Here is a 55251-nt window from a genome sequence, read left to right as displayed (position 1 = left end):
TGGTCGAGAGGGCGACGAGATGCGACCCCGCTTCCGCCTCGCCGAGCCCCGCCCGCAGCCAGTCCCGCACCAGATGGGCGTTCGCCATGGTCTCGGCCGTGGTGAAGGTCTTGCTCGCCACCAGGACCAGGGTGCGCGCGGGGTCCAGCCCGTGGCGCATCGCCTCCCAGGCATGGCCGTCCACGTTGGAGAGGTAGTGGGCGCGCATCGGCATCCCCGCGCGCCAAAGGGCGCGCGCCGCCATCTGCGGGCCAAGGTCGGAGCCGCCGATGCCGATGTTCACCACATCGGTGAAGCGTATTTCCCCATTCGACTGGGCCCCGTGCACCCGGGCGCAGAAGGCGCGCATGGCGTCCAGCGTGTCATGCACCTCGGCCGAGGCGTCCTCGCTTCCCGCCTTGAAGGCCCCGCGCGGCCCGCGGAGCGCCATGTGCAGCACGGCGCGGCCTTCCGTCGTGTTGATCGCCTCGCCGCGCGCCATGGCGTCCCGCGACGCCAGCACGCCGCGCGCCCGGGCCAGGTCCAGCAGCGCGTCCAGAACCTCGGCGGAGAGGGAGGTCTTGGTCAGGTCCGCCCGCACGTCGCCGGCGCGGCGGATGAGGCGGTCGGCGCGGCCGGCATCACCCATCAGCGGCCGGATGGCGCCCGCCCCAGGAGTGCGCGCCAGTTCCGCAACCCGGTCCCAGGCCGCCTCGATCCCATCCGCCATGAAGGCCCCCTTCGAATCGGCGGGAGGTTAGGGAGGGCCGCCCCCGGGGGAAAGCCGGGGCGCCATCATCTCCGCGCGGGGCCTCCGCGAGCGGGCATGGGGGATGTGCCGGGATCGCGGGGCCGCCCCGGCACGATCCTCGCTAAACCCCGGCCCATGATCCCAGGCGCGGCCCTCATCCTCCTCTGCCAACTTCTGGGCGAGGCGCTGGTGCACGGCACCGGCTGGCCCCTGCCCGGCCCCGTGGTGGGCATGGTCCTCCTCCTGCTCCTCCTGCTCGGAAACGACCTGCTGGCGGACCCGGTCGACACCCGCTTCGTCACCGGCCCGGCGGACGGGCTGCTGATGAACCTCACCCTTCTCTTCGTCCCGGCCGGGGTGGGGGTCGTGAACCGGATGGACGTGCTGGCGGCGCACTGGTTCGCCCTCGCGGCGTCGCTGGTGGTTTCCACCCTGCTCGGCCTGGTGGTCACCGCCCTCGTCTTCGTGGCGGTGGCCCGCCTGACCAAACGCCACGCGGCGGGGGAGACCGAGGCATGAGCGATCCCGATTTCTCCCTCTGGGTCTATCTCTCCCGCACGCCGCTCCTCTGGCTCACGGTCACGCTGCTCTCCTACCTGGCGGCGGACCGGGTCTCGGCCCTGCTGCGGCGGCACCCCGTGGCGAATCCCATGCTGATCGCGGTGGTGATCACGGCGGCGGTCCTCTACGCGACCGGCACGCCCTACCGGACCTATTTCGAGGGCGCGCAGTTCGTCCATTTCCTCATCGGCCCGGCCACCGTCGCGCTCGCCGTGCCGCTCTACCGCAACCGGCACACGGTGCTCCGCTCCCTCCTGCCGATGCTGGCGGCGCTGCTGGCCGGCTCCTTCACGGCCATGCTCTCCGCCCTGCTGATCGCCCGCGCCCTCGGCGTCTCCGGCTCGGTCCTCGCCTCGCTCGCGCCGAAATCGGTGACCACGGGCATCGCCATGGGCATCGCGGAGGGGCTGGGCGGGGATGCGGCCCTGGCGGCCGTGCTCGTCCTCATCACCGGCGCCATCGGGGCAGTGCTCGTCACCCCCGTGATGAACGCCATGGGGATGAAGGACATGCGCGCCCGCGGCTTCGCGGCGGGGCTGGCGGCCCACGGTCTGGGCACGGCCCGCGCCTTCACGGTGAACCCGGTGGCCGGCACCTTTGCGGGGATCGCCATGGCGCTGAACGCGCTTGTCAGCGCCCTTCTGGCGCCCGTGCTGCTGCGGGCGCTGCTGTAAAGGCCCCTCACGGCGGGCGGCCTCACGCGTTCGGGCGGTGCCGCCCGGGCGGGATCTGCTCTAGCCTCCCCGCCAAACCAGGAGGACCCCGCCATGATCCACGCCTCGCGCCGCGCCCTGCTCCTGGGCGCCGCCACCCTGCCCTTCCTCCCCCGCCGCGCGGCGGCGGCGGAGGTGGTGGTGCTGACCTCCGGCGGCCTCACCGCCGCCTATCGTAGCCTGATCCCGGGCTTCGAGAGCAGCACCGGCCACAAGCTCACCACCCACCAGGGCGCCTCGATGGGTGCCGCGCCGGACGCCATCCCCCAGCGCCTGGCGCGCGGGGAGCCGGCGGACGTGGTGCTGCTGGCCGCGGACGGGCTGGAGGCGCTGATCGCCAAGGGCCAGGCCCAGCCCGGCAGCCGGGTGGACATCGCCCGCTCCCTCATCGGCATGGCCGTGCGGAAGGGCGCGCCGAAGCCCGACATCTCCAGCCTGGAAGCCTTCCGGCAGACCCTGCTGGCCGCGAAGTCCATCGCCTATTCCGCGAGCGCGAGCGGCGTCTATATCGAGACGGAGATGTACCGGAAGCTTGGCCTGCAGGACGAGCTGATGGCGAAGAGCCGCCGCATCTACAGCGAGCGCGTGGGCACGGTCGTGGCCCGCGGCGAGGCCGAGATCGGCTTCCAGCAGGTGAGCGAGCTGCTGCCGATCGAGGGCATCGACTATCTCGGCACCATCCCGGAGGCCGTGCAGCAGCCCACGATCTTCTGCGCGGGCATCGCGGCGAACGCGCGGGAGCCGGAGGCGGCGCGCGCCCTGATCCGCTATCTCGCCTCCGCCGAGGCGGCCCCGGCACTGACGAGGACGGGGCTGGAGCCGCTGACGCGGTAGGCCAGGCCCGCTGCCGGCAGGGACCATGGACCGCCGCTGCCGGCCATGCGCCTATGCCCGGCGCGCGAGCCATTGAGCCAGGACGAGGTGTTGCCGGTCGATGACCAACGATCCCCTGCAGATCTTCAACAGCATGGCCCAGGCCATCGTCAGTTCCGCCGCCGAGACGCAGCTCGGCAGCACCGTCCTGGTGACGACGGAGCCCAAGGACGTGCTGGACCTCGAGATCGACGACACCTCCAGCCCGCAAACCGTGCGCGGGCACTTCGCGGTGCTGGTGGATGGCGGGCCGGGCGCCCTGACCGCCACCCTCGCCCCCTCCGACGAGGCCGGCCATTACGACTTCCAGCTCGTGGTGCGGGCCGAGGGCGCGGAGGAGGAGACCGTCTTCACCGCCACCGTGGAGGACACGGTCGGGCTGGCCGAGACCTACCGCGCGCTTCTCGCCACCAAGGCCGACGAGCAGAACGACCTGGCCTGAAGACCGCCGCGGGCCCGGTCAGGCCCGGCTGGACTGTGTCGTACCTGCGGAAGCCGCATGACCGAGACGTTAATACCCGCCTCCAGCAGCGCCGCGCCGGCGATCTCGAAAGTCCGTCGGGGAATCCAAGGGCCTCAGGCCCTTGGCGGGGGTTCCAGGGGGCAGCGTCCCCTGGCTCCGGACCGATCAGAAGCAGGACATGCCGGAACTACGCCCTGATAGGCGGCACCTGGGCGAGGGCGCGGGCGGCGATGGCTCCGCCGATCCGCTCTCCCTCCTCACAAGCCGAGCGGAAATGGGCGCCTGCCCAGACGCGGCTGTCGGAGCATTCGCGGCGCAGCGCGGCGAGGCTGGAGAACTCGCGGGGCTGGCGGTCCGGTCGGTCGTAGGCCTGGTAGCGGAGCGGCGCGTCGCCGAGCAGCCCGGCGATGACGAGGGTGCCGGTGCTGACGTCCACGCTGTGGCCCGAAGGATAGTCGGGGTGGGCGGGCGTCTCGAGCAGCGGCTGCCATTGCGGGTCTGGGGCGATGCCAGGGCTGCCGAGATTGATCGCGGTGACCGGGCGCCAGAAGGAGAAATGGGATTTCTCGCCATAGGCGAAGACGTCGGCGTCCGAATTGGCCGTGGCGAGGATGGAGACCATCCGCGCGGTGTCCCACAGCCCGCCGCGCGGCGGCTGGGTCGCTAGGCGGAGGAGAAGCACGATCATCAGGTTGCGGTGCAGGAGCTGCGGCACCCAGAAGCTCGCGGTCTCGGTCTGCGCCGCGGTCCGCTCCGTGGAGTCCTTCCCGCCGAGGCGGCGCACTTCGTCCAGCACCTCCCGGTAGCGCGCGGAGAGGATGCGGGGCGGCGGCGGGCCGAACAGGGCGCTGCGGTCCGGGAAGAGGAAGGGAGGATCGAGGTAGAAGTAGGTATTGCTGAAACGGGCGGGCGTGGACCGCCACACGGCCTCCTGGTCGGAGACGGCGAAGCGCCGGCGCTCCGGCGGGACCGTGCCGACCCGTGCCATGGTGGCGGTGCCGACCGCGGTGCCGAGGGCGATCCCGGCCTCCCGGGCCGAACCGGAGGGTTCCCGGGCCACGCAGGCGGCGAGGAGCGCGTCCGCCTCCGCGCGGGGGCCCCGAGTGACAAGAAGGGTATGGGCCGCGGCGGAAACCGCGACGAGGGGCGAGGCGCCGGTGCCGGCCGGCTCGGAGGGGTCGCGGGGAATCCAGCGGGCGTAGCGCGGCTCGATGGCGTTCAGCGCGTCGTGCATGGCCCGCATGGTCAGGGCCACCGTGGCGGCGCGGGGCCACGCACCGTCCTGGGCACCGCCGATGCGGGAGGCGAGGTCGATCCACGTCGCGACGGGACTGTCGAAGAGGGCGGGCGCGCCCGGGCCGGCATCGTGCCCGGCGGGCCGCATCGTCGCCTCGCCCCCTTCGGGCGGCAGCCCCTGGGGCGGTACCTCCGGCGCGCAGGCGGACAGGGCGGCGAGGGCCGGCGCGCCTGCCAGAAGGGCGCGGCGGGGCAGCGCGGACCTGATCGTTGCCATGGGGCGCTCCTTCAGCGTGACTGTCCGGCCTGTCGATTGGGTCAGGTTAGACCCGATTCGGCGCTTGGCCCTCACGGATAGGTTACAATCGCCGGGCCTGCCGTCTTGCACGATTCCGTCGCCGGGCCGGCTGTCGGGCGTCAGCCCGGCCGGGAGAGGCGCGCGGCGAGGAAGCCCGCCAGGACCTCCACCTTCGCCGGCCGGTTCCGCGCCGTGGGGGTGATGAAGTAGAGGCCACCGGAGGCGAGCCGCCAGCCCGGCAGCACCGCCTCAAGCCGGCCATTGGCGAGGTAGTCCCGGGCGATGAAGTCCGGCAATTCGGCGATGCCGAGCCCGGCGAGCAGCGTGGGCAGCAGCGCTTCCACATTCGTCACCCGCAGCGGGCCGGTCGGGGTCACCGCCTCCTCCTCGCCGGTCGGCCCGGTGAAGCGCCAGGTGTCGCCCCGCGCGCGGTAGGCATAGCCGAGGCAGTGATGCGCCACGAGGTCGTGCGGGTGATGCGGCCGTCCGTTGCGGGCGAGGTAGGCGGGCGCGGCGACGACGAGCCGCGACACCGGGCAGAGCCGCCGCGCGATCAAGGACGAATCCTCCAGCACGGCGATGCGAAGGGCGGCGTCGAACCCCTCCCCGATCAGGTCCACGCTCGCATCGCTCAGGTGCAGGTCCACGGCGATGTCCGGGTATTGCCGGAAGAACTCCGGCAGCAGCGGCGCCACCCAGCGCAGGCCGAAGGACATGGGCACCGCCAGCCGGATCAGCCCGCGCGGCCGGCTCGCCAGCTCCCGTGCCGCGCTCTCCGCCTCCTCCGCCTCCCACAGCACCCGTCCGGCCCGCTCCGCCAGGCCACGGCCCAGGTCGGTCAGGGCCAGGCGACGGGAGGTGCGGTTGAAGATCCGCCCGCCCAGCCGCTCCTCCAACCGGGTGATCGAGCGGGAGACGGTGGCGACGGAGACGCCCAGCGCCCGGGCCGCGCCGGCATAGGAGCGCTCCTCCGCCACCTTGGCGACCATGGCCAGGGCCTCGAAATCCGGCAGCCGCGACATCGACAATCCTGCAAGGATGACTTTCGATCCTTTCTATTTTGAAAGGTCGTTCCTGGCGACATCTTCCGTGCATCGAACAACCACGGAGTATCTCCCATGGCTCGCAGACTTGAAGGCAAGGTCGCCGTCGTCACCGGTGGCACCAGCGGCATCGGCCTCGCGGTCGCCCGGCGCTTCGCCACTGAAGGGGCGCGCGTCTTCGTCACCGGCCGCCGGCAGGTGGAACTGGACGCGGCGGTCGCCGCGATCGGCCCCAACGCCACCGGCATCCAGGCGGACTCCGCGAGGTCCGCCGACCTCAACCGTCTCTATGAGCGGGTGAAGGCGGAGGCGGGGCGGATCGATGTCCTCTTCGCCGGGGCTGGCGGCGGCACGATGCTGCCCCTGGGCTCCATCACCGAGGAGCACTTCGACGACATCTTCGACCGCAACGTGAAGGGCGTGGTCTTCACCGTGCAGAAGGCGCTGCCGCTGCTGGTGGACGGCGCCTCCGTCATCCTCGTCGGCTCCACCGCCTCGGCGATGGGCACGCCGGCCTTCAGCATCTACAGCGCCTCCAAGGCCGCTGTGCGGAACCTCGCGCGGAGCTGGACGCTGGATCTGAAGCCGCGCGGCATCCGCGTGAACGTCCTCAGCCCCGGCCCGGTGAAGACCCCGGGGCTGGTGGAACTGGCCGGGCCGGAGGCCGCGCACCAGCAGGGCCTGCTGGACGCCCTGGCCGCCCAGGTGCCGCTGGGCCGCGTGGCCGATCCGGACGAGATCGCGAAGGCGGCGGTCTTCCTCGCCTCGGACGATGCCAGCTTCGTCGCCGGGGCCGAGTTCTTCGTCGATGGCGGCATGGCGCAGGTCTGAGAGGGAGCAGGACCATGGAACAGGACAGCGGGACCGCCGCGCTGATGCGGCGCAACCTGCACGGGGTCTTCGGCGAGCGCGACGCGGCCAGACGCCGCGCCGCCATCGCGGAACTCTACGCGGAGGACCTCGTCTTCGCCGATCCGCATGGCAGCGGCCGCGGCCAGGCGGCCCTGGACGAGTCGGTGCAGGCCCTACAGGCGAAGCTGCCGGACTTCGTCTTCACGGAGACCGGTCCTGTCCAGGCGGTGGAGGGGGCCGGGCGGCTGCACTGGGGCTTCGGCCCGCCGGGTGGGCCGCCGCGCGTCACGGGGCTGGACGTGGCGGTGGTGCGTGGGGGCCGGATCGCCGCCCTCTACACCTTCCTCGACCCGCCGGCGGGCTGAGAAGGGGTCTGCGGGCGGACGGAACCGGTTCAGGCCGGGGCCGGCGGCCCGCCTGGCCGGTTGCCCCTGCGCCAGCGCCCCAGATCCGCTTCCCGACGGAAGCACATCCCTAGCCAGACGGGTTGCACATCCCGCAGAGAGCAACGGACCGGGAGGGGGCGACCGCCCCGGCGGTGGCGGGATGCGGACGCCAGCCCAGGGCTCCATGGCCTTCGGAGGGGAAGGAGCGAGGCCGCGGGCGCCACAGACCCGACTATGGTGGCCGTAAGGCGCTCCGGGTTTTCAGGGCTGCCCGGGGGTCGTCGGGCAGCGGTAACGCAGGTGATTGCTACGCCCGGGATCATCAGCCCAGGGTCGGTTCCGGTTCGGAATGGAGGTCGGCATGACCGCCAACGACGATGATCCGAGGCTTACTCAGGTCCATCGCTACACGCGCGAATGGGACCAATGGGTCTTGGCTCAGCAGGGCCGCGTCGATCGCCTGGAAGGGCTGGGAACTTCCCTCACCCTCGATGCCGCGAGGGCCCTGCTTGGGAACATGAAGGTTTTCCAGGGAATGCTCCACGACAACCTGCGGCGGGAGTTGGCGATGCGGGAGTGGTGGCGCTCATCGGGTACAGATGATCCGGGCGCGGATCTCGGTGACTGACACAGGCGAAAGCGGCTGGTTCCCGGAACGTGCCAACGTCAGCGGATGAAGAAGCCTCGCCCGTTCCCGCCGAAGCTGCCCAGAAGCGGACAGATCCGCGAGGTGATCCAGCGCAAGCAAGAAGCTGTGGAGTGGTCGCGTCATCTCTTGGGCCTGCCGGTCTATCCTTGGCTGCCCAAGCCGAAGCCGATCCGGGATCGGGAGGAATAATCCGCCGGGCGGAGGGTTCCTCGCCGGCGCCGCGCGCTTCCAGCACGCGGTCCAGCATCTCCATAGATCCTGTCGAAGCGCCCGTTCGTCCGGGTCTCCGGCCCGGCCATGTCCCCGCGCCGCACGGTGATCCGCGCCCCCTTGCTGGACTGAATTGGTAGCGACCAGAGCGCTTGAGAGCAGGAGGACTTCGGGGAACGACACCGCCAACGGCGCCCTCGGGGCCAGAAAGGAAGCCCGGACAGCCAGGAGGTTTCAGCGATCCGAAGAAAAATATCTTTTTGCGGTCTCCATCTCTTTTATGATACGAAGCGTTGCTACCGCACGCTCCTGGTCTGGTGACGGGAGCGGGGGGCCTCTGCCCTCCGGTAAGGGCACCAGCACACAGCAAAAGGGCTGAAGACGACCCGGTCGCGCGATGCGCGCCGTGGCGGCGCCTTGGCACGACGGGCGCTGCCATTCCCCCAGGAGAATGATATGCGCCCCCTCACTGTCTATGCCCTCTCCTTCGCCGCCCTGGCGGCCGGCCTGGCCCTGGTCCTTCTCGTCGGTGGAGTAGGAAGGGCGGTCGGCGTGGTTCTCATTCTCGGTGGCGCCCTGGGGGCCGTGGTCACCCTGTCCCGCCCCGAGGCGGCGGAGCAGGGCCGCCGCTTCACGCCGGGCTGAACGGCGGGGCGGAGGCCAGGCAGCCCCGCCATGGCCGGAACGGCGGCCGATCCGGGACAGGTTGGCCCGGATCATCCGGCCCTTTCGTGCCGGAACCGCTGGGCCGGCACCGCGGCCCTACACCGCACTGAGAAGCGAGAAACTGGGAAGCGAGACGATGATGAGCGAGAAGCAACGGGCCATGCGGAACGCGATGCCGGCTATGCCGGCCGGCCGGCGCGGCGCCATGGCCCGCCGCCTCAATGGCGCCCGGCAGTTCCCCCTGCCCAGCCTGGCCGAGACGGCCGGCAGCGTGGAAACGCCCGCGCTGGAGGGACCCGAGGGCAAGAAGGCCACCCTGGTGGCCCGGATCGCGTCGCGCCTGATGGCGGGGCTGCTGGCCAACCCGGCCCCGACGACGACGCCGGAGGGAGCGGTCGGGAGCATGGTCCGGCTGGCCTCCCGCATCGAGGCGGAGGCGCGACGGGTCGTCGCCGACCCGCAGGCACCCCCGCCGCCGGCGCCGCTGCAGGCCCCCTCCGCCCAGGCGACGGCCTGGCGGTCCGGCTACCTCGATGGAGAGGCGGGCCGGCCCTATTCCTTCCGTGGCCCGCAGGAACTGGAGCCGGATTACTGGGACGGGATGCAGGCGGCTCAGCGGACAGTTCCGGGCGCCGCTGCCCGGAGCTGATGCTTTCCGGCCGGCGGCGCGGGAGGGCGACGAGTCGGAAGAGCCGCCCGGCCCGGCCTGCCGCCGCATGACCGGCGTGCAGCCCGCGGCGGGGCGCCCGGCCCGCCACGGGGGGCAGGCCAGCCGCCGGTGGCAGCGATTTCCGTGCGCCACGGATCGCGCCACGGATCATGCGGCGACAGCGCCGGCGCCGGTGCGATTTGTGACCGGCGCATTCTCCGACTAAACCGGCGCCCCATGTCCCGCCGCCCGGCTGTTGCCGACCCCGAGCCCGTCCTCATCACCACCACGGAGCAGCTCGTGCCGCTCTGCGAACGGCTCCGCCAGGAGCCCTTCGTGACGGTGGACACGGAGTTCATGCGGGAGCGCACCTACTGGCCGGAACTCTGCGTCGTGCAGCTCGGTGGCGAGCACGACACGGCGGTGGTGGATGCGCTGGCCCCCGGCCTCGACCTCTCCCCGCTCGGCGCCCTTCTGGCGGACGAGCACGTGGTGAAGGTGTTCCACGCCTGCCGGCAGGACGTGGAGATCTTCGTGCTGCGCTACGGCGCCACGCCCCAGCCGCTGTTCGACACCCAGATCGCCGCCATGGTGGCCGGCTTCGGCGACCAGGCGAGCTATGACAGCCTCGCCCGGGCCCTGGCCAACGCCTCCATCGACAAGGCCCACCGCTTCAGCGACTGGTCCGCGCGCCCCCTCTCCCCCGCCCAGATCGCCTATGCCGCCGCCGATGTGACGCATCTCCGCCGCATCTACGTGGCGCTGCGCGACCGGCTGGCGAAGGAGGGGCGGCTGGACTGGGTGGCGGAGGAGATGGCGGCCCTCATCGACCCCGCCACCTACGGCACCGACCCCGAGACGGCCTGGGAGAAGCTGCGCCCGCGCACCACCAACCGCCGCTTCCTCGGCGTGCTGCGCGCCATCACCGCCTGGCGGGAGCGGGAGGCGCAGCGCGTCAACATCCCCCGCCAGCGCCTGTTGCGCGACGAATCCCTGCTGGAGGTGGCGGCCACCGCGCCCACGGATGCCGGCGCCCTGGCCCGCGCCCGCGGCGTGACGGAGGGCTTCGCACGCGGCAAGTCCGGAGCCTCCCTGCTGGCCGCGATCGAGGCCGCGAAGGAACTGCCGGAGGCGGAGCTGCCCGAGGCCCCGCGCGAGAGGTCCGGCCCCGCCGCCTCCCCGGCGCTGGTGGCGCTGCTGAAGGTGCTGCTGGCCGCAAAGGCGGAGGAGCACCAGGTGGCCCCGCGCCTGCTGGCCAGCTCCGACGATCTGGAACGCCTGGCGTCCGACGCGCCGGAGGACCTGCCGGCCGTGCAGGGCTGGCGCCGCAAGGTCTTCGGCGCCGATGCCCTGGCACTGCGGAACGGCGACCTCTCCCTCGGCGTGGAAGGGCGGCGCGTGCGTCTGATCCGGCCGACCGGCCCGGGGCGCGGCGCGGCGGATTGATCCGCCCGCGCCGGCGAACGGGACCCGGCGCGCTCCACTCTCCCGACGGATTGAACCCCGCCGCCCTCACGGATGCTTGCGCCCCGGCGGTGGCTGGTTTAGCGCCCTCCTCCGGCCCGCCTCTCGGCCGGCCCCACACTCGGATCCAGAACGCAACATGGCGCCGCCCCTGCCCGACCTGACCGCTGACCCGTCCCGCGACCACAAGCGGGCGGTTCTGGACGCGGGGGCGGTGCGGGATGCCTATCGTCGCTGGGCGGGCGTTTACGACACGGTCTTCGGCGGCGTCTCCTCCTTCGGGCGCAAGCGGGCGGTGGCGGCGGTGAACCGCCTGCCCGGCACCCGCGTGCTGGAGGTGGGGGTGGGCACCGGCCTCGCCCTGCCCCGCTACCGACGGGAGAAGCGCGTCGTCGGCGTCGACCTCTCCCGCGAGATGCTGGAGAAGGCGCGAGAGCGCGTGGCGGCGGAGGGCCTCTCCCATGTCGAGGGGCTCATCGAGATGGACGCGGAGCGCATGGCCTTCGCGGATGACAGCTTCGACCTGGCCGTGGCGATGTTCACCGCCAGCGTGGTGCCGGATGCCAAGCGGTTGTTCGCGGAGATGTCGCGCGTGGTGCGGCCGGGCGGGCAGCTGCTGTTCGTGAACCACTTCGCCGCCCAGGATGGGCCGCGCTGGTGGGTGGAGCGGGCGATGGCCCCCCTTTCCCGCATCCTCGGCTGGCACCCGGACTTCGCGCTGACGGACCTGCTGGACGCCGAGGCGCAGGTGGAGGCGCTGGAGTCCTGCCCGCCGGGCGGCCTTTTCACCCTCGTTCAGGTGCGGAACACGCGCGCAGTCCAGGCCCTGGCGGCGTGAGCCGCGGGGACCGGCCGGGAAGGCCCGGCCGCCCCCCTTGCGATTTCGCGATGCGGGTGGATATGCACGCGGTGTTGCCCTTTCCGCCCGCCCAGAACGACGCATGACCGACGAAGCAGAGCCGGGCCAGATGGCGCCGGACGCCGCGGGGCTCCTGCCCTCAGGGCGGCCAACCGTGCAGGGCGGCGCGGATAGCGGGTTCTCCAGCACGCATTCCGACATCTTCTTCGCGGCCGTCGAGATGACGCGCATGCCGATGATCGTCACGGACCCCAACAAGCCCGACAATCCGATCGCCTTCGCCAACCAGGCCTTCCTGAAGATGACGGGCTACACGCCCGAGGAGATCGTCGGCCACAACTGCCGCTTCCTGCAGGGCCCGGACACCGACCGCGAAACCGTGGCGGAGGTGCGGCGCGCCGTCGAGGCGCGGCGGGAGATCGCGACGGAGATCCTGAACTACCGCAAGAACGGCTCCACCTTCTGGAACGCCCTCTTCATCTCCCCCATCCTGAACCCGCAGGGGGAGCTGATCTACTTCTTCGCCTCCCAGCTGGATGTCAGCCGGCGTCGGGACGCGGAGGACGCGCTACGCCAGGCGCAGAAGATGGAGGCCCTGGGACAGCTCACCGGCGGCATCGCGCACGACTTCAACAACCTGCTCCAGGTCATGCGCGGCTACATGGACCTGCTGGACAGCGCCCTGGGCAAGCCGGACCCGGACCGGGGGCGGATGCAGCGCAGCCTTGGCGCCGCCCGCGCCGCGGCCGACCGTGCGGCGACGCTGACCTCGCAGCTCCTCGCCTTCTCCCGCAAGCAGCGGCTGGAGGGGCGGACCATGAGCCTCAACGCCCTGGCGGAAGGCCTGCGGGAGATGGCGGCCCGCAGCCTGGGCGATGGCGTCGTCCTGCGCTTCGACCTGGACCCTGCCATCGGCACCTGCCGGCTGGACGCCACCCAGGCGGAGGTCGCGCTGCTGAATGTGCTGATCAACGCGCGCGATGCCCTGGCCGGGCGGGCGGACGGGGCCGTGACGGTCTCCACCAGCACCCTCGTAGTCGAGAACGACGGGCCGCTCATGGCCAATGGCCTGACGCCCGGACGCTATGCGACGATCAGCGTGGCGGACAACGGCAGCGGCATGCCGCCCGAGATCCTGTCCCGCGTGATGGAGCCTTTCTTCACCACGAAGGAGGAGGGGCGCGGCACGGGGCTGGGCCTTTCCATGGTCTATGGCTTCGCCCGCCAGTCCGGCGGCGCCGCGCGGATCGAGAGCACGCCGGGCCAGGGCACGACCGTCCATCTCTCCTTCCCCGAGGCGGAAGCGGACGTCGCCGACCGCCCCGCCGCGCCCCGCGCCTCCGAGCGGCCGGGCACGGAGACGATCCTGGTGGTGGACGACCGGCCGGAGGTGGCGGAGCTGGCCCGCGCCATCCTGGAGGAGTTCGGCTACACCGTGCACCTCGCCCATGACGGGCACGAGGCGATGCGGATGATCGCCGGCGGCACCCCGCTGGACATGCTCTTCACCGACCTCATCATGCCCGGCGGCATGAACGGCGTGATGCTGGCGCGCGAAGCCCGCCGCCAGCGCCCGCGCCTGAAGATCCTGCTGACCACGGGCTACGCCGACGACAGCGTGAACCGCGACGATGCCGGCGGCACGGAATTCGACCTGATCCACAAGCCCTATGGCCGCGCGGAACTGGCGCGGCGCGTGCGGATCGTGCTGGACGGGCCGACGGGGGTGGGCTGAGCCCTGCCGGGCCGGACGGCGCGAGCGGTCCGGACAAGACGCGCGCGGCGCCATATCGCTATGCTCCGGCCCCCGATGCAGGAGAAGGCACCGTGCCCGACGAGAAGACCCCGCCCACGCCGCCCGAGCCGCCGAAGCCCGCCCCCGAGCCGCCCCGCGCGCATGAGGAGGCGGAGTTGGACGAGGCGCTGGACGAGAGCTTCCCGGCCAGCGACCCGGTCTCGACCCTGAAGGTGGATTAGCCCCCCGCCCCGGGCGCGTGCGGGTCCATCGCCGCGTCCGGCAGCGGCATGACATGGCCGGACCAGGTCCAGACGAGGGCGCATTCCACCCGCCGCCCCGGCCAGGCGGCGCGCAGCACGGCGCGATAGGCCGCCATCTGGCGCAGGTACAGCGCCGGCACGGCGGAGACCTCGGCCGGCGGCGGGCGGTTCGTCTTGTAGTCCAGCACCAGCACGCGATCCGGCATCACCAGCAGGCGATCCACCTGGCCGGCGATGGAGAGGCCCTCCACCACCCCGGCCAGCGGCGCCTCGGAGAGGCTGTCCGGGCCGAAGGCGCCGTCCAGCGCGGGGTGGCGCAGCACGGCGAGGGTCTCGGCCAGGGTGGCCTCCTGCTCCTCCGCGCTCAGGCCATGACCGGGGCGGGCGAGGTGGCGGCGGGCGATGCCCTCCCAGGATGCGGGATCGTGCTCCGGCAGGTGCTGCAACAGCCCGTGGATCAGCAGCCCGCGGCGGAAGCGGCGGCCGGTGGGGTCGCCCGCGCCGTGCGGGGCGGCGGCGGGGGGCTCCCTCTCGCCCTCCAGGGATGAGGGGGCGATGGGGTCGCGGCTCGCCTCCGCCGGGGCCGGCACCGTGGCCCAGTGCGGCAGGATCGCGGCCTCCGCGCGCAGCACGGCGGGGTCCGCCTTCGGCTCGGCGCTCTGCGGGGCGGTGATCTCCCAGCCCTCCTCGCCGAAGCCGCAATCCGCGGGCAGGCCGAGCGCGGTAGGGTCGAAGGGCACACGGGCGAAGCCGTCCTGCCCCGCCTCCAGCCCGCGGAAGAAGCCCTCCCTCACCAGCTGGTGCCAGGGCGGATGGGCGGGCGCCCGGCGCGGCGCCAAGCCACAGACCAGCAGCCGGTCCTCCGCCCGGGTGAGCGCCACGTAGAGGAGGCGGTTCTCCTCCTCCGCCTCCGCCGCCTCCCGCGCGCTGCGGGCCTGCGTCCAGGGCGCGGCCTGGAACTCCTTGCGCGGCGCCCAGAGCGGTATTTCCAGGGGCGGTACTTCCGGCATGTTGGCGCCGGCGCCCCGCGCGCCGCTCCAGAGCAGCGTGTCGCGCGCGCCGCCGCGGCCGATATCGGGGATGATGACGACGGGGGCCTGCAGGCCTTTCGAGCCGTGCGCGGTCATGATCCGCACGGCGTCCACCGCGTTCTCCATCTCCCGCTTCACCTCGGCGCCGCCGCGCCGCAACCACTGCACGAAGCCCTGGAGGGAGGGTGCATACTTGTTCTCATGCCGCAGCGCGGCGGAGAGAAGCTCGTCCAGCGCCTCCGCCGCCTCCGCGCCCAGGCGTGCCAGCAGCTTCGCACGGCCTCCATGCTCGCCCAGCACCTCCGAGAGCAGCGCGTGCGGGGTGATGAGGTCGGCGCGGTCCGCCAGCCCGGCGATCCAGGACGCCGCGCGGCCGATCCCGGAGTTCTCCCCCCGCCGCTTGACGAAGACATGCCACAGCGGCCCCTCGCGCCCATGGGCGAGGTCCAGCAGGTCCTCCTCGGACATCCCCACCAGCGGCGACTTCAGCAGCGCGGCAAGCGAGAGGTCGTCCTCCGGCAGCAGCAGCACGTCGAGCAACGCGAGCATGTCGCGCACGGCGATCTGCTCCACCAGCACGATGCGGTCCACGCCGCCGACATGGATGTTCTTTTGCTTCAGCTGCCGCACCAGCAACTCGATCAGCCGCGTGCGCCGGCGCACCAGCACCATGATGTCGCCGGGGCGGATGGGCCGCCCCTCGCGCGCGGGCAGGGTCTCGTCCCTGATCATGCCGGCGATGCGCGCGGCCAGCGCCTCCGCCAGCAGCGCCTCCGCGTCCTGCGCGGCCACGGGGTCGCGCGGCACGATCCAGGGCTCCGGCGTGGCGGCGTCCGCGTGCTCCAGCAGCGGCCAGATCTCCACCTTGCCCGCCTGCCCCGCGCGATCGGCGGAGTGTTCCAGCACCGCGTGGTCGCGCACCACGCCGCGCCGCGCCACGTCGCCGGCGAAGACCTTGTCCACCAGCGCCAGAACGGGCGCGCAGGAGCGGAAGGAGACGTTCAGCGGCACGCGCTCGAACACGGATCCGCCGCGCGTCACCTGCGCGTCGAAGCGCCTCTCCCACTCCGCGAAGCCGCGCGCGTCGGCGCCCTGGAAACCGAAGATGCTCTGCTTCTCGTCGCCCACCACGAACAGCGTGCGGTCGCCCGGCTCATGCGTGCCCTTGCCCGCGAAGAACTCCTCCGCCAGCGCCTGGGCGATGCCCCATTGCGCGGGGTTGGTGTCCTGCGCCTCGTCCAGCAGCAGATGGTCCAGCCCGCCATCGAGCTTGTAGAGAACCCAGGCCGATCCGGGATCGCGCAGCAGGGCCTGGGCGCGGTGGATCAGGTCGTCGAAGTCCAGCGCGCCGCGGCGCTGCTTGCGGGCCTTGTAGTCGTCCAGCACCGGCCGCGCGGCGGAGAGCAGAGAGCCGGTGGCGGAGAGCAGGCGGTGCGCGGACTGCCGCGCGAGGATCTCCTCCACCCGCTCAATCTCGCGCGCATAGGCCTCCTCCTTGACGAGGGCCGCGCGCGGCTTGCCCTCGCCGGTGAAGAGCAGCGTGTGCCAGGAGGCCCAGCGCGCGGCGCGCACCTCCTCGGCCTCGGAGAGCAGGGCCAGCAAGGCATTGGCCGTCTCGCGCGGGACCTTGTTCTTGTGCTGCGCCAGGGTGGCCAGCGCCTCGCGGAAGGAATCCGGCGGGAGGGTGATCTGCGCCGAGAGCGCCGTCTCCTCCTCCCCGTCGGGGATGTCCAGCGCCTCGCGCAGCGCGCCGTCGCAGCCATCGGCGCGCGCCATCAGCGGCGCCAGCCGCTCGCGCTTGCCCACCAGTTCGCGCAGCGCCTTCGCCAGGCTGTCGGCGGAGACGAGCTTCGCCAGCCCCGCCAGCGCCTCCTCCGGGATGGCGCGCCCGGCCAGCGCGGCCTCGCGCGCCTCCGCCAGCAGGGTGGCGCTGTCCGCCTCCTCCAGCAGGGTGAAGGCGGGCGGCAGGCGGGCCTCCAACGGGAAGCTGCGCAGCAGCGACTGGCAGAAGGCGTGGATCGTTGCGATCCGCATCCCGCCGGGCTGCTCCAGCACGCGGCAGAACAGCTTGCGGGCGGTGGCCACCTCGTCGGCCGTCGGCGGCTGCCCGGCCAGATCGTCCAGCGCCGCGCGCAGCTTCGCCTCCGGCATCACGGACCACTCGCCGAGCCGTCGCGCGAGGCGCGTCGCCATCTCGGCCGCCGCCGCCTTGGTGAAGGTGAGGCAGAGGATGCGGCCGGGCTGGGCGTCGCCGCGCAGCAGCAGGCGCAGCACGCGGTCCGTCAGCACCTTCGTCTTGCCCGATCCGGCGGAAGCGCCCACCCAGGCCGAGAGCCGCGGATCGGAGGCGACGCGCTGGCTGTACTGCGCGCGCGAGCGGGCGGAAAAAGCCTCGTTCACAGATCCCCCTCCCCCGCGCCGCCCCATTCGGCGATGCGCGAGAGGTGGTCGTACTCATCCCCCTTCGGCGCGCGCGCGGGATGCGGGCGGGCGAGGAAAGGACGGTCGCCGAGCAGGAAGTCCTTCACCAGATCGTTCAGCGCCTCGAAAGCCCCCTCGCTCACCTCCTCCAGCGTGGTGTCCTTCGGGCGGAAGGGCGCGACCGTGCCCGCCTCCCAGCCGCCGGAGACGTGCCAGTGCTCAAGCCCCGACACCGCGGCAGCGGGGATGTCCGCGAAGCCGCCGCGCGCGGCGATGGCGGCCTCCAGCGGCATCTGCGGCGCGCGGCCGCTGACCATGTCGGGATTGCTCGGCGGCGCGCCCGTCTTGAGGTCGATGAGGACCAAGCGTCCGTCCTCTGTCACATCCACCCGGTCCGCGCGGCCTTCCAGCCGCACGCCGCAGGGCAGGTCGATGCCGCCCTTGATCTCGGCGTGCCGCTTCGCCACGCCGTCGCGCCCGCGCTCCGTCTCCAGCACGAACTCCGCGATGCGCGACAGGCGCGGGCGCCAGTAGGCCATCAGGCCGGGGCGCGGCGCGAACTCCGCCAGCGCCTCCTCCGTCGCCACCCCGAAATGCGCGGCGGCATCGATGCAGTGCGGGTCGCCGTCGCAGAGCGTCAGCCAGCGCGAGACCATGTGGTGCACGATGTTGCCGTACTCCGCCACGTCCGCCTCGGCGTCCAGGTCGTCCAGCGGGCGCAGGCGCAGCACGCGCTTGGCGTACCAGGCATAGGGATCGGATTTCAGCAGCCACACATCGGTCACGCCGATCTTGCGCGGGCGCATGGCGGCGGGCGGCGCGGGGGCCGGGCGCGCGCAGGGCTGCGGCCGATCCGGCACGTCGAGCAGCCCCGCCCATCCCGTGGCGGGGGAGTTCTCCAGCCCGCCCAGCTCCTGCCCGCGCAGGAAGGTGTCGATCCGCGTCAGCCAGCGCGCGGCCACCGTGGGCGAACCGCCGCGCTTGCGCGCGCGGGACAGCGTGGCGCGCGGGGCGGAAAGCGCCGAGAGAAGGAAGTCCGCGCAGACCCGCCCGATGCGCGCCTCCGGCGCCGGCAGCCCGAACTGCGTCCGCATGGGGCGGCTCATCCAGGCACCAGGATCGGTGGCGATCGGCCACACGCTCTCCTCCAGCGCGCCGAGCACCACACGGTCGAAGCTCTGCAGCCGCGCTTCCAGAAGGCCGAGGATCTGCACGCGCGGGTGCGACCCGCCCTTGCGCCCGCGCATGGTCCGCACGCCCGGCGCCAGGGGCCCTTCCAGCAGCGCGTCGAACAGCGACGGCCAGGCGGCCGCCTCCAGCGGCGGCAGCGTCCGCATCGCCGGTTCCAGCCCGGCGAGGTGAACGGCCAGCGGCTCCCCTTCCTCGCCGCGATACAGCCGGATCCCGCCCGGCAACTCGTCCGTGGAGGCCAAAGCCTCGGCGGCGGAGAGATGATCGGCCAGAAGGTCGGCGGGCGGGCGCACGGCCCGCTCCAGCGCGCGGAACTCGCCCAGCGCCGCATCCAGCGCGTCCAGCATCGCCAGCACGCGCCCGCGCGGCGCCTCGTGCCGGATCGCCTCGGCGGCGCGGCGCAACCCGTCCAGCCCGGCGGCGGGGCGCGGGCCGCGCAGCGCGTAGCGCTCCAGCTCCCGCACCGCCTGCATCCAGGCGCTGCGCGGCATCCCGCAGGCCGCCATGGGGTGCTTGAGGCAGGAGAGCGTGGCGACGGGCGCGAAGCCCTCCTCCACCATGCGCGCGATCAGCCGCAGGAAGGCGCCGGCCGGCGTCATCCCCAGCGGCTGGCCGGCGGAATCATCGGCCTGGATGCCGTGCCGCAGCAGTTCCACGGAAACGCGGCGGGCGAGGTCGCGGTCCGGCGTCACCAGCGCGGCGCGGGCGCCGGGGGTTTCCAGCGCCTCCCGCAGCAGCAGGGCGATGGCGGCGGCCTCCCCCGCCTCGTCCGGCGCGATGAGCTGGTCCAGCCCTGTCAGCGCCGGGCGCCAGCGCTCCGGCTCCCTGTCCTGCCAGCAGGCGATGGCCTGTTCCGGCCGCAGGGCGCGGGCCAGCAGCGCGGCGCGGGCTTCGTTCGGCGCCGGGGCATCGCTCGCGCAGCCCGGCCAGGGGCGCAGGTCGGCGGCGGTGGCGTCCATGCCGCGCAGCAGCCGGGCGGTGCCGTTCAGCGGGTGGCTGTGCGCGTCGCGCAGCGCCTCCCACAGCTCCACCTCCATCTCCTCGCCCGCGCCGTGCAGCACCACCGCGCCGTTCGGCATGCGCGCGACCTGCCGCAGCAGGTCCACCGCGGCGGGGATGGTGCCGCCGATGCCGATGCCGGCCGCGATAATGGGATCGCGCGGCGGGTTCTCCTTCCACGCCGCCGCCTGGGCGCGCAGCGCGGCCACGCGGCGCGTGCCGATGTCGGAGAGGCCCTGCTCCTCCAGCCACCCGTTCCAGGCCTCGATAACGCCGCCGAGGAAGGTGTGGGTGATCTCCCAGTGCTTCGCCAGGTCGCCCGTGACGAGTTCCGGGATGCGGGCGGGATCGCAGCCCTCCAGCGCCATCTCGTCCAGCAGCGTCGCCAGTTCCAGCGCCAGGCGCCAGGCCTGGTCCGGGCTGCCAGGGCCGCCGAAGTGCGGGGGCAGGCGCATCACCATGCCCGTCAACACGGCCAAGCGACGCGCCGGGTCCACCGCCGGGGGCTGGTCCATCAGGGCGGGGAGGGAAAGCTCCTCCGCATCCTCCGTGGAGAGCCCGGCCAGCGCACGCAACCGTGGCAGCAGCAGGGCGGGCTTGCCAGAGGCGCGCAGGAAGGACTCGCGCAGGCTCCGCGCCGCGCGGCGGGTCGGCAGCAGGATGGTGACGCGCGCCAGCGCCGCCGGGTCATCCCCACCCGCCATGGCGACCACGCCCTGCGCCAGATCGTCCAGGAAGGGACGATGCGCGGGAATCTCGTACAGATTCATGCAGCCCCCCAGCTCCGCCGCCCCCGCGGCGGAGAACAGGCCTAGAACAGCTTCACCAGCCCTTTGTCCAGCGCTTCTTCCGCCCGTTGCAGGTCCGGCGGCGTGGAGAGGTGGAACCAGGCCCCGTCATGCACCAGCCCGTAGAGGCGTTCCGCCTCGATGGCGCGCGTCCAGGGCCCCTTCATGCCGAAGCGCCCCCCCGTCTGGTGGAATGGCTCGGTGCCGTCGAGCAGCCGGGGATGGACGATCTGCACCCCGGCATAGAGGTAGGGCGCCACCTCCCGCTCCTCCGGCCAGCGGAGATGGCCCACCGGGTCCAGCAGGAAGTCGCCCAGCCCCACCTCGCCGTCCACGGTCGCCGCGCGCACCATCAGCAGCAGCGCGTCCATCCGCTCCGGGTCGAAGGCGGCGGCCAGCCGCGCGAGGGCGGGGGTGGGGCCGTCCAGCCAGTAGGCGTCGCCGTTCACCACGGCGAAGGGCGCATCCCCCAGATGCGGCAGGGCGTTGCGCACGCCGCCGCCCGTCTCCAGCAGCACGTCCTCCACCAGAACGGTGCAGCGGGGGGATTTCCGCGCCCCGCAGGCCGCCACGACCTGGGGCGCGAGGTGATGGGCGTTCACCACCACGTCGCGCACCCCGTTCTCCTCCAGCCGGTCCAGCGCATGGTCCAGCAGGGATCGGCCGCGCAGGGCGAGCAGGGGCTTCGGCACGGTCTCGGTCAGCGGCCGCATGCGCGTGCCGAGCCCGGCCGCGAGGACCATGCCGTGGGTGAGGCGGATCATGCGGCGTGTTCCGTGGCAGCGGGGGTGATCGGGTTGGCGCGCCGCGCGGGCGGCACGTGCTCGTCGAGGAAGGCGGCCAGCGGGGCGGTGGCGGGGTGGCGAAGCGCCTCCCCCAGCAGCCGCCAGCAGCGCGGGCCGTGGATGAGGTAGTGCGGCTTCCCGTCCCGCCGGTCCAGCCGCACCCAGAGCGCGGCGACGCGCAGGTGGCGCTGCGCGGCCATTGCGGCGGTGGCGGCCTCGAACTCCGCACGGTCCAGGCCGGGGCGGGCTTCCATGTAGCGGGCGGTGGCGGCGGCGCGCACCTCCGGCGCCACGTCGCGCCGGGCGTCCTGCAGCAGGCTCACCAGGTCATAGGCCGGGTGCCCGTGGCCGGCATCCTGGAAGTCGATGATGCCCACCCCTGCCGGGCCCTCACGGTTCACCGGCAGCAGGTTGGCGGGAAAGAAGTCGCGGTGCACGAAGCCCCCCGCCCCCTCGAACGGCGCCAGCATCGCGCGCAGGGCGGCGTGGAAGCCCTCGCGCTGCGCCGGCGTCGGCTCCGCGCCCATGGCGGCGGGCCACCACCACTCCAGGAAGGTGGCCGCCGCGGCGCGGGCCATCGCCTCCCCTTCCCAGGCCGGCAGGCCCGGCGGCGGCGGGGCCGCGTGCAGCGCGGCCAGGGCCTCGGCGGCGGCGAGGTAGAGCGGCATGGGGTCCGCGCCCCCGTCCAGCAGCGCGGCATGGGTCGGCTCGCCCAGGTCCTCGAGCAGCATCAGGCCGGCGGGCGGGTCGGCCGCGATCACCTCCGGCGCCGAGAGGCCGAGCCCCCGGAGATGCGCGGCGATGTTCATGAAGGCACGCAGGTCGGCCTCGACGGAGGGAAGGCCCACGGCGGCGGCGCCCGATCCGTCCATCAGCAGCGCCGGGCGCGGCCCGCCGGAGAGGCGCAGGTAGCGGCGATGACCGGCATCCCCCGGCAGGGGCGCGCGGAGGGCCCCGGCATAGCCGTGGGCGGCAAGGAAGGCGTCAGGGGTCATGCGGCGACGGATGTTCCGGCAAGGGCGGCGAGGCGGGGCGAGTCCCAGCCCGAGAGGGTGGCGGTGCGGGCATCCGGCTCCTCCGCCGGGGCCAGGGACAGGCGCAGGGCGTCGCCCGGGGCCCAGGGGCCGAGGCGTTCCGGCCACTCCACCAACACGATCCCCTCCCGCATCTCCTCCCAGCCGAGTTCCGGCAGGGCATCGGGCCCTTCCAGCCGATAGAGGTCCATGTGGTGCGCGGCGCCTCCGGGCAGGTCGTAGGACTGCACCAGGGTGAAGGTGGGCGATGGCACATCCAGCGCCGGATCCCCAGCCGCGGCCCGGAGGAAGGCGCGGGCGAAGGCGGATTTGCCGGCTCCCAGCGGCCCCTCCAGCAGGATGGCGTCCCCCGGCCGGGCCAGGCGCGCGGCCCTGGCGGCGAGCGCGACGGTGGCCGCCTCGTCCGGCAGGGAAAGGGTGATCGGGGCGGTCATGGGCGGCCCCAATCTGCCCTCGCGCGCCCGGCCGGGGCAAGCGCCGGAAACCGAATGGCAGCCCGGCCGGTTAGGCCCGGGAAGAGGTGGCCCGAGGGGGGCCGCCGCAGATCCGGGAGATCCCCATGCGCACTCTCCGCGCCGCGCTGATGCCAGTGCTGCTTCTCGCCACCCTCGCCGCCTGCACGGGCGGGAACCGCACCTTCGGCGAGCGCGCCCGCGACGCGGTGGACCCGCCGAGCGGCCCCGTCGAGGCGACCGGGCGCGCCGTGGACCGCGCCGTGGACCGCGTGCGGCCGAACTGAACGCCTGACAGGACCCCAGCCATGCCGAGCGCGTCCGACCTAAAGCTGTTCGATGCCCTGGCCACCGTCAGCCGCGCCTTCGCCGAGGGCGCGGTGCCCGGGAATGAGGAATCCCCGGCCATCGAGGCCATGGACCCGGAGAGCCGGACCATGCTGGGGGAGGCGGCGCTGGCGGTCGCCTACGGCGCCTTCGCCCGGGACGGCGACGATTCCGGCCCCATGCACATGCTGGTCGGCGCCATCGGGCTGATGGCGATCGGCGCCGGGGAGGAGCCCGACCCGCCCGCCGAGATCATGGCGGTGCTGGCCGATGACGATCGGGTGGAGGTCGAGATCGACCGCGCGGGCGAGGCGGTGGACACGGAATTCCCCCGGGAAGCTGCGCCGGAGGCCCTGGCCGCCGCGCTGGAGGCCCGGATCGTCGGCAGCGCCATCACCCTGGCCGGCTGCACCCTGCCGGAGGACGCCCCGAAGGGCGCGGCCAGCCAGGCCGCCGTCCGCCTGCGCGCCGCGCGCTACCTGACGCGGCTGGCGGCGGGGCTGCTGACGATGAACGCCGCCGCCGCCGCCCCCGGGCCGGCCGAGGGCTGAGGGATATGGGCGAGGAGCCGCAGGCCAGGATCCGCGCCACCAAAACCCTGTCGAACGCCCGCTTCGCGCTGGAATCCCACGAGATCGAGCAGCGGCGCCGGGATGGCGGGTGGCAGACCGTGAAGCGCGAGATCTACCGCGTGGGCGAGGGCGCGGCCGTTCTGATGCTGGATCCGCGGCGGGGCACGGTGGTGCTGGTCCGCCAGTTCCGCGCTGCCCCCTTCGTCAACGGTGACCCCGCCCTGCTGGCCGAGGCCTGTGCCGGGATGGTGGAGGAAGGGGACACGCCGGAGGAGACGGTGCGGAAGGAGGCCGAGCAGGAAACGGGGTTCCGGCCCCGCGACCTGCGCCACGCCTTCACCCTCTACCCCAGCCCGGGCGCCACCTCGGAGAAGCTGCACCTGTTCACCGCCCGCTACGACCCTGCCGAGCGCGCGGGCCCGGGCGGCGGGCGGCCGGAGGAGGGGGAGGACATCGAGGTTCTCGAACTTCCCCTGGACCGGGCATGGGCGATGGTCGGGGCGGGCGAGATCATTGACGCCAAGACCGTCCTGCTGCTCCAGCACCTCCGCCTGGAGCGGGCCGGCGCGGGGTAAGCTTCCCCCCCTTCCCCGCCCGCTGTATCACCCCTCCCCTCATCGCCATCGGGGGACGGGCCGCCGCCATGACCGCGCATATCGAGACCGACGTCGCCATCATCGGCGCCGGCCCCGCCGGGCTCTTCGCCGTCTTCGAGTGCGGCATGCTGCGGATGAAATGCGTGGTGATCGACGCGCTGGAAGCCATCGGCGGCCAGTGCTCGGCCCTCTATCCGGAGAAGCCGATCTTCGACATCCCCGCCCATCCGCGGATCGCGGGCGGGGACCTGATCCGGGAGCTGGAGACCCAGGCCCAGCCCTTCGCGCCGATCTACCTGATGGGCCGGCGGGTGGAGCGGCTGCTGGAGGAGGATGGCAGCTTCGTCCTCGGCACCAGCGAGGGCGACAGCGTGCGCGCCAAGGCCGTGATCCTGGCCGCCGGCGCTGGCGCCTTCGGCCCGAACCGCCCGCCGCTGGAGGACCTGCCGCAGTACGAGGCCTCCGGCGCTGTCCGCTACATGGTGTCCCGGCGGGAGGACTTCCGGGGCAAGAAGGTGGTGATCGCCGGAGGCGGTGATTCCGCCGTGGACTGGGCGCTGTCCCTCAAGGAGCTCGCGGCGAAGGTGACGGTCGTGCACCGCCGCCCGAAGTTCCGCGCGGCCCCCGAGACCTCCGGACAGATGGAAGCAGCCGCCGCCCGCGGCGAGCTGGAGCTGGCCATCCCCTACCAGCTGCACGCGCTGAAGGGTGACGGCGCGAAGCTGACGCATGTCACGCTCGCGACCCTGAAGGGCGAGGAGCGCGACGTGGAGGCGGACCACCTGCTGGCCTTCTTCGGCCTCTCCATGGAACTCGGACCCATCGCGGAATGGGGGCTGGGGATGGACCGCAGCCACGTCACCGTGACGCCCGCCACCTGCGAGACCTCGCGCCCCGGCATCTACGCGATCGGCGACGTGGCCACCTATCCCGGCAAGCTGAAGCTGATCCTGCAGGGCTTCTCGGAGGCCGCGATGGCGGCCCATGCCATCCACCCGCGCGTCCATCCCAACGAAGCGCTGCACTTCGAGTATTCCACGTCGAAGGGGGTCCCTGTTCATGGCTGAGAAGTCCGGTGCTGACGGCAAGCTCTTCATCGGCACCAAGCGCTACTCCTCCTGGTCGCTGCGCGGCTGGCTGGCCGTGCACCTGGCCGGGCTGGACGTGGAGGAGGTGCTGATCCCGCTGGCCGGCGGCGGCAACACCGCGGCCATCAAGCAGGCCACCCCGACCGGCCTCGTGCCCTATCTCGAGCACAAGGGCGCGCGGGTCTGGGAAAGCCTCGCCATCGCCGAGTACTGCGCGGAGATCGCGCCCGCCCTGTGGCCGGAGGATCGCGTGCTGCGCGCCCTTCTCCGCAGCGCCGCGAGCGAGATGCATGCGGGCTTCCGCGCCCTGCGCCAGGCCATGCCGATGAATCTCGGCGGCAGCTTCGCCGGGCGCGGCGGCACGCCGGACGCGCTGGCGGACATCGCGCGCATCGAGACGATCTGGTCGCAGTGCCTGGACGCCAGCGGCGGCCCCTTCCTGCACGGCGCGACGATGGGCGTGGCGGACGTTATGTACGCGCCCGTGGTCGCGCGCCTGATCACCTATGCCCCCGCCGTCTCCCCGCGCGGCCGCGCCTACATGGCGGCGGTGCGCGCGCACCCGCTGGTGGCGCGCTGGTACGACGAGGCGGCGCAGGAGCCCAAGGAGTGGCTGCTGGCGCATTACGAGGCCGGGCCCGCTGCTTGAGAGGGGCGGCCTGATGGCCTCCTCCAGCGGCCTGGACCATGTCGGCGTCTGCTCGCGCGACGCCGCGGCGCTCTGGGGCGCCTATGAGCGGCTGGGCTTCACGCTCACCCCCCTTGCCCGGCAGTCGCGCGGCGACCAGCCCCTGGGCACGGCGAACCGCTGCGCCATGCTGCGCCGGGGCTATATCGAGCTGCTCGCGGTGGTCGATCCGGCCCTGCCCGATAACGGCCTGGGCGCGCTGCTGGACGGGTTCGAGGGCGCCCGCATCCTGGCGCTCGGCATGGCGGATTCGGAGGGCAACCTCGCCCGCCTGCGCCGTGCCGGGCTGGAGATCCCGGGCATCTCCCCCCTCTCGCGCCCCGTGGAGCCCGGCGGGCCGACGGCCCGCTTCGAGCGCCTGCCGCTGCCCGACGCGCCGGAGGGCCGCGTGCAGCTCGTGCGGCACCTGACGCCGGAGGCCATCTGGCAGCCGCGCTGGATGGAGCATCCCAACACCGCCACGGAGCTTCGCGCCGCGATCATCGTCGCGGACCGCCCGGCGGAGAGCGCCGCCCGCCTCTCCCGCCTCTCCGGCCTGGCGCTGGAGCCCGACCCCGCCGGCGGCTTCGCCCTGCCCCTGCCGGACGGCGCCCGCGTGCGCGTGCTGGACCCGGACACCGCCGCCGCCCTGTTCCCCGGCCTCACCCCCCCGGCCCTGCCCGCCGTGGTGGCGATGGTGCTGGGCGTGGCGGAACTGGACCGCGCGCGCCGCGCCCTGTCCGGCGTGATGCACCTGGAGACCCCCGCCGGGCTGATGGTGCCGCAGGCCGAGGCGGCGGGCTGCGCCGTAATCTTCGCGCCATGAGGCGCGCCAGCCCCCTGCGCCGCTCCGTGCAGACCTACTACGCCCCAGGCCGGGACGCCGCGCTGGACACTTTCCAGGCCCGCTTTCTCTCATCCGGCGAACTGGGCTTCGACATCGGCGCCCATGTCGGCGACCGCACCGCGGGCTTCCGCCGCCTGGGCGCGCGCGCCGTGGCGGTGGAGCCGCAGCCCGCCCTGTTCCGCCTGCTGCGCCGCTGCTTCGGCGGGGATTCCGGCGTGGCGATCGTCCCCGCCCTGATCGGCGCCGCGCCGGGCGAGGCGGTGCTGCGCCTGAACACCGGCAATCCCACCGTCGCCACCGCCTCCGACGCCTTCGTCGCCGCCGCCAGGGACGCCGCGGGCTGGGAGGGCCAGGAATGGGACTGCGCCATCCCCCGCCGCGTCACCACCCTGGACGCCCTGGCGGCGGAGCACGGCACGCCGCATTTCATCAAGCTGGACGTGGAGGGCTTCGAGGCGGAGGCCCTGGCCGGCCTTTCCTTCGCCCCCCGCGCCCTCTCCTTCGAGTTCACCACCATCCAGCGGGACGTGGCGGCAGGGTGCCTGGCGCGCCTGGCGGCACTCGGCCCCTATCGCTTCAACGTGGCGCTGGGCGAGAGCATGGCCTTCTCCCTCCCCGCCCCCGTGACGGCCGATGCCATGCGCGCCTGGATCGAGGCGCTGCCGCACGCGGCCAATAGCGGCGACGTCTATGCCAGCCCCGATGCGGCCCGGATCACCCCCTGATGCGCGCCGAAGCCTTCTTCCCCCATCTCGGCTTCGCGGCCCTGCTGGTCCTGCTATCCGCGGGCGTCGTGCGCCTGCTCATCGCCTATCCGATGCTGGACGACCCGGCCCGCCGCGCCGCCACCGCGCACAAGGTCCCAACGCCCAAAGGAGGCGGCCTCGGCATCGTCGCGGCCTTCGTGGCGGGGATGCTGGTCCTCTACGGCACTGCCCGCTTCGCCCGCATCGCGGAGACGGAGTTCATCGGCACCATCCTCGCCGCCCTCGCCATCGCCGGCGTCGCGCTGCTGGACGACCTGAAGGATTTCCGCTTCGTCGTGAAGCTCGCTGCCCAGGCCGGGGCCGCGCTGGTGGCGATGGCCAGCGGCCTCGTGGTCACCCGCCTCGCCATCCCCTGGGTGGGCGTCACGGAGCTCGGGATCTGGGGCCCGGTGCTGACGCTGTTCTGGATCGTCGCCTGCACCAACGCCGTGAACTTCATGGACGGGATGGACGGGCTCGTCGGCGGCTCCCTCCTCGTCGCCTGCGCCGCCCTCTGCTTCATCGGGGCGGAGCAGGGCGCCTGGTTCGTCTATGCCGCGGCCCTGTTCCTCACCGCCGGGCTGCTGGGCTACCTGCCCTACAACCTGCACCCCGCCCGCATCTTCATGGGCGATGTCGGCAGCCAGTTCCTGGGCTTCGTCCTCGCCGTGCTCGCCGTCGCCTGCGCCCGCTTCGACACGGAGCAGCTCTCCTTCCTCATCGTCCCGCTGCTGCTCTTCGCGCACCTCTTCGACACGGGCTTCACCCTCGTCCGCCGCGCCGTGATGGGCGAGAGGATCAGCGCCCCCCACCGCACCCATCTGTACCAGATGGCCCAGCGCAGCGGCCTGTCCGTGCCATGGGTGGCCGCGGTGCACGGCGCCTTCGTGCTGTTCCAGGCCATGCTGGCGCTGGCCTTCCCACAACTCCATTCCTGGGCGAAGCCGCTGGTCGTGCTGCCGCCGCTGGCGGTGCAGCTCCTCTGGCTCGCCTATGTCGCGTGGCGGGTGCGGCGGGCGGGCCTCAGTTGGCGGGCGGGCTGACCACCTCGATGGTCATCGGCCGGTCCTCCATCCCCACCCACTGCTCGGACCGCCACACGGCCCCCGTCTCCGCATCCGCCCAGTAGCGGTTCAGGAAGCGCGCCCCGCCGCCGCAGCGCTCCTCCACATACAGCCCCTCCGCCACTCGCGCCGCCCGCATCCGGCATTCCAGCGAGACGCCGAAGCGCATCCGCCCGGGATCGCGCTGCGCCGGGGACAGGTCCACCACCCGCCGCGCCATCGCCGGGCGCTCCACCAGCGCCGTCACGTCGTCCAGCGGGTCCGGACTGTCGAAGCGCGTGGCCGAGAGGTTCGTCTCCGTCCCCGCCGTGGCCACGACCCGCGCACCGTCCGTCGCGACCACCGTACCATCGTCCGAGCGCCACATGCGCTGCTCGCCCTGTCCCTGGATCATCGTCATCACCTTGCGCTGCCGCCCGTAGGTGACGACGAGGGTGGGGCCGTTCGTCACCGCCACCTCGTCCTCCTCCAGGGCACCGGCCGGCGCCTCATGCCGGCGTGGCCGCAGCCCGTCCTTGATCGGGGGCAGGAACACGCTCGCCCGCAGGGTGTTCTCGGCCGCACGCTCCAGCTCCAGCATGTCCGGCACCTCGCAGGCGGCCAGGAAAAGGGGAAGGAGAATCAGGGCACGGCGCATCGCGGCCAGGATAGGCGGGGGATTGGAGAGGCGCATCACTGAATTGTGAGATCTGGTGCCCCAAGGGGCCCCGGTCCCCCCCCGGCCCCTCGGGAAAACGCGGAGCATTTGTCCCGAGCCAAGGCGCACCGTCAGCGGGATCAGCCGAAAGCCAAGAAAAAGATGAGGGGTGGGGTCCATGGGAGAGGGAATTCCTTCTCCCCTCCCTTGGGGGCAACCGTCCCTCCTATCCCTCGTTGAGTCGCCCACCAGTCGAGAGGGGAAGCACCGATGGTCCGACCGATCCTGATCCCAGCCCTGCGGGCGATCGGGGCCCTGCCGGCGCCGGCGAAGCCCAGGAAGTAGAAAGGGCCGGAGGGGTATCCCTCCGGCCCTTTTCATTTCTGGATGGAGACCTGCCCTCAGGCGGCCGCGCGGCCGGCCTGTGGGTCCAGGCGGTAGCCGCCGCCCTCGGTCAGGAGCAGGGAAGCCGTCGCCGGATCCGGCTCGATCTTCTGGCGGAGGCGGTAGATATGCGTCTCCAGCGTGTGGGTGGTGACGGCGGCGTTGTAGCCCCACACCTCGTTCAGCAGGATCTGGCGCCCCACCGGCCGGCCCCCGGCGCGGTAGAGGAACTTCAGGATCGCGCATTCCTTCTCGGTCAGGCGGATCCGGCGGTTGCGGCCGGGGTCCTGCAGCATCTTGGCCGAGGGGCGGAAGGTGTAAGGGCCGATGACGAAGACCGCGTCCTCGGAATTGTCGAAGCCGCGGAGCTGGGCGCGCAGGCGGGCCAGCAGCTCCATGATGCGGAACGGCTTCGCGATATAGTCGTTCGCCCCTGAATCGAGCCCGCGCACCACGTCCTGCTCCCCGTCGGCGCCGGTGAGCATGATGATCGGCACCTTCAGCCCGGCGCGCCTCAGCTCCGCGCAGAGGTCGCGTCCGTCGCCGTCCGGCAAGCCGATATCGAGCAGCACGGCGTCGAAGCGCGAGCCATCGGCGAGGAGGATCTGCCCCGCCTCCGCCTTCGTGGCCGCCTCACTCGGGGCGAACTCGCCATCGACGGCCAGCTGCTCGGACAGCGTGGCGCGGAGCGCGGGATCGTCGTCCACAATCAGGATCGGACGGGGGTCCGACATGCACCCTCCCGTTGATAGCCATGGTCCGTCCAGTGAAACGGGACGATCCCGGAGCCGTGAAGTCCGGATATGGGGCCATTAGGCCGGAACCGGCAAGCCTTGGCTCTCTTTTTCGTGGGCCTTAGTTTGCCGGGTCATGACGGGGATGCGGGGCCGCTTCCACGGGCGACGGCCCTTCCTGCGCCCGCGGCCATCCCATATTGCTGGGGCAGTGGGCACCGCCGGTTAACATAGGTTGCCCTGAAGATGGGATCGGGAATGGCCGACGTGTCGACACGGGCTCCGGCGCCCCTCTTTCCCGGACGTGCAGCCGGGGAAGAAACGGATCCGCGGGCCGCGGCCATGCGGGCGGTCCACCGCGCCGTGTCCGACCTGCGCCGCGGAACGCCGGTCCTGTTGGAGGGCGGTGGCGAGGCGCTCGTCCTGGCCGCCGCCGAGACAGTGGGCGCGCGCGGCCTGGCCGAGCTGGCCCGGGCGGCGCTGGCCCCGCCCGTGCTGCTGCTCGCCGCCACCCGGGCCGCTGCCGTGCTGGCCCGCCCCGTGCCCGCCACAGCGCCGGAGGACGCGCCGGTGGCGATCCGCCTCTCCCCCGCGCTGCTCGATCCCGATTCGCTGCGCCGACTGGCCGATCCGGTGGCCGAGCAGCTCCTGCCGGAAGCGCCGCAGATCATGCCGGCACCCGGCTTCTCCCAGGCCCTCTCCCCCGCTGCGATCGCCCTGGCCAAGGTCGGGCGGCTGCTCCCTGCCCTCGTCGCCGCCCCGGCCTCCGCTGCGGCCGGGACGCGCCTGGGGCTTCTCTCCGTCGGCGTGGCCGAGGTGCTGGGCTACCCGGCCACTGCCGCCGCCAGCCTCACCCGCGTGGCCGAGGCCAGCGTGCCGCTGCAGGACGCTCCGGAGGCCCGCATCGCCGCCTTCCGCGCCGCCGATGGCGGGATCGAGCACCTGGCGATCCTGGTGGGCCGCCCGGAGGAGGCCGGGGAAGTGGCACCGCTGGCCCGAATCCACTCGGAGTGCTTCACCGGCGACCTTCTGGGCAGCCTGCGCTGCGATTGCGGCCCGCAGCTTCACGGCGCGATCGCCCGCATGGCCGCGGAGCCCTGCGGTGGCGTGCTGCTCTACCTGGCGCAGGAAGGACGGGGCATCGGGCTGGTGAACAAGCTGCGCGCCTACACGCTGCAGGATGGCGGGCTGGACACGCTGGATGCCAACCGCGCCCTGGGCTACGGCGCCGACGAGCGCGACTTCCGCGTGGCCGCGACCATGCTGGAAGCACTCGGCCTCCCCCGCATCCGCCTACTGACGAACAACCCGGACAAGGTGGCGGGGCTTTCCGCCTGCGGGATCGAGGTGACGGGCCGCGTCTCCCACCTCTTCGCCGCCAACGGGGTGAACGACGCCTATCTGGCCACGAAGAAGGCCCGCTTCGGCCATCTGATGGGCTGAGCCCGCCCCCTCGGCCCTGGGAAGGCTTTAGGGGCATGCCCGCAGCCGTCATCGTCCCGGAACCGCCGAGGCGGAGCGGGTACGCTCCGGCAGGGCCTGAGTGGTAGAAGGCGGCGCATGACTCTCGCCCGCCTGGACGGCCCCTACCTCATCCTGCAACGAGATCGCTGGCGCTGCGCCATCGGCCGCGGCGGCATCCGCACCGACAAGGCGGAGGGCGACGGCGCCACTCCCCGCGCCACCCTCCCGCTCCGCCGCGTGCTCTACCGCGCCGACCGCGGCCCCGCGCCCCGCTGCGCCGTGCCCGTGGAACCCATCGGGCCCTCCGACGGCTGGTGCGACGACCCCACCCACCGCGCCTACAACCGCCCGGTCACCCTGCCCCATGAAGCGCGGCACGAGGCGCTGTGGCGGGAGGACCACGTCTACGACATCGTCGGCGTGCTCGGCTGGAACGACGACCCCGTGATGCGCGGACGCGGCAGCGCCATCTTCCTCCATCTCGCCCGGGCGGACTACACGCCGACCGAAGGATGCATCGCCCTGGCCGGGCCCGACCTCCGGGCGGCCCTGGCCGCGGGGCTTACGGGGCTCGAGGTGGTCTGAAGGTGGCCGGGGAACGGGCGTCCAGTGGGCGGAGCCCCGGGGCCACCCGGCGCACCTATCGCCCCGGCAGCCAGACCCGCATCACCGTCCCCTGCCCGACCGTGCTGTCGATCAGCAACTGCCCGCGGTGGTGGGCCACGATGTGCTTCACGATGGCCAGCCCCAGCCCGGTGCCGCCCGCGGCGCGGCTTCGGCCGGCATCCACGCGGTAGAAGCGCTCGGTCAGGCGGGGGATGTGTTCCCGGGCGATGCCCGGCCCGTCATCGGCCACGCCCAGCATCACGCCGGGGGCTAGTCCGCCTTCGGGCGCGGCGAGGTGCCGGACGGAGAGGCGCACCGTGCCGCCGTCCCGCCCGTGGCGCACCGCGTTCTCCAGCAGGTTGCGGATTACCTGGGCCAGTTCCCCGGCATCGGCAGGGGTGGCGGTTGCGGGGGTCAGCTCCAGGGCCAGGGTCACGTTGCGGGCGGTCAGGATGGGCGCCATCGCGGCCGCCTCGTCCCGCGCCAGGGAGTCCAGCCGGGCCTCGCCGGCCGGCGCGCGGTGCTCGGCCATCTCGATGCGGGACAGGCTGAGAAGGTCCTCCACCAGCCGCCGCATCCGCTCCGCCTGGGTGGCGATGATGTCGAGGAAGCGGGAACCGGCCTCCGGATCGTCCTTGGCGGGGCCGCGCAGCGTCTCCACGAAGCCGATGATGGAGGCGAGCGGGGTGCGCAGCTCGTGGCTGGCGTTGGTGACAAAGTCCGCCCGCATCCGCTCCGCCGCCCGCGCCTGGGTGCGGTCCGCCAGCACCAGCATCAGGCAACCACCGTCGGAGAGGGGCGGGTCCAGCGGGATGGCGTGGATGGAGAGGTCCTGCGGCACGGGCAGGGGCAGCATCACCTCCGCCGATTGCGGCTCCCCCTCGGCCAGGGCGTCGTCCACGGCGGCGGCGATGCGGGGGTGGCGCAGCAGGGCCGCGGTATCGGCCACCCCGTCGGAGCCGGTGCCGAGGAAACGCCGCGCGGCCGGGTTGGCGCGCAGGACCTCGCGGTCCTCCCTCATCACCAGCAGCGGGTCGGGAAGCGCGTCGATGATGGCGGCGTCGGTGCGGCGGAGCTGGCGCAGCATCGCCTCCCGCTCCGCCAGGCCGCGGGAGAGGCGGGCGGCGGAATCGGCCACGCGCGCGGCGGCCGGAAGCAAGGGCAGGCGCGGCGGCACGGGCTTGCCGTCGGCCGCCGCGCGCAGGTCGGCCTCCAGCCCCGCAAGCGTGCCCAGCCAGGCCCAGCCGAAGACGAAGGCGGCGGCGAGCGTGGCCAGGATGGCGATGAAGGCCGGCAGGGGCTCCGCCCAGCCGGCCAGCATCAGCACCAGCAGCCCCGCCACGGGCACGCCGCCCACCAGCACCACGGCGCGCAGCATGGCCCGCCGGGAGAGGCGCGGCGTCAGGACCCGGCGGCGCCGGGCAGGATGGCGGGCTCGACCATCCGCGGCTCCGCCCCGGGCGTCAGGGCATAGACGGCGAGGGCGCGCTGCACCTGGCCATCCGGCAGCAGGCGGAAGGTGCCGTCCGCGCCCTGCAGCGGCTCCCCGATCGGCAGCTGGGCCGCCGCGCGGGGGTCGCCGCCCCGCACGCCGCGCAGGGCGGCGGCCGTGGCGTCGTAGGCGGTGGCGGCCAGGCGCGGCGGGCGCTCGCCATAGGCGGCCTGGTAGCGGGATTCGAAGCCGTTGCGCGCCAGCGGGTCCGGCCCGGGCACCAGCGCCCCGGCCAGGGCGGGCTCGGAGGCCAGCGTCGCGTCATTGGCCCAGAGGACGGTGCCGCCCAGGCGGAGCGGCGGCGTGGGCAGCCCGGCGCCGGCCAGGGCCGCCGCCATCTCCCGCGCGCCCGCGCCACCCTCCCCGAGGATGAGCAGGCCAAGGCCTTCGGTGCCGGCCTGCTGGGCCACCAGCCCGGCCGCCTGCGCGCGGGAGGCGCCGCTGGGATAGGTGACGACCACGGGCGGCGGCAGCCCCGCCTCCCGCGAGGCGTTGCGGAGCGCGGCGGCGAGCTGGCGCGTGAAGGGCCCTTCCGGCCCAGCGAGGCCGACGCGCTGGACCCCCGCGGTCCGGGCCGAGGCCAGGAGGCGCCGCACCTGCTGCGAGGGGGTGATGCCCGTCACCCACACCCCGTTGCCGCCCTGCTCCACGTCGTTGGTGAAGGCGAGGACGGGGACGCTGGCGGCACGGGCCTGCCCGGCGGCGGCGGCCGTCTCCGCGCCCGTCAGCGGGCCCACCACCACGCGGGCGCCGTCCGAGATGGCGCTGCGCACGGCCTCCGAGGCGCCGCCGGCGCTGCCCGTGGTGTCGCGCGGCACCAGTTCCACCCCGCGCACGCCCGAATCGAACAGGGCGAGGGTGGCGGCGTTCATCATGGCCGGGCCGAGCGCGGCCTGCGGGCCGGACATCGGCAGCAGCACCGCCACCTTCGCCGTCAGCGCTTCCGGTGCGGAGGGGACGGAGCCGATGGTGGAGCCGCCGAAGAGAGAGCCGCCGGGGCTGCCGTAAAGGGCGGGCCGGGGTTGCGGGGCGCAGGCGGCCAGCCCCACAACCCCCATCAGCGCCGCCAGGGTTCCCAACCCGCGTGCGGCCGATGCGGCACGGGGGCTGGAACTTGGGGGGCTGGAACGTGCAGGAAGACGAGACAGGGCCGGGACCCGGCGAGACTGGCGAGGATGCACGCGGGGCCCCTTCTGTTGCTGGCGGCGCCGCCGCCGCGCTGGCCCCGGGTTTATGGCTGGTTGCGACCCCCATCGGCAACCTGGGGGACCTCTCCTCCCGCGCGCTTGTGACCTTGCGGGCGGCGGATCTCGTCCTCTGCGAGGACACGCGCGTCACGGCGCCGATGCTGGCCCGCTACGGGATCGGCACGCCGCTGCGCGCGCTGCACGACCACAACGAGGCCGCGGAGGTGCCCCAGCTGCTGGAGCGGCTGCGGGGCGGGGCGCGCCTCGCCCTTGTCTCCGATGCGGGCACGCCGCTGGTGAGCGATCCCGGCTTCCGCCTGGCGCGCGCGGCGATGGAGGCGGGGCTGAACGTCTCCGCCGTGCCCGGCCCGAACGCGGCGGTGATGGCCCTCACCCTCTCAGGCCTGCCGCCGCTACCCTTCCTGTTCAACGGCTTCCTGCCGCCGAAGGAGGGCGCGCGGCGCGACGCCATCGCCCGCCTGCGCGCCGCCGAGGGCGCCGGCCTCTCCGCCACCCTCGTCTTCTTCGAGGCCCCGCACCGCCTGGCCGAGTGCCTTGCCGCCCTGGCGGAGGGGTTCGGGAACCGCCCGGCCGCCGTGGCGCGAGAGCTGACGAAGCGCTTCGAGGAGGTGCGGCGCGACACCCTGCCGGCCCTAGCCGCGCACTACGCCGCGAACGCGGCGCGGGGCGAGATCGTCGTGGTGGTCGGTCCCGCCGAGGCCGACGCGCCGAGCGGGGCGGAGGAGGTGGATGCCCGCCTGCGCGCCGCCCTGGCCGCCGGCGAATCGCTGCGGGACGCGGCGGCGATGGTGGCGGCCTCCACCGGCCTGCCGCGGCGGCAGGTCTATGCGCGGGCGCTGGAGATCGGGCGGGAAGGCTAGTTCAGGAGAGGACGCCCAGCGCCCGGAACAGCAGGGTGGCCACCGTGACCACCCCGCCCGCCACGGCACCGCCCGCCAGCCAGGGCGCCAGGCGCGTGTCGCGCTGGAACTTCGCGGCCTCCGCCTGCAGCTTGTGCTGCTCCGCCACGAACTTGCGCGTCTCCTCCTGCGCCCGCTCGATGCGGGCGACCTGCTCGGCGAAGTTCAGGCGGTCTGCGTACTCGGCGGCAGCGCTCATGGGGCGACCCTGTGATCGACGCGGGAAACATGCGCTTGCCCCGCCGGCCGATCAACCACCGACCGTTGCCATCCCTCACGCCCAGCCCTAGGCCAAGCGGCCCCGGACGGAGAGAGCAGATTGAGCGACGCGCCCCCTCTTCCCGCGCTGCACGCCCGCCCCGCGCCCGCCGTGCTGGACGTGCCGGTGGTCCTCTTCGCCTTCAACCGGCCGGACTACCTGGACCGCGTCTGCGCCTCTCTCCTCCGCCAGCGCGGCGCGGCGCTGGATCCGCGCCGGGTCTTCCTCCTGCAGGACGGCGCCGTCTCCCCGCGCTCCGGCCTGCGCTACGCGGAGGATTCCCAGGTCGAGGCCTCCATCGCCGCCTTCCGCCGCCATTTCCCGCGCGGCCACGTCGCCGCCGCGCCCCACAATCTCGGCATCGCCGCCAATATCCGCCGCGGCGAGGTGCTGGCCTTCGAGGCCCTGGGTGCCGACCTCGCCTATTTCTTCGAGGACGACCTGGAACTGGGCCCCGACTACCTGCGCATGATGGGGGAACTGCGCGCTCTGTCCGAGCGCGACGCCCGCATCGGCTACTTCGCCGCCTATGGCGACCACCACATCGCCCCCACCGGCCCCTATGTCTGGCTGGTGCGGATGCAGCACAACTGGGGCTTCGGGCTGAAGCGGGACGCCTGGCGCCGGCTCTGCGAGTTCCTCGTGCCCTATGACCGCATCCTGGACGGGGCGGACTACGCCTATCGCGACCACCTCGCGATCTTCCGCTGGATGGAGACCCTGCCCGTCTCCCGCCCCTTCTCCTCCCAGGACACGGCGAAGACCCTGGGCTGCGACGCGCTCGGCATCGCCCGCGTGATGACCGAGGTCTGCTTCGCCCGCTACATCGGCGAGAAGGGCTCCTCCTTCGACGAGGGCGTGTTCCGCGAGATGGGCTTCGAGGGCGCGGGGTGGCGGGAAGGCCCGGAGCACCACCTGGCCGAAGGGGTGGAAGGCGCCGTTTCCCGCATCATGGCCGAATCCCTGGCCATGCAGACGGAGCACCGCCAGAAGCGCCTGGCCCGCCTGCTGCAGGAGAAAGGCGCGGTCTGGATGGACCGCAACCGCCCGGCCACGCCGGAAGACGTGGCCTTCCTCTTCAGGATGCTGCTGGACCGCGTGCCGGAATCCGAGGTGGGCACCGGCCTGGTCGGCCGCCCGCTGCACGAGGCCCGCACCGCCCTTCTGACCAGCCGTGAGTTCCGCGGGCGCAATCCAGTGCCGCTCGGGGATTAGCGCGGTGCGGGTGGCCCCCAAGGGGCTCCGCCCCCTGGAACCCCCGCCAAGGGCCTGAGGCCCTTGGAACCCCGTCTGGCTGCCGCCGTGGCGTCCTGACATGGGGTTTCGGCGTGAGGGGATTGATTCTGCCCTTGCAGTCGCCTCGGGTCATAGACCCGAGGCGCACCGCCAGCCGAGCCAAACCAACTCGAAGAAAAAGATGATGGTGAGGCGTCCGGGGAGAGGAAGAATTCTTTCTTCCTCTCCCCGGGACAGACCGCCACCGAAGGACGGCCCCTGATCGAATGAGCGCGAGGGGGGCTTCCGCGTCGCAGCAACCCGGCCCAACTTGCGCGGATAGGCCGGGGCTTCCTGGCCCCCATGCCCCGACAGGATGCCCGCATGAACGCTCCGATCGATCCCTCGCGGCTGAAGTTCGGCATCGGCCAGCCCGTTTCCCGCAAGGAGGACCCGGTGCTGCTGCGGGGCCAGGGTCGCTACAGCGACGACCTCTCCCTGCCCGGCCAGGCCCATGCGGTGATGGTTCGGAGCCCTTATGCCCACGGGGTGATCCGCGGGATCGACGTCGCGGAGGCCCTGGCGATGCCGGGCGTGCTGGCCGTGATCACCGGACGCGACCTGGAGGCGGCGGGAATTGGCCCCATGCCGGTCGGCATCACCCAGAAGAACCGCGATGGCTCGCCCGCCCGCACCCCGACCCAGCCCGTGCTGACCACGGACAAGGTGCGCTTCGTCGGCGACCCCGTGGCGATGGTGGTGGCGGAGACGGCGAAGGACGCGCGGGACGCGGCCGAGGCCGTGGTGCTGGACATCGATCCCCTGCCCGCCGTGACCGAGGCGCGGGACGCCGCGGCCGAGGGCGCGCCGATCCTCTATGACGACGTGCCGGGCAACCTGGTCTCGGACTTCCACTACGGCGATGCGGCGGCGGTGGAGGCGGCCTTCGCGGGGGCCGCGCATGTCACGCGGATGGCGATCCGCAACAGCCGCGTCGTCGTCTCGCCGATGGAGCCGCGCTCCGCGCTCGCGACGGTCGAGGACGGGCGCTACGTGCTGCGGATGGGCAGCCAAGGCGTGTTCGGCATGCGCGGCAACATCGCCAAGGTCATGCATGTGGAGAACGAGGGGCTGCGCGTGCTGACGGGGAATGTCGGCGGCTCCTTCGGCATGAAGTCCAGCGTCTATCCCGAGTACCCGGCCCTGCTGCACGCGGCGAAGATGCTCGGGCGGCCGGTGAAGTGGACGGATTCCCGCAGCGAGAGCTTCCTGTCGGACAGCCACGGCCGCGACCATGACTTTGAGGTGTCGCTGGCGCTGGACGCGGAGGGACACTTCCTCGCGCTGCGCGTGACGGGCTTCGCCAATCTTGGCGCCTATCTCAGCAACTCCACCACGCTGCCGGCCACGATGAACACGGTGAAGAACGTGATCAGCGTGTACCGCACGCCGCTGGTGGAGGTTTCCACCCGCTGCATGCTCACCAACACCACCCCCGTCGGCGCCTATCGCGGCGCCGGGCGGCCGGAGGGCAACTACTACATGGAACGGCTGGTCGACACGGCCGCGCGGGAGATGGGGATCGACCGGGTGGAGCTGCGCCGCCGCAACCACATCCGCGCCGACCAGATCCCCTACAAGGCGCCGTCCGGCATGCATTACGACAGCGGCGACTTCCCTGCGATCCTGGAGGAGGCGCTGGCCGCGGCGGACTGGGACAACTTCCCCGCCCGCCGCGCGGAGAGCCGGCGCCGCGGCAAGCTGCGCGGCATCGGCATCGGCCACTACCTCGAGGTCACGGCGCCGCCGAACAAGGAGATGGGCGGCATCCGCTTCGACGAGGACGGCGGCGTGACGATTCTGACGGGCACGCTGGACTACGGGCAGGGCCATGCCTCGCCCTTCGCGCAGGTGCTGGTGGACCGCCTCGGCATCCCCTTTGACCGCATCCGCCTCCAGCAGGGCGACAGCGACCTGCTGATCGCCGGTGGCGGCACGGGCGGGTCGCGCTCCATCATGGCCAGCGGCCAGGCGCTCTCCACCGCCAGCGCGCAGGTGATCGAGAAGGGTCGCCAGCTCGCGGGGCAGGTGCTGGAGGCCTCGGCGGAGGATATCGAGTTCGAGCCCTCGTCCGAGAATGGTGGCCGCTTCGCCATCGCCGGCACGGATCGCGGCATCGGCATCATGGAACTGGCCACGGCGGCGCGCGGCATGGGCGAGAGCCTGGATGTCTCCACCACCGACCAGTACGAGGACAGCGCCTTCCCGAACGGCTGCCACATCGCCGAGGTGGAGATCGACGAGGACACGGGCGAGGCGGAGGTGGTGCGCTACACCACCGTCAACGACTTCGGCGTGCTGGTGAACCCCATGCTCGTCGCGGGCCAGGCGCATGGCGGCATCGTGCAGGGCATCGGCCAGTGCCTGACGGAGCAGACGGCCTATAGCGAGGACGGGCAGCTCCTCTCCGGCTCCTACATGGATTACGGCCTGCCGCGCGCGGCGCACGCGCCCTTCTTCGGCTTCGCCAGCCATCCCGTGCCCGCGCGCACCAACGCGCTGGGCGCCAAGGGCTGCGGCGAAGCGGGCTGCGCGGGCTCCCTCCCCTCCGTCATGAACGCCATCGTGGACGCGCTGGCGGAGCGGGGCGTGACGCATGTGGACATGCCCGCCACCCCCGCGAAGCTCTGGTCCATCCTGCACGAGGGCGCGGCATGATCGTCCTCGTCACCGGCGCGACCGCGGGCTTCGGCCTGGCCATTGCCCGCCGCTTTGCGGGGGACGGCGCGCGAATCATCGCCGCCGGCCGGCGCGCGGAGCGGCTGGAGGCGCTGCGGGACGAGCTGGGCGCGGAGACGGTGCTGCCCCTGGCGCTCGACGTGCGCGAGCGCACAGCGGTGGAGAGGGCGATTGCCGGCCTCCCCACCGAATGGTCCGCCGTGGACGTGCTGGTGAACAATGCCGGCCTCGCCCTCGGCCTACAGCCCGCGCAGAAGGCAGATCTCGACGACTGGGACGCCATGGTGGACACCAACGTGAAGGGGCTGATGTACCTCACCCACGCGGTGCTGCCGGGCATGGTGGAGCGCGGGCGCGGCCACATCGTCAACATCGGCTCCACCGCCGGGGAGTGGCCCTATCCCGGCGGCAATGTCTACGGCGCCACCAAGGCCTTCGTGCGCCACTTCTCCCTCAACCTTCGCGCCGACCTCTTCGGCACGCCCGTGCGCGTGACGGATATCGAGCCCGGCCTCGTCGGCGGCACGGAGTTCAGCAACGTCCGCTTCCACGGCGACGACTCCAAGGCAGCGGCCGTCTACCAGGGCGCGGAGGCGCTGACGCCGGAGGACATCGCGGATGCCGTCCACTGGGTCGCCTCCCGCCCTGCCCGCGTGAACATCAACACGCTACAGGTAATGCCGGTCGCGCAGAGCTTCGGGCCGCTGCGGGTGCACAAGCCGGGGGCGTGACGCTGCCCCGGGGAGAGGACGAAGGAATTCTTCCTCTCCCCGGACCCGTTCGAAGCAGTGCTTCGAATCCATCATCTTTTTCGTCGAGTTGGTTTGGCTCGCCTGACGGTGCGCCTGAGGTCGATGACCTCAGGCGACTGCAAGGGCAGGATCAATCCCCTCACGCCGAAATCCCATGTCAGGACGGCGCGGGCGGCAGCCAGACGGGGATCCAAGGGCCTCAGGCCCTTGGCTCGGGACCGATCAGAACAAGCGCAGGGCAGGATGACCCGAGCGCAAGGTCCTACGGCCCGTGCGGCAGGTCCATCGTGGCGCGCGTGCCGTCCTGGATGCGCTCCAGGGTCGTCGTACCCTCGTGCAGCCCGGCCAGAGCGCGGAGCAGGTCCAGGCCTTCCCCGCCGTCGCGCGCGCCGCAGTAGCCCCAGCCGTCATCCTCCACCACCAGCCGCGTCCAGCCCTCCGCGGAGGAGAGGCAGACCTGGATATGGCCGACCAGGCGGGCGTGCATGCCGTGCTTCACGGCGTTCCCCACCATCTCGTGCGCGGCCCGCAGGGCGGTCGGGCGTAGCGGAACGGGGCAGTCTCCCTCCACGGTCACGGCCAGGCGCAGGATCTGGTCGGGGTCGCCCATCAGTTCCAGCGTCGCCTCGCAGACGGAGCGCAGCCGGTCCTCCATGCCACCCGGTGCATGGGTGAAGCCGAAAAGGGCGTTGGAGAGGGCGGCGCTGAGCATGACGCGCCGCTCCACCTCCAGCATCAGCCTCTGCCCCTCCCGCGTCTCCTCCAGGCCCCGCACCTTGGAGACCTCGGAGAGGATGCGCTGCAGCGCGTTCTTCGTGTGGTGCCGCAGCAGGCCGATCGAGACCGCCTCCGCCTCGCGGGTCCCGGCAGCCGGGCGGGGCGGCAGGGCGGACCAGGGCGTGTCGTGGCGCAGGGAGCGGGCGGAGAGGAAGGTCATGTTCGGGCGATCCATCAGGGGCGTTCGGGAACCTGGGTGGGCTGGCCGGAGGTTATGTGGGAAAATTTCCCACGTCAATCCAATGTGGGACTTTTTCCCACAATGACAGCGTGCTATGGAACGGGCCGGCCTCTGCTGGACTCCATGCCCCCCTCGCCCCCGCCGGCGGACACCCTGCTCCGCCCCCTCCGCCGCCTGTTGCGCCCGCTGGTGCGGCTGCTGATCCGCGCCGGCTTCACCTTTCCCGTGCTGGCGGAGCTGCTGCGCGGCCTCTACGTGGAGGTGGCGGCGAGCATGGCGGAGGACGCGCGCGGACGGACGGATAGCCGCCTCAGCCTTCTCACTGGCGTTCACCGCAAGGAGCTGCGACGCCTGCGGGAGACCCCACGCGAGGTTGAGGAGGTTCCGGCCGTGGTGACGCTGGGCAGCCAGGTGATCGCCCGCTGGCTTGGCCTGCCCGGCTATGCGGATGCGGAGGGCCGCCCCCTGCCCCTGCCCCGCAGCGCCCCCGCCGGAGAGCCCTCCTTCGATGCGCTGGTTGCTTCCGTCACCACCGATGTCCGGCCGCGCGCCGTGCTGGACGGCTGGCTGGAGGGGGGCGTGGTCACCGCCGGCCCGGACGAGCGGCTGCGGCTGAACGTCGCCGCCTACCTGCCCAGCGAGGACCTGGAGGGGCGGCTCTTCTACTTCGCCCGCAACCTGCACGACCACATCGCGGCGGCCGGCGCCAACATCTCCGCGGGCGGAATGCCGCCCTTCTTCGACCGCAGCCTGCACTACGACCGCCTGCCCCCGGAGGCCGCCGCGCGGCTGGAGGCGGCGGGGCGCGATGGCGCGCAACGCCTGCTGCTGGAGATGAACCGCCTCGCCCTCTCGCTGCTGGAAGCCGGCGAGGCCGGGCCCGGGGAGCCGACGCGGCGGGTGAACCTCGGCATCTACCTCTACGCCGAGGACGAGCCGCGGGCGGCACCGGAAGGGTGAGCCGGATGTCGCGTCCCCTCCCCCCGCCCCGCGCGGAGCGACTGGCCTTCGCCGCATGCCTGGCGGGGCTGCTGCTGGCCGCCTGCACCGCCCAGCCGCCCGCCCCCGTGCCCATGGCGGCCCCGGCCGGTCTCTGCCGCATCGGCCGGGATGGCGGCCCCCCGCCGCTGGCCGAGGGTGAGCGCGGCATTGGCGGCACCGGGATTCTCGCATCGGCGGAGGGCGAGCGCGGGATCGGCGGCACCGGGAGCCCCAGCCTCGGGATCGTCGGTGTCGTCACCGGCTTCGCCAGCATCTGCGTGAACGGCCTGCACGTGGCCTACGACCCGGACCAGCCGGTGGAGGCAGCGGACGGCCCCCTCACCCCCGCCGCGCTGCGCGTCGGCCAGGTGGTGGTGGTGGAGGCGACGGGCCCGGACGGCGCCCTGCGCGCCCGCCGCATCGGCCTGCGCCACGAGCTGGCCGGCACGGTTGAGGCCGTCGAGGACGGCGCGATCCGCGTCGCCGGCCAGCGCGTGGCCACCGCCGGCGCCCTGCCGGCCGGCCGCGCCTGGCGGGTGGGGGAGGCCGTTCTCGTCAGCGGCCTGCGCGCGCCCGACGGCAGTCTCACCGCCACCCGGATCGACCCGCGCCCGGCCGGCGGCGCCACCCTCGTCTTCGGCCGCCTCACACGCCTGGGCGGTCCCGCGCGGATCGGCAACCTCCCCCTCCGCGTCGCGCCGGGGGTGGAACTGCCGCCGGACGGCGCGGTGATCGCGCGCGGGCGGATGCAGGACGGCGTGCTGCTGGCCGATTCGGTGGAGCGCGACCGGCTGATGTGGGACCCGCCCGCCTATTTCGGCGCCGGCCGCGTGCTGATCGAGGCCTGGACAGTCTCCGGCGGCGGCCGGCTGCTGCTCGGCCCCGGGCTTTCGGTGCCCGCCGGTCCCGGTGCCATGGGCGCCCCCGGCCGGCGCGTGGTGGAGCTGCGCGGCGGACCCAACGGCCCCTCCGCCGCCCCGGCCGGCCGCGCCGCGCCCGAGGCCCCGCGGGGCGAACGGGCCCCCATGCCCGACCGCGGCTTCGAGGGCCGCCGCGGGCTGGAGCGCGGCGCCGGGGGCCGTTGGGACAGCCCCGGCCGCGCCGAGGCGGCCGGGCGCGGCGACCGGCCGGGCCCGGATACCCCCGGCGGAGGCGCCGGAGGGGGCGGGCGCGGGCCCGATGCGGCCCCGCGCGGCGGGGCGCCGGGGCGGTAGGCGGCCCCCCAAGCTGACAAGGCGGTTAGGAACGCTGTCGCCGCGCAGGCACCGCCCCATTTCCCGTGGATGCGAAGCTGGTTCACCGCTGACACCCATTTCGGCCACGGCTCCCTGCGGGCCCTGATGCGCCGCCCCTTCGAGACGACCGCCGCGATGGATTCCGCGCTGGTCGCCGCCTGGAACGCGGCCGTGGCGCCGGAAGATGAAATCTGGCACCTCGGGGACTTCGCCGTGGGGCACGGGGATCCGGGCGGGCTGCTCGCTTCCCTGCAAGGCACGAAGCACCTGGTCTGGGGCAACAACGACCCGCCGGCGGTCCGCGCCCTGCCCGGCTGGGCCAGCGCGGGCCCCATGGCGGAGATCGAGCGGGAGGGGCGGGCGCTCGTGCTCTGCCATTACGCACTGCGTCACTGGAACGGTCAGCGGAAAGGGGCCTGGAACCTGCACGGTCATTCCCACGGCACCCTCAAGCCCCTGCCCCGGCAGTTCGACGTGGGAGTGGACCCGCGCGGCTACTGCCCCGTCAGGCTGGACGACCTGCGCGCGCCCCCCGGGGTGGCGGCTTGAGCCTCACCGCCGGCATCCCGGGGCCGAGACCCGGCCCGATGAGCCGCCTCCCCGCGCTCCGCATCGTGCTGCCCCTGCTGCGTGCCCATCCCGGCCGCGTGGCGGGCGCGGTGCTCGCCATGGGGGTGGCCGCGGGCCTGCTGCTGCTGCTCGGCCAGGGGCTGCGGCACATGGTGGACCAGGGCTTCGAGAGCGTGGAAAGCCTGAACCGCCAGGCGCTGCTCCTCTTCGGCCTCGTCGTGCTGCTCGCCGTCAGCACGGCGTCCCGCTTCTACCTTGTCTCCTGGCTCGGGGAGCGGGTGGGGGCCGCGCTGCGCCTCCGGGTCTATTCCCACGCGCTGGACCTGCCGCCGAGCTTCTACGAGCAGCGCCGGACGGGTGACGTGCTCACCCTCCTCACGGCCGATACGGAGATCCTGCGCGGCCTCGTCGGTGCCGCCGTCTCGCAGTGGCTGCGCGCCCTCGTCACCGTCTGCGGGGCGCTGGCGATGCTGTTCTACACCAGCCCGCACCTCACCTTCATCGTCATCGCCGTCACGCCGCTCATCGTCGTGCCCCTCGTCCTCTTCGGGCGGCGGGAGAGGCGGCTGAGCCGCACGGCGCAGGAGCGCGTGGCCGATCTCGGCGCCCAGGCGGAGGAGACGCTGAACGCCGTGGCGACCGTGCAGGCCCACAACCACGAGGCGGCGGACCGCGCCCGCTTCGCGGAACTGGCGGAGGAGAGCGTCGCCGCCTCCCTCGCCCGCATCCGCGTGCGGGGGGGTTTCATGTTCTGCCTCATCCTGCTGGGCTTCGGCGCCATCACCCTTGCCCTCTGGGTCGGCGGCCACTCCGTGCTCGCCGGGCGGCTGACGGGCGGGCAGCTCTCCGCCTTCGTCTTCTACGCCGTGCTGCTCGCCAGCTCCGCCACCTCCCTCTCCGAGCTGTGGAACGAGGTGCAGCGCGCGGCGGGCGCGGCGGAGCGGCTGGGCGAGTTCCTCGGCGTCACGCCGGATATCCAGGCGCCCGCGCGGCCCGTGCCGCTGCCCGCGCCCACCGCCGGCCGCCCCGTCGGTCGGCTGGCCTTCGAGAATGTCCGCCTCCTCTACCCCAGTCGCCCGGACCGGGCGGCGCTGGACGGGGCCTCGCTGCGGGTGGAGCCCGGCGAGACGGTGGCGGTGGTCGGACCTTCCGGCGCGGGGAAATCCACCCTCTTCCGGCTCGCGCTCCGCTTTAGCGACCCCGATGCCGGGCGGGTGACGCTGGACGGCGTGGACCTGCGCACGGCCGACCCCGCCGCCATCCGCGCGCGCATCGCCCTCGTTCCCCAGGAGCCCGTGATCTTCGGCACGGACGTGACATCGAACATCCGCTACGGCCGCCCCGACGCGACGGAGGCCGAGATCCGCGCCGCAGCCCGCGCCGCCGACGCGGAGGGCTTCATCGACGCCCTGCCCCAGGGCTACGCCACCTTCCTCGGCGAGAAGGGCGTGCGCCTCTCCGGCGGGCAGCGCCAACGCATTGCCATCGCCCGCGCCGTGCTGCGCGACCCGCCCCTGCTGCTGCTGGACGAGGCGACGAGCGCGCTGGACGCGGAGAGCGAGGCCGCCGTGCAGGCCGCTCTCGCCCGCCTCGCGCATGGCCGCGCCGTGCTCGTCATCGCCCACCGCCTGGCCACCGTGCGCCGCGCGGACCGCATCCTGGTGATGGAGAACGGGCGCTTCGTGGCGGAGGGCACGCATGACGCGCTGGTGCGGGAAGGCGGGCTCTACGCGCGGCTGGCGCGGCTGCAATTCGCGGGGATGTAGGGAGCGGGGTTGAGAGATCCCGTCCGGCTCACATCTCTGGGTTCCACCGCTGAGACGGAGTGAGCATGCGGATCCTCGCCATCGGCCCGCGCGCCTATCTCGGCGACGTCTACCTCTCCCTCCGCCGGGAAGGCCACGAGGTCCGCGTCCACGCGGAGGACCCGCCGGAGCGCCGCGCCTTCGGCGGCATCATCGAGACCGTGCCGGACTGGCGGGCCGAGCTGGACTGGGTCGGCCGCGACGGCATCATCTTCTTCGAGCGCATCGGCCGAGGCGCGATCCAGGAGGAGCTGCGCGCGCAGGGCTACCGCGTCGTCGGCGGCAGCACCTTCGGCGACCGGCTGGAGGCGGAGCGCGAGTTCGGCCAGACCGTGCTGCGGGAGGCCGGGCTCGCCATCGCGGAGAGCCACTCCTTCGCCCATCCCTCGCTCGCGCTCGAATGGCTGGTCCGCCACCCCGGCCGCTATGTGCTGAAGCACGACGACACCGCCCGCACCACCTTTGTCGGCGACCATCCGGAAGGCGCGGACCTCGCCTTCATGCTCCGCCGCGCGGGCGAGGGCCGCGTGCTGCTGATGGAGCGGCTGGACGGGGTGGAGGTCGGCGTCGGCGCCTATTTCGACGGGACCCGCTTCCTCCGCCCTGCCTGCATCGACTTCGAGCACAAGCGCTTCTTCACCGGCGAGATGGGCGAGATGACCGGCGAGATGGGCACCCTCGCCGCCTATGACGATTCCGAAAAACTCTTTGCCGCCACGCTGGACCGTATGGCGCCCCGCTTCGCGGAGGCCGGGCATGTCGGCTACGTGAACCTCAATCTCATCGTGAACGAGCGGGGCGTCTGGCCCCTGGAGTTCACCTGCCGCTTCGGCAATCCCGGCTTCGCCGTGCTGGCCGCGCTCCAGCCCGATGGCTGGGGCGACCTGATGGCCCGCATGGCCACTGGCGGCACGGAGCGCTTCACCGCCCGCCCCGGCTGGTCCGTCGCCATCGTCCTCACCGTGCCGCCCTTCCCCGCCCACACGGAATCCTCCGCGCCCGACGAGGACCCGCCCGTCTTCTTCCTCCGCCAGCCCGAGGGCGCGGAGCTGGACCGCTACCACCTCGTGGACGTGCGGATGGAGGACGGCCAGCTTCTCGGCCACCGCCGCTCCGGCCACCTGATGATCGTCACCGGCACCGGGACGACGGTGGAGGAGGCGCAGGAGGACGCCCGCGCGCGGGCCCGCAACGTCGTGGCGCCGGAACTTCGCTGGCGCGCGGATATCGGGGACCGGTTCCTCAGGGGCGAGCGGGAGAGGCTGCGCGGCCTGGGATGGTTGCCCGTCTGATAAGGGGGCTGATCAGGGCGTCGCCGCCCGCAGCCGCTCCTCCATCGCCACGATCCCCGCCTCGTCCACATTGGCGAAGGCGATCCGCAGATGCGCCTCCTCCCCGGCGAAGGCGGGGCCGGGCAGGCACATCAGCCCGTGCTTCGTCGCCAGTTCCTCCGCCACGCGCCAGGCGGAGGTCTCGCCGAAGGGGTGGCGGACATAGGCGAAGTAGGCGCCCAGCGCTTCCAGGTCCCAGCCCGGCAGACGGTCGAAGGCGGCGCGCACCGTCTCGATCCTCTCCTGCGTCGCCGCGCGCTTCTCCGCGCGCCAGTCGTCCAGCGCGTCCAGCCCCCAGGTCAGCGCGGCCTGCCCGGCGCGGGCGGCGCAGATCTGCACGCAGTCCATCACCTTGCCGAGTTCCGGCATCAGCGCGGTGGGGGCGCCGATCGCGCCCAGCCGGTGGCCGGGCACGGCGAAGGACTTGGAGAAGCTGTAGAGCTGGAGGAGGTTCTCCGGCCACTCCTCGACCGCGAGCAGCCCGTGCGGCCGGTCCTGCCCGACTGGCAGGAAGTCGCGGTAGGTCTCGTCCAGCACCAGCCAGATGCCGCGCTCCCGGCACAGATCGTGGAAGCGCGCGATCACCTCGGGCGGGTAGATCGCGCCCGTGGGGTTGTTCGGCGTGACGAGGACGATCGCGCGCACCCGCTCGTCGATCAGGGCGGCCGCCTCCTCCGGATCCGGCACGAAGCCGCGCCCGGAGCGGCAGGGCAGCGGGCGCGGCTCCACGCCGAGCATGTCCAGCACCATGCGGTGGTTGAAGTACCAGGGCGTGGGCAGCAGCACCGCGTCGCCGCGGCCCGCCAGCGCCATCATGGCCACGAAATAGGCCTGGTTGCAGCCGGCGGTGATGGCGACCTCCGCCGCGCCGATCCGCCCGCCATAGGCGCGGTTGAGATCGCCCGCATAGGCCTGCCGCAGCGTCGCATTGCCCATGATGGGGCCGTAGGAGGCCGTGGCGGGATCGCCCGCGGCAATCGCCAGCCGCTCCAGCATTCCCGGCGCGGGCGGGTAGGAGGGCACGGCCTGGCACATGTTCAGCAGCGGCCCGCCACCGCCGTTGTAGAGGCTGCCCCAGCGCTGGATTTCCGGGATGGGCGGGCTGCCCGTATCGAGCAGGAGCGGGTTCGGCGACGGCATCCCCGATGCTCTCGGCAAAAAGCCGGGGCGGCGCAAGAATGCCCGCGCGCAACAAACCGACAGCGCGCGGGGAAAGCGCCGTGCCTAGTTCCGCTTTCGGTGCAGCGGGAAGGGCCACTCGAAGACGTGCTCCACGACGAGGAAGAGCACCACCAGCGCAAGGGCGACGAGCGCGAAGGTGAGGTTCGGGCCGCGGAACGTGTGCAGGGCGGTTTGCATCTGGTCCTCCCGTTCTCGGTTGGCGCGGCATCCGGTCGCGTCCGCGCCCGGGAAGCCTTGCACGAACCTTACGTCCCCGTCATCTCCTATCCATCTTTCGTGATCGTCCTTAGCGCCCCTGCCGCGAGATCACCGCCAGCGCCGCGGAGCTGATGGAGATCTGCCCGAGGACCGACGTCAGGTCCCGGATGAAGCCCCAGGTCTCATAGGGAGAGGGATCCTGCGGCACGACGACGAGGCTGCCCGGCGGCACCGGCGGCCCGCCCGCCTGCCAGCTGCCAAGCCCCGCCGGCACGCTCTGCCCATTGGGCAGCACGATGAAGGCGCGGGAGATGTCGGCGAAGCGCTGCTCCCCGCCCGCCCCGCGCACGTACTGGCTGGCCTTCCAGCCCGTGGCGAATTGCAGGCTGCCCGGGTTCAGCACGGCGCCGACCACCGTCACCTCGTTCGGGCGCTTGGGCATCACGATCAGGTCGCCCGGCTCCAGCAGCACGTCGAGTTCGGGGCGGGAGGCGAGCACGACGGGGTTCGCCTCCACCACCATCCGCCCCGCCGCCCGCGCGTCCCGCAGGGTGGAGGCGAGCGCCTGGCCGGCATTGATCGCCCCGCCCAGGTCCAGGCTGCCCTGCCGGCTGCCCGCCACCGCCTGCCCGGCCGCCACTTGGATCAGGCTCGTCTCCAGTTCCCGCGCCGTGCGCTGGAAACCCTCCTGCTGGCGCTGCCGCACGCTCTCGCGCGTGAAGACCGCGCCGTAGGGATAGGCCTGCTGTGTCAGCCCGCCGGCGCGGGCCAGAAGCTCGGACAACCGCTCCCCGCGGCGGATGTCGTAGGTGCCGGGGCGCAGGAACTCGCCCACCAGGGAGACCGGGCCCGTGTCGCGGTCCCCGAAGCCGAGCGGCACGCGAACGGCGTCGCGCGGGGAGAGGCGCACGGCCGCGAAGTTGCGGCTCCGCAGGTCCAGCAACGTGCGGGAGAGCGGGATGGCGCCCGCATTCTCCAGCGGCTCCCGCGCGAACTCCACGGAGGAGAGGTCGGCCGTCTCCGCCGCGCCGCCCGCCGCCGCCAGCACGCTGTCCAGCCCCGTATCGTCGAGCACGGGGTAGAGGCCGGGCAGCCGCACCTCCCCCGCCAGCAGCACGGACTGGTCCAGCAGGAAAGGCAGCAACGCCGGGTAGTCCACGAAGAGCTGCGGGCAGCCCGGCGTGCCGATATCCGGGAAGCCCGCGCTGCGCGCATGGGCGAAGCGCAGCGGGGAGGAGCGGGCGGCGATGGCCAGCGCCGTCAGCGCCGGGCAGTCCGGCCCCAGGGCCACCGGCATCGGCGTCGTGCCCACGGCGGCCGTGGCCGGCACGGTGGACACCGCGGTGGCAGGGCTTCCGCCGCCCGGCATTCCCGGCGCCGTTCCCGGCATTGTCCCAGGCATCGCTCCGGGCACGGGCGCATTGGCCGCCCCCTGCCCTACATCGCCCTTCAGCGCCCTCTGCACGGCGGGGGAGGCCAGCCACAGCACGTCCGTCTGGGAGAGGAGGATCACCTCGTCCCCCTCGCGCAGGGGCAGCTCCGCCGCCCCGTTCATCACCCGCCCGAGGTCGAAGCCGATGAAGCGCCGCACCCGCGTGCGCTCGTCCTGCCGCCAGACCACGCCCATGCGGACATAGGGGTCCGGCCGGATCACCCGCGGGTCCGCCAGCAGCGCCCGCAGCCCCGCCCCGCCGCGCGCGCCCACGCCGCGCATCACCGGCGCCACGACGTGCCCGGCCAGGCGCAGCCCGCCGGAGACTGCGTCCACGCCAGGGGAGACCGTGACGGCATCGCCCCGCCGCACCGGCGATCCAGGCGCCAGCTCCGCCAGCGCCCGCCGCCCGCCGGCATCCGTGCCGATGGAGAGGAAGCGGTTCCCCACCGGCCGCAGCGCCCCGCCCGCCAGCGCCAGGAGGGAATGGAGCGGCGCCGCGCCCGCCCCGGCCGGCAGTTCGTAGATGGCAGGGCGCGTCACGTCCCCCGCCAGGGCCACCACCCCGCCCAGGGGCGGCACCACCACCCGCTCCCCCTCGCGCAGCGACAGGTCCGGGCTGCCCGGCGTGCCGGCGATGGCGGCGTAGAGGTCCACCACCCGCGCCCCGCCCGGCCCCTCCACCCGCACGGCGCGCAGGCTGCCCGTGCGGCGGATGCCCCCCGCCGCCCCCAGCGCATCGAGGAGGGAGGCAATGGCGGGCAGCGGCACCAGCCCCGGCCGCACCACCTCCCCCGCCACGAAGATCGCGATCTGCCGGGTCTGCCCGAGCGAGACATAGGCCTCGGACCCGCCCAGCTCCCGCGCGACCCGCGCCTCGATATCGGCGCGCAGGTCGCGCAGCGAGCGTCCGGCGGCAGGGAAGGGCGGGATGTCCGGCATGGGCAGCAGGCCGTCCCGCCCCACCCGCAGGGTGTAGGACTGGCGGGTTCGGCCGCGGATGGCGATCACCACCTCGTCGTCGCGCCCCAGCACGTAGCTGTCGGGCAGGGCACCCACGAGCCCGGGCGCGGAACTCTGCGGGGCGCCGAGGTTGCGGAAGGTGTCGTAGCCGAACTGCTGTCCAGGACTGTCCGCAGTCGTCCAGAAATCCCCATTTGACTGCAAAGGCTTAGAGGGTGACTGTCCGGGGGCGTTCGGCGGTGTCCGGCCAAATCCGGCTCTCTCTTGTGGGCTGGTATGTGGGCCTGGATCTGTGGGCTGGAGGATGGGATGGCGGGGAAGCTAACCGCACTGAAGATCAAAGCCCTGACTTCCCCCGGCCGCTACGGCGACGGTGGAGGCCTTTGGCTGCAGGTCCGCGATGCCGATCACCGCTCTTGGCTCTTCCGGTACACCCTCCACGGCCGGGCCCGGGAGATGGGTTTGGGTCCCTTCCCAGATGTCTCGCTGGCCGACGCCAGGCAGCAAGCGCAGACGCAGCGCGCCCTGCTGCGGGCTGGGGTGGATCCGCTGGCTCGCCGGCAGGAGGAGAAGGCAGCCGCTGCAGCCGAGGCCAAGAAGAAGACCCTGACCTTCAAGGAGGTGGCCCAGCGCTACCACGCAGCCCACCAGGCAGGTTGGCGCAACGAGAAGCACCGCCACCAGTGGGCGACCCAGATGGAGGCCTACGTCTACCCCGTTTTTGGGAAGATGCCGGTTGATCGAGTGGGCACCGCCGAGGTGATGAAGGCGCTGGAGCCTATCTGGCATGAGAAGAGCCAGACCGCGGTGGTCCAGCGGGGGCGGATCGAGGCTGTCCTAGACTACGCCAAGGCCCGGGAGTGGCGTTTGGGCGAGAACCCAGCCCGATGGCGTGGGCACCTCGCGAAGCTTCTCCCGCCGCGAAGCCGCATCACCAAGACGGAGCACCACGCCGCTCTCCCTTGGGCCGAGGTGGGCGACTTCATGGAGCAGGTCCGCGCTTCTCCTGACTTGGCCGCCCGGGCCCTGGAGTTCCTGATCCTCACCGCTGTCCGGACGAACGAGGCCATGGGTGCCGAGTGGACCGAGATCAACACTACCAAGGCGCTGTGGGTGATCCCGGCCGAGCGGATGAAGGGGAAAAAGGAGCACCGAGTTCCGCTCTCCGCTCCAGCCCTCGCCCTCCTGGACCGGATCCGGTCAGAGCAGGGAGAGGTGGGTCGCTACGTCTTCCCCAGCCCCCGGGGCAAGAAGCCGCTGTCCACCCGGGCCTGCGCAGTATTGCTGGGCCGGATGAAGCGGACCGACTTCACCGTCCATGGCTTCCGATCGACCTTCCGAGACTGGGTGGCCGAGCGGACCAGCTTCCCGCGGGAGATCGGGGAGATGGCCCTGGCGCACACCGTCGGCTCTGCGGTGGAACGGGCCTACCAGCGGAGCGAGCTGCTGGTGAAGCGGGCCCAGCTCATGGAGGCATGGGGGCGGTTCTGCGGGCAGCCATCCGGGAAGGGAGAGGTCGTACCGATCCGAGGTCAGGGGTAACCTCCCCTATCCTCACACACGCGCTCCATACCTGTCTCTTCCTGAGTGCTGCCGGGCATTCGATCTGCAACAGCCTTGCCGAACCGAGCTGCGGTTTGACGTGGATTAGGGCCCTGTCCCGACCTCCTCGGGCAGTTCCGTCAACTGATGTCGGATTGTCCAAAGCGAGACCAATTTCGCCAAGAGGAGGCTCCGGTTCTCTTGGTTCTGGGGCTTGTCTACAAAGTCCAGGGCCGCGTCGATAAGCAAGAGCTGCAGAGCAATAGGCTCTTTCTTAGAATTCCGCATGGTAGTGCCCCCGCCGCGGCAAGACACAGCCTGCCTTCTGCGGCGGGCAGATGGTGAGCACTCGTGGCGAGTGCTGGGCAGGACCATGGTACTTGGTGTTTATGTGGTGGCGCCCTGCCACAATCGAATTCCGCCTAGCGGATGAGCGCCCAGCGCTCCCCTCCAACGCAGAGAGGCCGGCACCCCGAGGCGTGCTGCCCAGGGTACCGGCCTCTCTTTCCGCTCCGCACAGCGGCACGGGTCGGGCGGGCTTCTACCTAGGACAAGGGGAAAGTTCCAGCACAATCGCAACCATCCCGTGCAAGTCGCTGGCCAAGCTTTCGGCCGGGGTCCAGCCCTGCCCGACAAGCTGGCGCCGGCGATCCGAACCATCATTTTCATCCCCACCTTCTGACTTCGGGTCGGACAGGTCGGACAGGTCGGACTAGCCTTATTTTCCGGGGTTAAACCGCTGTCCGACCTGGATGGTGGTGGTCGGACAGGTCGGACAGGACCGTCGGGCAAACATCATTTCTGTCCCCACCCTCTGATTTCCGGTCGGGACGGTCGTGGCGGTCGGGACAGCCTTGTTCTGCTGGGCTTTTCGGGTCTCGACCTGTCGGGACAGCGTCGGGACGGTCGGGACAGGGGATTGCCCAGGCGCTGCAGCGATGGAACGATTGCAAGAGGACATCACGCCTCAATGGTCAGGAGAGCCTGTTGCCACTGCCGCCTGACCCCCTCGTCGGTAGCCCGGATCCGTCGAGCGCACGGATTGCCCCCACCGAGAACCTGACCCACCCCACTTATGGCGAAATCGGCCTCTGGGTCCTGAAGGCCATGGGCGAGGCGCCGTCGCCTGGCACGGTTGGGCGGATGGAGCTGCTGCGGATCTGGGACGTGCTCGGCCGGGACGCGCGCAAGGAACTGGTCAACGCAGGGCGGGTGCTGCTGGCGCGGGAGATGGGTGGGGCGGGCGATGGAGAATAACCCAGACGACCCCCGAGCAGACGTCAAGGATCTGCACGAAGAAGTCGATTTCGTACACTTCCTGAACAGGAAGGGGCTTCCTCGGCCCTGCCCGGCTTGCGGTCAAAGTGATTGGTCAGTGCCAGCACCTTCCAAGCTCGGGAACAGGGCTGGGATTTCGCTATTTGGCATTAATTCTAGCGACGATGTGCCTCGCGCGAACTTTCCTGTTTACACTCTCCTTTGCAACAACTGCGGGTACTTCATGCAGTTCGCTTGGCACGCTGTGGAAAGGGACAAGGACGCCCTGAAGGAGCCTGATAATGGCTGACCCATTCCGCGTCATCGAAGGCGGACTGGGTGAGGCCGGTTTGCGGCTTGAAAACAAGCACGGTGGGGGCAATTCTGGAGGGATGGATCCCTTAGCTGCCAGGGTCGACGCATTAGACAAGCGGGTTGATCGGATTGAGACGCGCCTCGACAAGTTGGAGGACCGGCTCCGGGGAGTGGAGACCGGCATCGGTGAGATCAAAGGCAAGCTGGACGGCATCGCGTCCCAGATCGGCACCCTAGAGCGCACGACCGGGCAGATGATCGCAAAACTGCCCAGCTGGTGGCAAATGCCTACCGTCGTCGGCGGAACGGCAGCCGTTGTGATCTTGCTGCTAGCCCTGGCCAAGAAGTACGGGCTGACCTTCTAGGCCCAGGGCTTTCGCCCTAACCGGCGGGGCTTCTGCTTCCTGGCATCAGGTAAGGCGCCGGCAGCTTACCGTTCCAGTCGATACCGACCGACACAGCGTCTCACACGGCACCCCGTCCCCATCCCCATCCAGCCGCGACAGCCCGCACTGGCTGAGGTGGAAGCGTGCTTCGCCGCAGCGCTCCGTCGTGTTGCCGCCGTGTTGCCTCTAGCCGCGTTCATCTCGGGATGTCGAACGTCATAGCTGTGGCAGACCAGACGTTCGTCGCCCTTCGCAAGGCAGGCCGACCAGTTCCCGGACGCGAACGGATCTTCCACGCCGTCACGCCGTACTGCCGCCCCGCCCTTTGCGCCGAAGAGCCTGGCAACGGGTCGGGATGGGAGGAGCCGCCCCACCATGAGGTGACCTGCAGGAAATGCCTGAAGCGCCTTGAAAGGCTCCGGCAGAGCAAAGCAGCCCGCGTCAGGTGA

Annotated in this window: 52 protein-coding genes and 1 pseudogene (1 of these 53 cut by a window edge); 35 read left to right on the top strand and 18 right to left on the bottom strand. The window is 72.6% G+C overall.

Going from position 1 to position 55251, the window contains the following annotated elements:
- Nucleotides 1–709: the 5' portion of a glucose-6-phosphate isomerase gene (gene pgi / locus J5Y10_RS14825; RefSeq protein ID WP_209374797.1), read on the bottom strand. The gene continues 917 nt to the left of window position 1, outside the view; only the first 709 of its 1626 coding nucleotides appear in the window; the start codon lies at nt 707–709; its stop codon lies beyond the left edge, outside the window.
- A 156-nt stretch (nt 710–865) separates the two neighbouring features.
- On the opposite strand from pgi, the gene J5Y10_RS14820 reads away from it, so the two are divergent.
- From J5Y10_RS14820 to J5Y10_RS14805, 4 genes are all read left to right on the top strand, one after another.
- On the top strand, nt 866–1249 hold the full coding sequence (locus tag J5Y10_RS14820; protein WP_209374796.1) for a CidA/LrgA family protein: 384 nt from the start codon (nt 866–868) through the stop codon (nt 1247–1249).
- Nucleotides 1246–1965 carry an LrgB family protein gene (locus tag J5Y10_RS14815; RefSeq protein ID WP_209374795.1) on the top strand — a complete coding sequence of 240 codons (720 nt, stop codon included), beginning with the start codon at nt 1246–1248 and terminating at the stop codon, nt 1963–1965. The genes J5Y10_RS14820 and J5Y10_RS14815 overlap by 4 nt, the downstream gene beginning before the upstream one ends.
- A gap of 93 nt (nt 1966–2058) precedes the next feature.
- Nucleotides 2059–2838 (top strand): substrate-binding domain-containing protein, encoded by a 780-nt coding sequence (locus J5Y10_RS14810; RefSeq protein ID WP_209374794.1) that lies wholly within the window; start codon nt 2059–2061, stop codon nt 2836–2838.
- Between the two features lie 100 nt (nt 2839–2938).
- The gene (locus J5Y10_RS14805) at nt 2939–3319 is read left to right on the top strand and encodes a hypothetical protein (RefSeq protein ID WP_209374793.1); all 381 of its coding nucleotides are present in this window, start codon (nt 2939–2941) and stop codon (nt 3317–3319) included.
- A 208-nt stretch (nt 3320–3527) separates the two neighbouring features.
- Here J5Y10_RS14805 and J5Y10_RS14800 read toward each other — a convergent pair whose 3' ends face one another.
- Nucleotides 3528–4853 carry a vanadium-dependent haloperoxidase gene (locus J5Y10_RS14800; protein ID WP_209374792.1) on the bottom strand — a complete coding sequence of 442 codons (1326 nt, stop codon included), beginning with the start codon at nt 4851–4853 and terminating at the stop codon, nt 3528–3530.
- 140 nt (nt 4854–4993) lie between these two features.
- Nucleotides 4994–5896, bottom strand: coding sequence for a LysR family transcriptional regulator (locus J5Y10_RS14795; protein ID WP_209374791.1), 903 nt, complete (start codon nt 5894–5896; stop codon nt 4994–4996).
- A 96-nt stretch (nt 5897–5992) separates the two neighbouring features.
- On the opposite strand from J5Y10_RS14795, the gene J5Y10_RS14790 reads away from it, so the two are divergent.
- From J5Y10_RS14790 to J5Y10_RS14750, 9 genes are all read left to right on the top strand, one after another.
- Nucleotides 5993–6748 (top strand): SDR family oxidoreductase, encoded by a 756-nt coding sequence (locus J5Y10_RS14790; RefSeq protein WP_209374790.1) that lies wholly within the window; start codon nt 5993–5995, stop codon nt 6746–6748.
- Nucleotides 6749–6762: 14 nt separating this feature from the next.
- On the top strand, nt 6763–7134 hold the full coding sequence (locus J5Y10_RS14785; protein ID WP_209374789.1) for a nuclear transport factor 2 family protein: 372 nt from the start codon (nt 6763–6765) through the stop codon (nt 7132–7134).
- 382 nt (nt 7135–7516) lie between these two features.
- Nucleotides 7517–7783 carry a hypothetical protein gene (locus tag J5Y10_RS14780; RefSeq protein ID WP_209374788.1) on the top strand — a complete coding sequence of 89 codons (267 nt, stop codon included), beginning with the start codon at nt 7517–7519 and terminating at the stop codon, nt 7781–7783.
- 687 nt (nt 7784–8470) lie between these two features.
- Nucleotides 8471–8659: a hypothetical protein gene (locus J5Y10_RS14775; protein WP_209374787.1), complete on the top strand. Its 189-nt coding sequence runs from the start codon at nt 8471–8473 to the stop codon at nt 8657–8659.
- 160 nt (nt 8660–8819) lie between these two features.
- Nucleotides 8820–9329 (top strand): hypothetical protein, encoded by a 510-nt coding sequence (locus J5Y10_RS14770; RefSeq protein WP_209374786.1) that lies wholly within the window; start codon nt 8820–8822, stop codon nt 9327–9329.
- 237 nt (nt 9330–9566) lie between these two features.
- Nucleotides 9567–10775, top strand: coding sequence for a ribonuclease D (rnd, locus tag J5Y10_RS14765; protein ID WP_209374785.1), 1209 nt, complete (start codon nt 9567–9569; stop codon nt 10773–10775).
- A gap of 157 nt (nt 10776–10932) precedes the next feature.
- Complete coding sequence (locus J5Y10_RS14760; protein WP_209374784.1) at nt 10933–11631, top strand: class I SAM-dependent methyltransferase; 699 nt, start codon at nt 10933–10935, stop codon at nt 11629–11631.
- A 103-nt stretch (nt 11632–11734) separates the two neighbouring features.
- A complete protein-coding gene (locus J5Y10_RS14755) occupies nt 11735–13387 on the top strand; it encodes a histidine kinase famiy protein (protein WP_280855211.1) in 1653 nt (550 codons plus the stop codon).
- 92 nt (nt 13388–13479) lie between these two features.
- Nucleotides 13480–13629 (top strand): hypothetical protein, encoded by a 150-nt coding sequence (locus tag J5Y10_RS14750; RefSeq protein ID WP_209374783.1) that lies wholly within the window; start codon nt 13480–13482, stop codon nt 13627–13629.
- Here the strand turns inward: J5Y10_RS14750 and addA are convergent.
- From addA to tsaE, 5 genes are read right to left on the bottom strand one after another with little or no spacing between them, the layout of a single operon-like run.
- Nucleotides 13626–17081 (bottom strand): double-strand break repair helicase AddA, encoded by a 3456-nt coding sequence (gene addA / locus J5Y10_RS14745; protein WP_209374782.1) that lies wholly within the window; start codon nt 17079–17081, stop codon nt 13626–13628. The two genes, J5Y10_RS14750 and addA, sit on opposite strands and share 4 nt — an antisense overlap.
- Entirely contained in the window at nt 17078–20062 is a 2985-nt protein-coding gene (gene addB, locus J5Y10_RS14740) for a double-strand break repair protein AddB (protein WP_209374781.1), read from the bottom strand. Before addB ends, addA begins: the two co-directional genes overlap by 4 nt.
- A 41-nt stretch (nt 20063–20103) precedes the next feature.
- Entirely contained in the window at nt 20104–20844 is a 741-nt protein-coding gene (locus J5Y10_RS14735) for a nucleotidyltransferase family protein (protein WP_209374780.1), read from the bottom strand.
- Nucleotides 20841–21860 (bottom strand): aminoglycoside phosphotransferase family protein, encoded by a 1020-nt coding sequence (locus J5Y10_RS14730; RefSeq protein WP_209374779.1) that lies wholly within the window; start codon nt 21858–21860, stop codon nt 20841–20843. The genes J5Y10_RS14735 and J5Y10_RS14730 overlap by 4 nt, the downstream gene beginning before the upstream one ends.
- Nucleotides 21857–22333 carry a tRNA (adenosine(37)-N6)-threonylcarbamoyltransferase complex ATPase subunit type 1 TsaE gene (gene tsaE, locus J5Y10_RS14725; protein WP_209374778.1) on the bottom strand — a complete coding sequence of 159 codons (477 nt, stop codon included), beginning with the start codon at nt 22331–22333 and terminating at the stop codon, nt 21857–21859. The genes J5Y10_RS14730 and tsaE overlap by 4 nt, the downstream gene beginning before the upstream one ends.
- 125 nt (nt 22334–22458) lie before the next feature.
- Here tsaE and J5Y10_RS14720 point away from each other — a divergent pair, with 125 nt between their 5' ends.
- The 8 genes from J5Y10_RS14720 to J5Y10_RS14685 all read left to right on the top strand — a co-directional run bounded on the left by J5Y10_RS14720 (nt 22459) and on the right by J5Y10_RS14685 (nt 28237).
- Nucleotides 22459–22638 (top strand): hypothetical protein, encoded by a 180-nt coding sequence (locus J5Y10_RS14720; protein WP_209374777.1) that lies wholly within the window; start codon nt 22459–22461, stop codon nt 22636–22638.
- Nucleotides 22639–22659: 21 nt separating this feature from the next.
- Nucleotides 22660–23229, top strand: coding sequence for a hypothetical protein (locus J5Y10_RS14715; RefSeq protein WP_209374776.1), 570 nt, complete (start codon nt 22660–22662; stop codon nt 23227–23229).
- 5 nt (nt 23230–23234) lie between these two features.
- Nucleotides 23235–23825, top strand: a complete 591-nt coding sequence (locus tag J5Y10_RS14710; protein ID WP_209374775.1) for an NUDIX domain-containing protein — start codon at nt 23235–23237, stop codon at nt 23823–23825.
- 68 nt (nt 23826–23893) lie between these two features.
- Nucleotides 23894–24913 (top strand): NAD(P)/FAD-dependent oxidoreductase, encoded by a 1020-nt coding sequence (locus tag J5Y10_RS14705; RefSeq protein ID WP_209374774.1) that lies wholly within the window; start codon nt 23894–23896, stop codon nt 24911–24913.
- Nucleotides 24906–25583 carry a glutathione S-transferase family protein gene (locus J5Y10_RS14700; RefSeq protein WP_209374773.1) on the top strand — a complete coding sequence of 226 codons (678 nt, stop codon included), beginning with the start codon at nt 24906–24908 and terminating at the stop codon, nt 25581–25583. Before J5Y10_RS14705 ends, J5Y10_RS14700 begins: the two co-directional genes overlap by 8 nt.
- A gap of 13 nt (nt 25584–25596) precedes the next feature.
- A complete protein-coding gene (locus J5Y10_RS14695; protein WP_209374772.1) occupies nt 25597–26427 on the top strand; it encodes a VOC family protein in 831 nt (276 codons plus the stop codon).
- The gene (locus tag J5Y10_RS14690) at nt 26424–27173 is read left to right on the top strand and encodes an FkbM family methyltransferase (protein ID WP_209374771.1); all 750 of its coding nucleotides are present in this window, start codon (nt 26424–26426) and stop codon (nt 27171–27173) included. The genes J5Y10_RS14695 and J5Y10_RS14690 overlap by 4 nt, the downstream gene beginning before the upstream one ends.
- Nucleotides 27173–28237: a glycosyltransferase family 4 protein gene (locus tag J5Y10_RS14685; RefSeq protein ID WP_209374770.1), complete on the top strand. Its 1065-nt coding sequence runs from the start codon at nt 27173–27175 to the stop codon at nt 28235–28237. The genes J5Y10_RS14690 and J5Y10_RS14685 overlap by 1 nt, the downstream gene beginning before the upstream one ends.
- Here J5Y10_RS14685 and J5Y10_RS14680 read toward each other — a convergent pair.
- Both J5Y10_RS14680 and J5Y10_RS14675 read right to left on the bottom strand, forming a co-directional pair.
- On the bottom strand, nt 28218–28931 hold the full coding sequence (locus J5Y10_RS14680; RefSeq protein WP_245214723.1) for a YjbF family lipoprotein: 714 nt from the start codon (nt 28929–28931) through the stop codon (nt 28218–28220). The genes J5Y10_RS14685 and J5Y10_RS14680 overlap by 20 nt on opposite strands.
- 365 nt (nt 28932–29296) lie before the next feature.
- On the bottom strand, nt 29297–30013 hold the full coding sequence (locus J5Y10_RS14675; protein ID WP_209374769.1) for a response regulator transcription factor: 717 nt from the start codon (nt 30011–30013) through the stop codon (nt 29297–29299).
- 342 nt (nt 30014–30355) lie between these two features.
- Between J5Y10_RS14675 and J5Y10_RS14670 the strand changes: the two genes are divergently transcribed.
- Both J5Y10_RS14670 and J5Y10_RS14665 read left to right on the top strand, forming a co-directional pair.
- Nucleotides 30356–31456 (top strand): GTP cyclohydrolase II, encoded by a 1101-nt coding sequence (locus J5Y10_RS14670; protein WP_245214722.1) that lies wholly within the window; start codon nt 30356–30358, stop codon nt 31454–31456.
- Between the two features lie 117 nt (nt 31457–31573).
- Nucleotides 31574–32062 (top strand): L,D-transpeptidase family protein, encoded by a 489-nt coding sequence (locus tag J5Y10_RS14665; RefSeq protein ID WP_209374767.1) that lies wholly within the window; start codon nt 31574–31576, stop codon nt 32060–32062.
- Between the two features lie 55 nt (nt 32063–32117).
- On the opposite strand, the gene J5Y10_RS14660 is transcribed toward J5Y10_RS14665, so the two are convergent.
- Nucleotides 32118–33461, bottom strand: coding sequence for an ATP-binding protein (locus J5Y10_RS14660; RefSeq protein WP_209374766.1), 1344 nt, complete (start codon nt 33459–33461; stop codon nt 32118–32120).
- 23 nt (nt 33462–33484) lie between these two features.
- Nucleotides 33485–34654, bottom strand: a complete 1170-nt coding sequence (locus tag J5Y10_RS14655; RefSeq protein WP_209374765.1) for a penicillin-binding protein activator — start codon at nt 34652–34654, stop codon at nt 33485–33487.
- A 50-nt stretch (nt 34655–34704) separates the two neighbouring features.
- On the opposite strand from J5Y10_RS14655, the gene rsmI reads away from it, so the two are divergent.
- The gene (gene rsmI / locus J5Y10_RS14650) at nt 34705–35643 is read left to right on the top strand and encodes a 16S rRNA (cytidine(1402)-2'-O)-methyltransferase (RefSeq protein WP_408901584.1); all 939 of its coding nucleotides are present in this window, start codon (nt 34705–34707) and stop codon (nt 35641–35643) included.
- A gap of 1 nt (nt 35644) precedes the next feature.
- Here rsmI and J5Y10_RS14645 read toward each other — a convergent pair whose 3' ends face one another.
- On the bottom strand, nt 35645–35881 hold the full coding sequence (locus tag J5Y10_RS14645) for a hypothetical protein (protein ID WP_209374764.1): 237 nt from the start codon (nt 35879–35881) through the stop codon (nt 35645–35647).
- Between the two features lie 120 nt (nt 35882–36001).
- Between J5Y10_RS14645 and J5Y10_RS14640 the strand changes: the two genes are divergently transcribed.
- From J5Y10_RS14640 to ydfG, 3 genes are all read left to right on the top strand, one after another.
- Entirely contained in the window at nt 36002–37156 is a 1155-nt protein-coding gene (locus J5Y10_RS14640) for a glycosyltransferase family protein (protein ID WP_245214721.1), read from the top strand.
- Nucleotides 37157–37540: 384 nt separating this feature from the next.
- Nucleotides 37541–39874, top strand: coding sequence for a xanthine dehydrogenase family protein molybdopterin-binding subunit (locus J5Y10_RS14635; RefSeq protein ID WP_209374763.1), 2334 nt, complete (start codon nt 37541–37543; stop codon nt 39872–39874).
- Entirely contained in the window at nt 39871–40626 is a 756-nt protein-coding gene (gene ydfG / locus J5Y10_RS14630) for a bifunctional NADP-dependent 3-hydroxy acid dehydrogenase/3-hydroxypropionate dehydrogenase YdfG (protein ID WP_209374762.1), read from the top strand. Before J5Y10_RS14635 ends, ydfG begins: the two co-directional genes overlap by 4 nt.
- A 283-nt stretch (nt 40627–40909) precedes the next feature.
- Here the strand turns inward: ydfG and J5Y10_RS14625 are convergent, their stop codons facing one another.
- Complete coding sequence (locus J5Y10_RS14625) at nt 40910–41599, bottom strand: sensor histidine kinase family protein (protein WP_209374761.1); 690 nt, start codon at nt 41597–41599, stop codon at nt 40910–40912.
- Between the two features lie 129 nt (nt 41600–41728).
- On the opposite strand from J5Y10_RS14625, the gene J5Y10_RS14620 reads away from it, so the two are divergent.
- The 5 genes from J5Y10_RS14620 to J5Y10_RS14600 all read left to right on the top strand — a co-directional run bounded on the left by J5Y10_RS14620 (nt 41729) and on the right by J5Y10_RS14600 (nt 47488).
- The gene (locus J5Y10_RS14620) at nt 41729–42565 is read left to right on the top strand and encodes a DUF6502 family protein (protein WP_209374760.1); all 837 of its coding nucleotides are present in this window, start codon (nt 41729–41731) and stop codon (nt 42563–42565) included.
- Nucleotides 42566–42570: 5 nt separating this feature from the next.
- Nucleotides 42571–43800 carry a DUF5666 domain-containing protein gene (locus J5Y10_RS14615; RefSeq protein WP_209374759.1) on the top strand — a complete coding sequence of 410 codons (1230 nt, stop codon included), beginning with the start codon at nt 42571–42573 and terminating at the stop codon, nt 43798–43800.
- Nucleotides 43801–43869: 69 nt separating this feature from the next.
- Nucleotides 43870–44370 carry a metallophosphoesterase gene (locus J5Y10_RS14610; RefSeq protein ID WP_209374758.1) on the top strand — a complete coding sequence of 167 codons (501 nt, stop codon included), beginning with the start codon at nt 43870–43872 and terminating at the stop codon, nt 44368–44370.
- A 38-nt stretch (nt 44371–44408) separates the two neighbouring features.
- Nucleotides 44409–46157, top strand: a complete 1749-nt coding sequence (locus tag J5Y10_RS14605; protein ID WP_245214720.1) for an ABC transporter transmembrane domain-containing protein — start codon at nt 44409–44411, stop codon at nt 46155–46157.
- 65 nt (nt 46158–46222) lie between these two features.
- Nucleotides 46223–47488, top strand: a complete 1266-nt coding sequence (locus tag J5Y10_RS14600) for a hypothetical protein (RefSeq protein WP_209374757.1) — start codon at nt 46223–46225, stop codon at nt 47486–47488.
- Between the two features lie 12 nt (nt 47489–47500).
- On the opposite strand, the gene J5Y10_RS14595 is transcribed toward J5Y10_RS14600, so the two are convergent.
- The 3 genes from J5Y10_RS14595 to J5Y10_RS14590 form a co-directional block, all read right to left on the bottom strand.
- On the bottom strand, nt 47501–48667 hold the full coding sequence (locus tag J5Y10_RS14595; protein ID WP_209374756.1) for an aminotransferase: 1167 nt from the start codon (nt 48665–48667) through the stop codon (nt 47501–47503).
- An 84-nt stretch (nt 48668–48751) separates the two neighbouring features.
- A complete protein-coding gene (locus J5Y10_RS28470) occupies nt 48752–48886 on the bottom strand; it encodes a hypothetical protein (RefSeq protein WP_280855210.1) in 135 nt (44 codons plus the stop codon).
- 109 nt (nt 48887–48995) lie between these two features.
- Nucleotides 48996–51506 carry a polysaccharide biosynthesis/export family protein gene (locus tag J5Y10_RS14590; RefSeq protein WP_245214719.1) on the bottom strand — a complete coding sequence of 837 codons (2511 nt, stop codon included), beginning with the start codon at nt 51504–51506 and terminating at the stop codon, nt 48996–48998.
- 72 nt (nt 51507–51578) lie between these two features.
- Between J5Y10_RS14590 and J5Y10_RS14585 the strand changes: the two genes are divergently transcribed.
- The 3 genes from J5Y10_RS14585 (at nt 51579) to J5Y10_RS14575 (ending at nt 54781) form a co-directional block, all read left to right on the top strand.
- A complete protein-coding gene (locus J5Y10_RS14585; protein ID WP_342452923.1) occupies nt 51579–52844 on the top strand; it encodes a tyrosine-type recombinase/integrase in 1266 nt (421 codons plus the stop codon).
- Nucleotides 52845–53831: 987 nt separating this feature from the next.
- Nucleotides 53832–54101, top strand: coding sequence for a hypothetical protein (locus J5Y10_RS14580; protein ID WP_209374754.1), 270 nt, complete (start codon nt 53832–53834; stop codon nt 54099–54101).
- Nucleotides 54102–54403: 302 nt separating this feature from the next.
- The gene (locus J5Y10_RS14575; protein WP_209374753.1) at nt 54404–54781 is read left to right on the top strand and encodes a hypothetical protein; all 378 of its coding nucleotides are present in this window, start codon (nt 54404–54406) and stop codon (nt 54779–54781) included.
- Nucleotides 54782–54826: 45 nt separating this feature from the next.
- Here the strand turns inward: J5Y10_RS14575 and J5Y10_RS28905 are convergent.
- Nucleotides 54827–54946: pseudogene (locus J5Y10_RS28905) on the bottom strand (excalibur calcium-binding domain-containing protein); the annotation flags it as partial.
- Between the last annotated feature and the right edge of the window lie 305 nt (nt 54947–55251).

The sequence above is a fragment of the Roseomonas indoligenes genome, from assembly GCF_017813365.1.
Taxonomy (GTDB): Bacteria; Pseudomonadota; Alphaproteobacteria; order Acetobacterales; family Acetobacteraceae; genus Roseomonas; species Roseomonas indoligenes.
The sequence above is the reverse complement of the archived record's forward strand: the minus strand, read 5'-3'. Positions and strand labels throughout refer to the sequence as shown.

Bases quoted from the DNA above. Each gene is read 5' to 3' on its own strand.
- J5Y10_RS14820 (WP_209374796.1), top strand. From the start codon at position 866: ATGATCCCAGGCGCGGCCCTCATCCTCCTCTGCCAACTTCTGGGCGAG.
- J5Y10_RS14815 (WP_209374795.1), top strand. From the start codon at position 1,246: ATGAGCGATCCCGATTTCTCCCTCTGGGTCTATCTCTCCCGCACGCCG.
- J5Y10_RS14810 (WP_209374794.1), top strand. From the start codon at position 2,059: ATGATCCACGCCTCGCGCCGCGCCCTGCTCCTGGGCGCCGCCACCCTG.
- J5Y10_RS14805 (WP_209374793.1), top strand. From the start codon at position 2,939: ATGACCAACGATCCCCTGCAGATCTTCAACAGCATGGCCCAGGCCATC.
- J5Y10_RS14800 (WP_209374792.1), bottom strand. From the start codon at position 4,853: ATGGCAACGATCAGGTCCGCGCTGCCCCGCCGCGCCCTTCTGGCAGGC.
- J5Y10_RS14795 (WP_209374791.1), bottom strand. From the start codon at position 5,896: ATGTCGCGGCTGCCGGATTTCGAGGCCCTGGCCATGGTCGCCAAGGTG.
- J5Y10_RS14790 (WP_209374790.1), top strand. From the start codon at position 5,993: ATGGCTCGCAGACTTGAAGGCAAGGTCGCCGTCGTCACCGGTGGCACC.
- J5Y10_RS14785 (WP_209374789.1), top strand. From the start codon at position 6,763: ATGGAACAGGACAGCGGGACCGCCGCGCTGATGCGGCGCAACCTGCAC.
- J5Y10_RS14780 (WP_209374788.1), top strand. From the start codon at position 7,517: ATGACCGCCAACGACGATGATCCGAGGCTTACTCAGGTCCATCGCTAC.
- J5Y10_RS14775 (WP_209374787.1), top strand. From the start codon at position 8,471: ATGCGCCCCCTCACTGTCTATGCCCTCTCCTTCGCCGCCCTGGCGGCC.
- J5Y10_RS14770 (WP_209374786.1), top strand. From the start codon at position 8,820: ATGAGCGAGAAGCAACGGGCCATGCGGAACGCGATGCCGGCTATGCCG.
- rnd (WP_209374785.1), top strand. From the start codon at position 9,567: ATGTCCCGCCGCCCGGCTGTTGCCGACCCCGAGCCCGTCCTCATCACC.
- J5Y10_RS14760 (WP_209374784.1), top strand. From the start codon at position 10,933: ATGGCGCCGCCCCTGCCCGACCTGACCGCTGACCCGTCCCGCGACCAC.
- J5Y10_RS14755 (WP_280855211.1), top strand. From the start codon at position 11,735: ATGACCGACGAAGCAGAGCCGGGCCAGATGGCGCCGGACGCCGCGGGG.
- addB (WP_209374781.1), bottom strand. From the start codon at position 20,062: ATGAATCTGTACGAGATTCCCGCGCATCGTCCCTTCCTGGACGATCTG.
- J5Y10_RS14735 (WP_209374780.1), bottom strand. From the start codon at position 20,844: ATGATCCGCCTCACCCACGGCATGGTCCTCGCGGCCGGGCTCGGCACG.
- J5Y10_RS14730 (WP_209374779.1), bottom strand. From the start codon at position 21,860: ATGACCCCTGACGCCTTCCTTGCCGCCCACGGCTATGCCGGGGCCCTC.
- tsaE (WP_209374778.1), bottom strand. From the start codon at position 22,333: ATGACCGCCCCGATCACCCTTTCCCTGCCGGACGAGGCGGCCACCGTC.
- J5Y10_RS14720 (WP_209374777.1), top strand. From the start codon at position 22,459: ATGCGCACTCTCCGCGCCGCGCTGATGCCAGTGCTGCTTCTCGCCACC.
- J5Y10_RS14715 (WP_209374776.1), top strand. From the start codon at position 22,660: ATGCCGAGCGCGTCCGACCTAAAGCTGTTCGATGCCCTGGCCACCGTC.
- J5Y10_RS14710 (WP_209374775.1), top strand. From the start codon at position 23,235: ATGGGCGAGGAGCCGCAGGCCAGGATCCGCGCCACCAAAACCCTGTCG.
- J5Y10_RS14705 (WP_209374774.1), top strand. From the start codon at position 23,894: ATGACCGCGCATATCGAGACCGACGTCGCCATCATCGGCGCCGGCCCC.
- J5Y10_RS14700 (WP_209374773.1), top strand. From the start codon at position 24,906: ATGGCTGAGAAGTCCGGTGCTGACGGCAAGCTCTTCATCGGCACCAAG.
- J5Y10_RS14695 (WP_209374772.1), top strand. From the start codon at position 25,597: ATGGCCTCCTCCAGCGGCCTGGACCATGTCGGCGTCTGCTCGCGCGAC.
- J5Y10_RS14690 (WP_209374771.1), top strand. From the start codon at position 26,424: ATGAGGCGCGCCAGCCCCCTGCGCCGCTCCGTGCAGACCTACTACGCC.
- J5Y10_RS14685 (WP_209374770.1), top strand. From the start codon at position 27,173: ATGCGCGCCGAAGCCTTCTTCCCCCATCTCGGCTTCGCGGCCCTGCTG.
- J5Y10_RS14680 (WP_245214723.1), bottom strand. From the start codon at position 28,931: ATGCGCCTCTCCAATCCCCCGCCTATCCTGGCCGCGATGCGCCGTGCC.
- J5Y10_RS14675 (WP_209374769.1), bottom strand. From the start codon at position 30,013: ATGTCGGACCCCCGTCCGATCCTGATTGTGGACGACGATCCCGCGCTC.
- J5Y10_RS14670 (WP_245214722.1), top strand. From the start codon at position 30,356: ATGCGGGCGGTCCACCGCGCCGTGTCCGACCTGCGCCGCGGAACGCCG.
- J5Y10_RS14665 (WP_209374767.1), top strand. From the start codon at position 31,574: ATGACTCTCGCCCGCCTGGACGGCCCCTACCTCATCCTGCAACGAGAT.
- J5Y10_RS14660 (WP_209374766.1), bottom strand. From the start codon at position 33,461: ATGCTGCGCGCCGTGGTGCTGGTGGGCGGCGTGCCCGTGGCGGGGCTG.
- J5Y10_RS14645 (WP_209374764.1), bottom strand. From the start codon at position 35,881: ATGAGCGCTGCCGCCGAGTACGCAGACCGCCTGAACTTCGCCGAGCAG.
- J5Y10_RS14635 (WP_209374763.1), top strand. From the start codon at position 37,541: ATGAACGCTCCGATCGATCCCTCGCGGCTGAAGTTCGGCATCGGCCAG.
- ydfG (WP_209374762.1), top strand. From the start codon at position 39,871: ATGATCGTCCTCGTCACCGGCGCGACCGCGGGCTTCGGCCTGGCCATT.
- J5Y10_RS14625 (WP_209374761.1), bottom strand. From the start codon at position 41,599: ATGGATCGCCCGAACATGACCTTCCTCTCCGCCCGCTCCCTGCGCCAC.
- J5Y10_RS14620 (WP_209374760.1), top strand. From the start codon at position 41,729: ATGCCCCCCTCGCCCCCGCCGGCGGACACCCTGCTCCGCCCCCTCCGC.
- J5Y10_RS14615 (WP_209374759.1), top strand. From the start codon at position 42,571: ATGTCGCGTCCCCTCCCCCCGCCCCGCGCGGAGCGACTGGCCTTCGCC.
- J5Y10_RS14610 (WP_209374758.1), top strand. From the start codon at position 43,870: ATGCGAAGCTGGTTCACCGCTGACACCCATTTCGGCCACGGCTCCCTG.
- J5Y10_RS14605 (WP_245214720.1), top strand. From the start codon at position 44,409: ATGAGCCGCCTCCCCGCGCTCCGCATCGTGCTGCCCCTGCTGCGTGCC.
- J5Y10_RS14600 (WP_209374757.1), top strand. From the start codon at position 46,223: ATGCGGATCCTCGCCATCGGCCCGCGCGCCTATCTCGGCGACGTCTAC.
- J5Y10_RS14595 (WP_209374756.1), bottom strand. From the start codon at position 48,667: ATGCCGTCGCCGAACCCGCTCCTGCTCGATACGGGCAGCCCGCCCATC.
- J5Y10_RS28470 (WP_280855210.1), bottom strand. From the start codon at position 48,886: ATGCAAACCGCCCTGCACACGTTCCGCGGCCCGAACCTCACCTTCGCG.
- J5Y10_RS14585 (WP_342452923.1), top strand. From the start codon at position 51,579: ATGTGGGCCTGGATCTGTGGGCTGGAGGATGGGATGGCGGGGAAGCTA.
- J5Y10_RS14575 (WP_209374753.1), top strand. From the start codon at position 54,404: ATGGCTGACCCATTCCGCGTCATCGAAGGCGGACTGGGTGAGGCCGGT.